This is a genomic window from Paraburkholderia fynbosensis (assembly GCF_902859935.1).
GTDB lineage: Bacteria > Pseudomonadota > Gammaproteobacteria > Burkholderiales > Burkholderiaceae > Paraburkholderia > Paraburkholderia fynbosensis.
Genome location: NZ_CADIKI010000013.1, coordinates 1 through 57,671, shown reverse-complemented (window position 1 = coordinate 57,671; position 57,671 = coordinate 1). Strand labels below are relative to the sequence as shown.

The following is a 57,671-nucleotide window of genomic DNA, read 5'->3' as shown; positions in this document are numbered from 1 at the left end:
CGCTTAGGGCAGGTAGAATCGCATGCTTGAGATGTGTTTTTGCCCCGCGAACGTGAGTGAACCTGTAATGACCGATACACCCCTTCCATCGTCCGACGCCGCTGCCGATTCCCCGACGGAAGGCTCGCCCGCGCTGGACGAAAGCGTCCACGAAGCGCGTCTGTGGCGCGACGACGGCTGGACCGCGCGCGTGATCAAGAATGAAGACGACGAAGGCTGGGCCGTCGAAATGATCAAGGACGGCGAAGCGGAACCCGCGCTCGTCGGACCATGGACGATGGGCCGCAACAAGAAAGATCCGAAGCCGCTCGACACTTCGGCGTTCAACACGCTGGTGAAGACCGCGTCGGAAGTGCTGCGCCGTCATGAGCAGCAACTGCGCGCGCAGCTGCATAAAGAAGTGCGGGTCGCGAGCGCCGACGGGAACGACGAACTCGACATCACGCTGGACATCGTCCCCGATGAACTCGAACCGTACGCGCTGTTGACCGCGCTCGATGTGTTCGGCGAACAGCTCGCGCAGGTGCAGGTCGCGCCCAACTTCAAGCTCAGCAAGGCGAGCGCGGCGGCGTGGGTCGAAAACGAGTTTCGTCGTCCGGGCTAGGGGCAGGCGGTTCGGCGAGGCTGTCGCGCTCGAGCCTCAGCTCCGCTTGCAGAAAATGGCCGTGATCAGCGGCGCCACGTGATGCACGATCGCCGTACTGCCGGTCCCGGCGAGCGCATTGCGCACTTTGGCTTCACTGCCGAACACCACGACGCCGTAGGCCGAGCGTGCGAGCGGCTCGCCATCGCCGACGCGAAACAGCGGGTCGTCTTTTTCGTAGCCGACCACCGCGAACACATGAAAACCGAATGCGCTCAGATCGGCGCCGGGCGCCGGTGAGAACGCGTTGATCGAATTCTGTTCGACGCGCGTCGGTTTCGGATCGATGAGTTCGCGCTGCGCGAGGTCGGCGATGAACTGATGGCCGCTTTGATTGCAGGTGAGCGCAGCGTCGAGCGACGCCGCGAAACCGCGCATCGGCAGGGCGGCCGCCAGAAGCAGGAGTACGGAAGAAATAAAACGTTTCATAAGCGTTGAGTCGCGCCGGTTCGATGTCGTGGTTTTGCAACGTGGGGCGGCGCGGGGTTTGGACCCGAAAGACGTTGCGTATCGAAGGGATTCCGCGTGACAGGCGCAACTGGATTTGCACTGTATCGCGATTCGGCAAATCTTGCTTTGCGGCCGACACACGCCGGTAACGAACGTGCCTCAAAGAAACGTCCGGGAAGAAAGCAATATTTTACGATCCCGTATATATTTCCGGGTTATGACCTCGCAACCCCAAACTCCAATTAACGTCCCGCCACCCCGCACGTGGGACGCCCGGCTCGCCCGCCGGCTCGTGACGCCGCTGGTGAAGACCTGGGTTACGCCGAATCACCTTACCACGCTGCGTCTGCTGATCGGCGTGGCAGGCGCGCTGTGCCTCGCTCACGGCCAATTCGCCTGGGCCAATGTGGGCGCGCTGCTGATCGTGCTATCGAATTTTGTCGATCACACGGACGGCGAGCTCGCGCGCATCAGCGGCAAGTCGAGCCGGATCGGTCATTTTTACGATCTTGCGTGCGACGCGCTCGTCACTGTCATGCTGTTCGTCGGCATGGGCGTCGGTGTGGGCGCCTCACAGTTCGGCGGGCTGAAGGTCGCGCCGGGCGTACTCGGCGCGCTGGCCGGCGTGGCGGTCGCGCTGATCTTTTTCCTGCGCATGCGCATCGAGGAAATGGCGGGCAAGGCGGGCACGAAGCAGGCATCGGTCGGCGGCTTCGAAACGGAAGACGTGCTGTACCTGCTGCCGATCGTCACGCTGACGAACGTCGTGATGCCCTTCGTGGTGGTCGCGTCAATCGGCGCGCCGCTCTTCGCCGCGTGGGTCGTGGTCGACTACTGGCGCGTTGCGCGCCGCACCGCGGGGGCTTCAAAAACCAGTCAAATGTGGGCTAGTGAATGAGTACGCACGCCGAAGACGACGTGATCGCAGCGGTCTCTGCCGACGCTGCTCCCGCTGCGGCGCCGGCCGCGCCGAATGCCGACCGCGCGGTCGCCAACCGCACGCGCACGTTCGACACGCCGCGTCTGCGCAAAGATTTCGCCGCTCAGGACGCGTTCCTCTATCTGGAAGACTTTCTCGCGCCAGAACTCACGGCCCAGCTCATCCACAGCGCGCGCGCGCTGCTCGACGAGGTGAACCGCAATTACCTGCCGGGCCACAAGCAGGGGGGCAGCGTGAGCCGGCACACGATCGACCGCCTCGCGCCGTTCATCGCGGAGCTGTATCGCTCGAAGGAACTGATCGGCTGGCTCGAACAACTGAGCGGCGACAAGCTGCAGGTCTCGCCGCTCGACGACCCGCATGCCTACGCGCTGTACTACTACACTCGAGCGGGCGACCACATCGGCTGGCACTACGATACTTCGTACTATGACGGCCGTCGCTACACGCTGCTGCTCGGCGTGATCGACGACTCGTCCTGCCGGCTCGACTACGAATTGCACACGCGCAATCCGGACGTGCCGGATCAGCCGGGCTCGGTGCAGATTCCGCCGGGCGGCCTCGTGTTTTTCGACGGCGACAAGCTGCGCCACCGCGTCACGCCGGCCGGCGCGAACGAGATGCGCGTGTCGCTCACATTCGAATACGTCACGGACCCGAACATGCGGCCGTGGCGCCGCTTGATCTCGAACATGAAGGACGCGATTGCGTACTTCGGTTTCCGCCAGGTATTCCGTCAACTCGCCGCGCGCGGCAAGGACCGCGCATGAGTCGCGCGGCCCTGCTTCTGCTGTCGATCGGGACGGCGCTGTTCGTCGGCCTGCTCGCCTGGCAGGGCTTCGGCTCGGTGGCCTCGACGCTGCTCGCGGCGGGGTGGGGGCTCGCGCTCGTCGCGGCGTTTCACGTCGTGCCGCTGGCGCTCGACGCCGCCGCGATCTCCGTGTTGTTCCAGCGCCGCCGCGATGGCGTGCATCACGATCTGTCGTTGCGCGACGCGCTGTTCGCGCGCTGGATCGGCGAATCGGTGAATAGTCTGTTGCCGGCCGGACAGATCGGCGGCCCGGTCGTGATGGTGCGGCAACTCGCCCAACGCGGCATGCGCATGCGCGAGGCCGCCGCCGCGATCACCGTCAGTACGACCGCGCAGGCGCTCGCGCAAATCGTCTTCGCACTGGGCGGGCTGCTGCTGTTCGGCGCGTATGCCGCCAACGGCGCGCTGCATGACCTGCAAACCGCGACGCTGATCGCCACCGGCGTGCTCGGCGCGATGATCGTCGGTTTCTACTATGCGCAGCGGCGCGGCCTGTTCGGCCGACTGCTCGGCGTGGTCTCGAAGGTCTTCGGCAAGCGCGACTGGTCCTCGCTGATGACACGCGCGGAAGCCGTCGACGCCGCCGTGCAGGCGTTGTACCGCGAGCGCCGCAAGGTGGCGGCGAGTTTTGCGTTGAGTCTCATCGGCTGGATCGTCGGCACGGTCGAAGTGTGGCTCGCGCTGCGCTTTCTCGGCCATCCGCTCGACTGGATCGACGCGCTGTTGCTCGAGAGCATCGGGCAGGCGATTCGCGGCGCGGCGTTCATGATTCCGGGCTCGCTCGGCGTGCAGGAAGGCGGCTATCTGCTGCTCGCGCCTCTGGTCGGGTTGCCGCCGGATGCGGCGTTGGCGTTGTCGCTCGCCAAGCGCGCGCGCGAAATCCTGCTAGGCTTGCCGGGGCTGCTGGTTTTGCACTTCAGCGAAAGAAGCTGGCAACGGCGGCGCGCCACGGCGCGCGTGCCGGTTGCCGATTAATCTCCGTATTTTTTCAAAGGACCGCGCATGCGTGCCATCATCCTCGCGGCGGGCCTCGGCCTGCGTCTTCAGCAACCGCCGCAAGCTCAGTTTCCGAAATGTCTGTTGCAGTTCGACGGCATGAGCCTGCTCGAACGGCATCTGCAAATGCTCGAAACCGCTGGCGTGACGGACGTCGTGCTGGCGCTCGGCTTTCAGCCGGAATCGGTGCAGGCGGAGCTTGAGCGCATCAACTGGCCGCGCAAGGTGGAAACCGTGCTGAACCCGCGCTTCGATCTGGGCAGCGTGCTGACGGTGCATACGGTGGCCGACGCGCTCACGCGCGGTGGCGACGTGCTGCTGATGGACGCCGACGTGCTCTACGACGAGCGCATTCTGAGCGCGCTGGTGGCGGGCGAGACGGTCAACCGCCTGCTGATCGACCGTGATTTCGAAGCCGGTGACGAGCCGGTCAAGCTGTGTCTGAAGGACGGTGTGCCGGTCGAATTGCGCAAGCAGCTCGCGGTCAATCTCGAGTACGACACGATCGGCGAATCGGCCGGCTTCTTCCGTTTCCGCCAGGAAACCGCGCAACGTTTCGCCGAGATCGTTGCGGGCTATATCGACAGCGGCCGGGCCAACATGCCGCACGAGGAAGCCGTGCGCGACCTGTTGCTGGAGCGCAGCCAGGTGTTCGATACCGCCGACGTGACCGGCGCGCCGTGGATCGAAATCGACTTCCCGAACGACGTTGCCCGCGCGAGCACTGAGATCCTGCCGCAGCTGCAACCGCTCGTCAGCGCGTCACGCTAAGCGGCTTGCGCACGTATCCCGCTGCATCCTGCTGCATTGGAAGGTGAACCGGCTGCACGCCGCTTCACCCACGCTGCGTTGTGCGCGGCCGTCGCAGGACGCGCGACGAAGCTACGCACGCACGCCTGCGCAACTGCACGAAAGCCTTCGCGCACCGCCCCGTGTCGCCGCTGCAATGCCATAATCGACGCTTTACCTCGACGGCCTAGCAGCCCGTCGTCATGCCCATGCCTCTCGCTTTAGGCGCCTTCATCGTACCGCTGATCGTCGCGTGCGCGATGTTCATGGAAAACGTGGACGGCACGGTCATCGTGACCTCGCTGCCGGTTCTGGCGCGCGACCTCGGCCAGGATCCCATCACCCTCAAGCTCGCGGTCACTGCCTATGTGATCGGCCTCGGCGTGTTCATCCCGATCTGTGGATGGGTGGCCGACCGCTTCGGTTCGCGCACGGTGTTTCGCACGGCAATCGGCGTCTTCATGGCCGGCTCGCTGATGTGCGCGGCCTCCACGTCGCTCGGCACCTTCGTGGTCGCGCGCTTCGTGCAGGGTATCGGCGGCGCGATGATGGTGCCGGTGGGCCGCATCATCATTTTCCGTTCGGTGCCGAAGTCCGAGTTCATTCGCGCGGTCAACTATCTGACGGTGCCGGCCTTGCTCGGGCCGGTGGTCGGACCGCCGCTGGGCGGCTTCATCACGACGTATCTGCACTGGCGTCTGATCTTCGTCATCAATATTCCAATCGGTCTGCTGGGCATCTGGCTCGCGAACAAGCACATCGCCAACGTGCGCGAAGCGCATCCGGGCCGGCTCGACTGGACCGGTTTCCTACTGTCCGCGAGCGGCGCGTCGCTGTTCATGCTCGGGCTCTCGCTGGTGGGCGGCGAACTGGTGCCGACGGGCGCGTCGATCGGCATGTGCGTGGCCGGTGTGGTGCTGCTGTTGCTGTACGCGCTGTACGCGAGGCGCGTCGAACTGCCGGTGCTCGATCTGCGGCTGCTGCGCATTCCGAGTTTTCATGCGAGCGTGGTGGGCGGTTCGCTGTTTCGCATCGGGCTCGGGGCGGTGCCGTTTCTATTGCCGCTCGCGTTGCAGGAAGGTCTGGGCATGACCGCGTTCAGAGCGGGGTCGATCACGTGCGCATCCGCGTTCGGATCGATCTTCATGAAGGCGGCGGCCTCGCGCATTCTCGGACGATTCGGCTTTCGCGCCGTGCTGATGTTCAACGCGGCTTGCGCGGGCGCGGCCATCGCCGTGTACGGATTGTTCTTTCCCGGCACGCCGCACTGGCTGATCTGGTGTGTCGTGCTGTTCGGCGGTTTCTTTCCGTCGTTGCAGTTCACGTCGCTGAACACCTTGGCGTATGCGGATATTCCGAGCAGCGACGTCGGCCGGGCGACGAGTGTGGCGAGCGTGATCCAGCAGATTTCGTTGGGACTCGGCGTGACGATCGCGGGTATCGTGCTGCAGATTTCTCACAACGTGCAGGGTCATTCGAGCATCGTGTTCTCGGACTTCTGGCCGGCGTTTCTCGTGGTCGGCCTGTTCTCGGTCATGTCGATTCCGGTCACCGCGCGTTTGCCGCGAGACGCCGGCGATGAAATCGCGCGGGGTAGCCGCGGGCGGGCGTGAAGGATGAACGGGTGAGGTGGTCATTGGCGATGGCGTTGTGTTTGCGGTCGCATTGACGCCTCAGCGTTTCGTTGCTGCTGCTGATCGATGCGTGTGCCACTTTTCTCTCCCGCAATCACGCCGCCGTCACCGCCTTCCGACGCGCTCGCGCGATCCCCGTTTTTGTGTAGCGCTACATGCGCCCTACGAATTGTCGCGACTTCGCAAAGCGTCACTTCGCATGTTATAAGCCCAAGGCAGCTTGACTCGTTGTCAGATGAAACAATCGTCCTGGGGATATTCATTGAGCTTGTTCCGCAACGCCACAGCTTCAGCCAGCGGATTCGCGCTGGTCGCACTCGTTTGCATATCGACCGCTTTCCTCGAGGTCACGCCGGCCATTGCGAAGGCGCCCGAGAAAGCGCAGCCCGCTATCCTCACCGCCTCCGCGATCGCAGTGGCCGACAAGTACAGCGCCGACGCCGCCGAGCAGATCTTCAAGCAAGGCGGCAATGCTGTCGACGCAGCCGTCGCGATTGCCTTCACGCTTGCCGTGACGTATCCGGAAGCGGGCAACATCGGCGGCGGCGGTTTCATGACGCTCTATGTCGACGGCAAACCGTACTTCCTCGACTATCGCGAGCGCGCTCCGCTCGCCGCGACCAGGAACATGTATCTCGACGACAAGGGCGAGGTCATCAAGGGCATGAGCCTGTTCGGGTATCGCGCGGTGGGCGTGCCGGGCACCGTTGACGGCATGTGGCAGGCGCAGCGCCGCTTCGGCAAGCTCAAGTGGAAGCAGGTGCTGGCGCCAGCGATTCATTACGCGCGCGACGGCTTCGAAGTCAGCGAGCAATTGCAGGAACGTCGCGACGCGGCGGCGAAAGAGTTCGCGGGCAAGACCAACTTCGACACGTACTTCGCCAATCTGAAGCAGGGCGTCAACTTCAAGCAGCCGGATCTCGCCGCGGTGCTGCAGCGCATTTCGGATCAGGGTGCGAAGGATTTCTACTCGGGCAAGACGGCCGATCTGATCGCCGCGTCGATGCGCGGTCATGGCCTCATCACGAAGGCCGATCTGCAGCAATACAAAGCCGTGTGGCGTGAACCGATCCAGGCCGACTGGAACGGCTATCGCGTGTACACTGCGCCGCCGCCGAGTTCGGGTGGCATCGGCCTCGTGCAACTGCTGAAGATGAAAGCCGATCTCGCGCCCGACTTCAAGGACGTGCCGCTCAATTCGCCGCAATACGTGCACCTGATCGCCGAGATCGAGAAGCGCGTGTTCGCCGACCGTGCTCAATATCTCGGCGACCCCGACTTCTACAAGGTGCCGGTCGCGCAATTGACGAGCGACGCGTATATCGCGAAGCGCGCCGCCGAAGTCAATCCGAGCTCGCCGTCGGACACGAAGAGCGTGCATGTGGGTCTCGGCACCAGCATGCCGGAGAAAGCCGAGACCACGCACTTCTCGGTGATCGACAAGTGGGGCAACGCGGTGTCGAACACGTACACGATCAACGGCTATTTCGGCTCGGGCGTGGTGGCAGACCGCACGGGCATTGTGCTGAACGACGAGATGGACGACTTCTCCGCGAAGCCGGGCGTCGCGAACATGTTCGGCGTGGTCGGCAGCGACGCGAATTCGATCGAACCGAAAAAGCGCCCGCTCTCTTCGATGAGCCCGACGATTCTGGCGAAGGACGGCAAGGTCGCGCTCGTGATCGGCACGCCGGGCGGCTCGCGCATCTTCACGTCGATCTTCCAGGTGATCAACAACGTGTACGACTACAACATGCCATTGCCGGCAGCCGTCGGCGCGATGCGCTTTCATCATCAGCTGTTGCCGCCGAACACGATTTTCTGGGAGCCGTACAAGCCGATCGACGGTGAACTCGCGCAGCAAATCGAAGCGAAGGGCTACACGCTGAAGGGGCAGAATTTCAGCGGCGACATCCAGGCGATCAAGGTCAATGGGGATACGCCGGAAGCGGCTGCCGATCCGCGTGGCCGTGGGGTCACGCGAGTGATTCAGTAAGCGGTGCTGGATTGGGGACCGCCGCGTGTTGGCGGCGGTCTTGGCGAGTGCCGGGTAGAGCTTCATGCAGGCCGGCTATTGGCTCTCCATGTTCTGGCGCCGACCCGTACGTCCTACCCCAGCGCAACAAAAGCGGCCTGCCGCCGGCCGCTCTTCCTCAGCTCGCCTGCTCGACCGGCGTCACCGTCAGTTCGAGCCGCTGCGCGCCGCGCAGCGCGGTCACGCCGACCGGCTTGTCGATCCGCGACGCGTCGAGCGTGCGTTGCAGGCCATCGACATCCTGCACGCTTAGCCCGTCGATCGCGACGATCGTATCGTCGGTGCGCAGACCGCCGAGCGCGGCCGGGCTGCCTTTGACGATCTCCATCACGTGCACGCCGCTCTCCGAACTCAAGCCGAAATACCGCTGCACACGCCGCGATAACGGCGTCGTGGTGCCCGCCACGCCGATATACGCGCGTCGCACGCGGCCGTGCGCGAAGATCTGCATGATGACCCACTTGGCCGTATCGATCGCGGTCGCGAAGCAGATTGCCTGCGCGCCCGGAATGATCGCGGTGTTCACGCCGATCACCTGGCCCGCCGAATTGATCAGCGGGCCACCCGAGTTGCCGGGATTGAGCGCGGCGTCGGTCTGGATCACGTCGTAGATCATGCGGCCGGAGTTCGAGCGCAGCGAGCGGCCGAGCGCCGACACCACGCCCGTGGTCACCGTTTGCGCGAGGCCGAGTGGATTGCCGACGGCGATCGCAATCTGCCCGACGCGCAGCTTCGACGATTCGCCGAGTTCGACGTGCGGCAGCGGCTCCGGCGAGCCGATCCGCAATACGGCCAGATCGCTGCCGGGGTCATCGCCGACCAGATCGGCGTCGAACTTCGCGCCGTCGGCGAGCGTCACCTGAATATGCGTGGCGCCGTGGACGACGTGGCTGTTGGTGAGCAGATAGCCGTCGGGCGTGAACAGAAAACCCGAGCCGGTGCCGCCGCGCGCGCCTCGGCTGCGCCCGGACGGCTCGCCGGGCAGCCGGCGTTCGACGGAGATAAAGGCGACCGCCTGCTGGACGCGTTCCAGCGCACCGATCACGGTGCGGGAGTAGGCGTCGAGCAGGGCGTCGTCGGATAAGGGGTTGAGCGAGTGGGGCCCGGGGGCGTCGGATGCGGCGCGCGACAGGTCATCGATGAAGCGTGGGCGGCTTCCCATGGCGATGCTCCGGATAAACGGAATGGCAGATGCGGGGCGCGGTCCGGGTTTTCAAGGACGCACGCGGGGTGGGGCGCTCGGGTCCGCTGTGAGACACTTTCCTCATGCGTGGGTTGGGTGAGCGCCGCGTCATGAGCCGCCGCCCGCGTTCCGACTACGCCGAGAAGGAGACACGTATGCACGCATCCATCCCCTCATCCTCTTTCGACGCGCAGACAGAGCCGCGCATCGAGTCGCTCAGCGCCATCACGCTGGCTACCCGCGATATGCCGCGCGCCGTCGCGTTCTATGACGCGCTCGGTTTCCCGATGAAATACGGCGGACCGCAGGAGGCTTTTACATCTTTCGCATTCGGCGGCGCGTACCTGAACCTGATCGTCGATACGCGCGCGCCGGTCAATTGGTGGGGGCGCGTGATCTTCTACGTCTCCGACGTCGACGCGCTGTACCGCAAGGCACTGGCCGCCAGCCTGAGGCCGTCGCTCGAACCATCCGACGCGCCGTGGGGCGAGCGCTATTTCCATATCACCGATCCGGACGGTCACGAACTGAGCTTCGCGCGGCCCTTGCGTTAGCGCCGGGTGCGCGCGCGAAACTCGCTATCATCGTCACTATCCGCGACGCGTGCCGATCGCACGCGTGCAGCGAACGCGCCCGCCGCCGCGCAGCCGTCCGGATGGCCGCAGCGGTAACATGCCTGACACCTGGCGCTTCGATAATCGAACGCGTCTGCGTTGCGTTGGCCGCCGCGCGCCTAACCATTTCTGTTGCCAGGAGAGCCGCAATGAAAGAGCAGGACCCGAGACCTGAAGCCGAATGGCTGGCAGAGCGGCAACGCCGTTTCGAGGAAGATCTCATCGATGCGTACGACGAGGAACTCGAGATGGAGGTCGACGACCGCATCATCGACGGTGCGGATGGCTTCACGCCCGAGCATCGCGAAGCACGCAAGATGTACTTCCGCGAGTTGTTCCGTCTGCAGGGCGAACTCGTCAAACTGCAGGACTGGATCGTGCAATCCGGTCATCGGCTCGTCGTCATTTTCGAAGGACGCGACGCGGCCGGCAAGGGTGGCGCGATCAAGCGCATCACGCAGCGCCTCAATCCGCGCGTGTGCCGCGTGGCGGCGCTGCCCGCGCCGAACAATCGCGAGCGCACGCAGTGGTATTTCCAGCGCTACGTGTCGCATCTGCCGGCGGGCGGCGAAATGGTGCTGTTCGACCGTAGCTGGTACAACCGCGCGGGCGTCGAGCGTGTGATGAATTTTTGCAGCGACGAAGAGTACGAAGAGTTCTTCCGCTCGGTGCCGGAATTCGAAAAGATGCTGGTGCGCAGCGGCGTGCAGATTCTCAAATACTGGTTTTCGATTACCGACGAAGAGCAGGAGATCCGCTTTCAGAACCGCATTCACGATCCGTTGAAGCAGTGGAAACTGAGCCCGATGGATCTGGAGAGCCGGCGCCGCTGGGAAGCCTATACGCAGGCGAAAGAGGTGATGCTGCAGCGCTCGCATATTCCCGAGGCGCCGTGGTGGGTCGTGCAGGCCGTCGACAAGAAGCGCGCGCGGCTGAACTGCATTCAACATCTGCTGAGCCAGGTGCCGTATCACGAGATCGAGCATCCGACCATCGAACTGCCGGCGCGCGTTTATCACGACGAGTACAGCCGTCAGCCGGTGCCCGAGTCGATGATTGTGCCCGAGGTGTACTGAGCGGACACGCTCCGGCTCAATGCAAAAAGCGCGGCGAGGCCGCGCTTTTTTTATGCCGCGCGGCCAGCCGCGAGACTGGCCGCCTGGCTCGGCGAATCTAGAACACCGCGCGAAACACCCAGTACAAGCCTGCAGCCAGCGCGATCGACACCGGCAGCGTGAGGACCCACGCTAGGATCAGGCTGCGCACGGTGGCCCATTGCAGGCCTGAACCATTGGCCGCCATGGTGCCCGCCACGCCCGAGGACAGCACGTGCGTCGTGGAGACCGGCAAGCCGTACATATCGGCGGCGCCGATCGTCACCATCGCGACCAGCTCGGCCGAGGCGCCCTGTCCATAGGTCAGATGCTGCTTGCCGATCTTCTCGCCGACCGTGACGACGATGCGCTTCCAGCCAACCATCGTGCCCAGCCCCAATGCGATGGCGACTGCCACCTTGACCCATGTCGGGATGAACTTGGTGGCGTGATCAGTTTGCGACTTGAAGTTGCTGATGATTTTGGCGTGCTCCGGCGCGAAGGCCGGCTGTTGCGATTTCAGCATCAGACGGATTGCTTCGGACGCAACGTACATGTTGTTGCGCACGTTATCGACGCTGCCTTGCGGCACGGCGGCCAGCGAACCCGACGCGCCGACCTGTGAGCCGATCTGTTCGGTCAATTGCTGCAACGCCGGCAATGTGGCGGGCGTCAACTGGTGGGTGCGCACGAACGCCTCGACATCGGCGCGCGGATCCGTGGAAGGCGCGGCGCCCTGCGTGTAGTGGGCGAGCGCCCCCGCGGTTTGCTGCGCGACCGCGACGAAGGTTTGCGTTTGCGCCGGCGTGACCGCTTTGTTCAGCGCATACGCGGTCGGCACCGTGCCGATCAGGATCAGCATGATGAGGCCCATGCCCTTCTGGCCGTCGTTCGAGCCGTGCGCGAACGACACGCCCGTGCAGGTCAGAATCAGCAGGCAGCGAATCCAGAACGGCGGCGGTTCCTTGCCCTTCGGTTCGGCATACAGCGCGGGCACGCGCACCACGGCTTTCAGGATGAGCAGCAGCAAACCGGCCGCGAGAAAGCCCACCAGCGGCGAAAACAGCAAGGACTTGCCGACGCCGAGCGCCTGAGTCCAGTCGACGCCGCTCGTCCCGTTGGTGCCGTGCATCAACTGGTTCATCAGACCCACGCCGATGATCGAGCCGATCAGCGTATGCGAACTCGACGACGGCAGGCCGAAGTACCAGGTGCCGAGATTCCAGATGATCGCGGCGATCAGCAGCGCGAACACCATCGCGAAGCCGGCGCTGCTGCCCACCTGCAGGATCAGTTCGACCGGCAGCAACTGCAGGATGCCGAAGGCGACCGCGCCGCTCGACGTCAGCACGCCGAGGAAATTCCACGCGCCGGACCACACGACCGCGAGATTCGGCGTCAGCGAGTGTGTGTAGATCACGGTGGCGACCGCGTTGGCGGTGTCATGGAAGCCGTTGACGAACTCGAAGCCGAGCGCGATCAGCAGCGCGACGCCGAGCAGTAGATACGGAAGAACCGAGCTTTCGCGCACCGGCTGCAAGTCGTCCAGCAAGTGCATGGCGCAGTAGACGGCGCCGACCGCGATGACGGCGAGGAAGATGAACAGGCTGATATTTCGCCCTTTACCGCCTGTGGCGGCTGGCTGCGGATACGAAAGTTCCGGCATGACGTAAGCCCTGAAGTTTGTCGCGGAACTTCCGATGCTGCGGGGGCTGTGTGTCGTAATGATGACAGGGACGTGGCGGCCCGGCGCAGGCGTCAGCGCGGGCAATGGCGCGGGTTCAGGCCGCGTGCGATATGGGCTGAGCGCCTGCCGGATGGCGGATAGCGATGATTGGATATCGGAAAAGCGCTAGCGGGTTTCAGCTTTGCGAAGCCGTGGCGAGGAGCGGTTGCAAGTGAAGGCGCAACGCGACTACGAAGCCGCGATGATCTCCCCGCTCGCACTGCCCCCTAGCGTGCGTTTGTACGCTTGCGCGACCATCGCGGCGGGCACGCCTTGCGACGGATCGCGGCCCATCGATTCAAGCGTTTCGGCGACCCAGCCAGGGCTCACCGCATTGACGCGGGCCTTGCCGCGCAATTCGAGCGCCGCGGCACGCACGAACGCTTCCACGCCCGCATTGACGACGCTCACGGCCGCGCTGCCTTCCATCGGCTGTTGCGCGAGCACGCCGCTTGTCAGCGTGAAGCAACCGCCTTGCGACACGTGAGCAGCGCCGCAACGCACCAGATTGATCTGCCCCATCAGTTTGTTGGCAAGACTAAACGAGAAGTCGCCGTCGGAGAGCGACGCGAGCGGCGCGAATTTGGCCGAGCCCGCGGCGCAGATCACGGCGTCGAGCGTGCCGGCCTCACGGTACATCGACTCGATCGTTGCCGTGTCCGACAGATCCACGTGCAGATCGGAACCCTTGCGGCTGGCGGTGACGATCTCGTGTTCGGGCGAGAGCAGCTTCACGACTTCGCCGCCGAGCAGACCCGTTGCACCGACGATAAGTACTCGCATACATCCTCCTGACGCGAAAACGTGTCCGCTCACTGTGAGGCAGGAATCGCGGCCCCGCATGTTCAGGATAGTGGCTCACGTCCCGGCACGCCATCGATTGCGCCAAAGTGCGGCTGCCGCGGCGCGGGGCAACGCGGTACGCGGCTTGCCCGCCGCACGCTCTGCAGAGAAAACGCCGGGTGCCCACTAGGAACTATTTTTGCTACGCTGCCAGTGACGTCCCCAATAAAGCCGGTTCAAGGAGTATCGATGAAGCGAGACAGCGGGAAGATGGACAAACAATCCGCCACCGGCGATCGGCCCGCCAATCCGGCCGGCACAGCGCCCTCGGCGCAAGCGGCGTTCACCTCGTATGCGGCGCCGCTCGTCGGTCATGCGGTCGAATTCGCGAGCGCGGTGCGCGTGGACGCGTCGCCCGAAGCCCTACACAAACTGCGCGTTTCGCTGCGGCGCCTGCGCTCCTTGTGGTGGGCTTTCGCGCCTTTGCTCGAGAAGGACGAGAGCATCCGTCAGCGGGCGCTGTTCAAATATCTCGCCACGGCGGCTGGCAAGACGCGCGACTGGGACATCCTGATCGAATTGCTGTCGCAGGAGGACAGCGGCGCACACGACATCACGCCCAAGCTCCAGGAAGCGCGTGGCAGCGCATTGGCGGTCAGCCGCGAAACGCTATCGAACGCTGACGTCAAACATCTGCTGCGCGAAGCGCTGGCCGGTGCGTCCAAAGAATTGAACACCGCGCACGAGCGCATGCCGTTGCGCAAGTTCGCCGCACGGCGCGTGGACGCCGCAAAGCGCTCGTTGAAGAAACGCATGAAACGCGCGAACCGTGCCAGGCGTTCGGATTACACCGCGTTCCACGACGTGAGGAAGGCGGGCAAAAAACTGCGCTATCTGCTCGATTTTTTCGAACCGGTTCTGAAGGGCAGTTGTAAAAGCACCGCCAGGCGTGTCAAGCGGATTCAAAAACGCTTCGGTGCGCTGAACGATGTCGTCGCCAGCGAGGGCTTGCTGCGTGAGCATGCCGCATCGCTCGCCGGGTCCGGCGATGCTGGAGTGACGCTCGATTGGCTCGGAAAAGAGCGCAAACGTCGCATGCGCACGGCGGCGGCTCTGCTGCGCAAGCGGTGACGGACTGACGAACGGGCTCAAGAGCCGGACGACGTCGCTGCGCGTCTGGCGGCTTACATAACGACATGGCGGAGCGTCCGCACGCGCCGGGCCGTGCGGATCACCTGTCAAGGAGGCGCTGCGCACGTGGCACGTCAAACGCTTTCGCTGCGCCGTCGGCTGCGCAAGACACTGCGCGCGGCCGGAGCCGGCGTGACGCGGTATGTGGGCAACCATCCGCTGGTCGCCGGGATGACCGGAACGCTGGTCGCGCTGGCGATGGCGGGCTTGACCCTGCTCACGCTCGGCATGGGCCGCGCCGATGCGCTCGATCATGCGCGCCAAACGTCGCAGAACCTCGTTTCGATCATTTCCAGCGACCTCGAACGCAATGTCGAAATCTACGATTTGTCGCTGCAGTCGATAGTGGACGGCGCCCGCGACGAGGCCGCGCTAGCGCTTCCCCCCGAGGTCCGCCGCGAGGTGCTGTTCGACCGCGCGACCACCGCGGCGTATCTCGGCGGCGCCTATGTGATCGGCCCCAACGGCGAGGTGCTCGCGTCGCAGAACGACGACGTCCATGCCGCCGTTCGCTTCGCCGATCGCGACTATTTCCTGGCGCATCAGCGCAGCCGGAGCGTCGGCCTGTATTTCTCGCACCCGTTCCATTCGCGTCTGCGCGACGGGAAACTGTCGATCGGTCTCACGCGGCGCATCGACGGCGCCGACGGCGCATTTGCCGGCGTCGCGCTGCTGGCTATTCGCATCGAGTATTTCCAGCATCTGCTGGACCGCATCGACACCGGCAAACTGGGCTCGGTGTTCGTCGTGATGGACGACGGCACTTTGCTCGCGCGCAAGCCGTTTTCCGCGCGTGATATCGGCTCGAGCATAGCGAAGTCGCCGACGTTCGAACTGATGTCCGCGCGCGATGCCGGTACGTACGAGGCGGTGTCGGCGATGGACGGCGTGCGGCGCATGTACACCTACGCTCGCGTGCCGGGCACGCCGCTGATCGCGGCGGTGGCGCCCGCCGTCGATGAAGTGCTCGAACCGTGGTGGCATCGCAGCCGTATCGCCGGCGTGCTGACGCTGACATTCGGCGCGGTGGTCGTGATGGTCTCGTGGCTGCTGGCGTTCGCGTTGCGCGACAAGCTGCGCGCGCAGGCCGCGCTGATGCGCCTCGCCGCGACCGATCCACTGACCGGGCTCGGCAATCGCCGCGTGCTCGATAACCGGCTCGACGAAGAATGGCGGCGTGCGCGGCGCAGCGGGCAGCCGTTGTCGGTGCTGTTCATCGACATCGATCACTTCAAGCACTTCAACGACGCGTACGGTCACGCAAGCGGCGACGAAGCGTTGACCACGGTGGCCGAATGCATCTCGGCGGTGGTGCGGCGCTCGGTCGACGTGGTGGTGCGCTACGGCGGCGAGGAGTTCGCGGTGGTGTTGCCGGAGACGTCGGCCGAAGGGGCGCTGAGCGTTGCCGAGAAAATCCGCCGCAAGGTGCAGGGCCGGCATGTCGTGCAAAGCCATGGCGAAGGGGTCACGGTGACCGTGAGTGTCGGCTGCGCGACCGGCGTGCCCGCGGCGGGCGAGCGCGCGCTCGATCTGCTGGCGGCCGCCGACCGGCAGCTTTACGCAGCCAAAGCGGGCGGGCGCAACCGGGTCAGTTCGGGGCAGGGAATGGCGCCTTCGATGGCGCACGACCCGTCGGCTTGAGAGAGGCAGGGCTTGGGGCACGTGGCTGGAGGCGCCGCTTACCGTTGCATGCCCTTCACGTCCCCGCACTACTGCGCGGCGCAAACCCGCGCAGCGTGATCGCACCGCGCGCGTCGCCGCGTGGCGGCGGCGCGCGTTTGCCGATACCGGGTTCGTCAGCTGGCGCAAGCGCTTCGACGGGAAAGCCGCGCCGCTGCCACGCATCGAGCCCGCCACGCAGCGCGCGAATCCGCGTGTAGCCGTTGCTGCGCATGCGCTGCGTGACCTCGACGGCGGTCGCGCTATCCGGGCAGATGCAGTAAATCACTATGTCATGCGCGCGCAGCGCGCCGTCGATCTGCTCGGGCGAGTGGGGGTCGAGCGCCAGCGCGCCGGGAATGCGGCGCGGCTCGAACGCGGGCGTGTCCGGGCGCGCGTCGAGCACGAGCGACGGCGCGATGCGGCGCCATCCTCCGGCGGCGCGTTGTGCCGATGTGGCGTCCGCGAGCTGGCGCCGTTCGCGGCGTCGCTGGTAGAGACGGTAGAGCAGAAAAATCAGCGCCGCGCCCACGAGAATATCCGCGACCGTCCCGCCGCGCGACTTGACGAAGTCATGCAGCATGTGCAGCTCCCGTTGCGCGGCAGCGCCGCCGAGCAGCCAGAACGTCGCCCAGGCGAGCGCGCTGGCCAGATCCCAGACCGCGTAAATGCGGATGTCGACGGCGGTCGTGCCCATCAGCGGCGGCGTGATGAAGCCGAGCCCCGGAACGAACTTCGAGATCGACACGAGGGGGACGCCGAAGCGCTCGAACAGCGAGCGTGCGGTCTCGACTCTGAGATCGACCGCGGGAGACAGGCGGCCGAGCATCGCGAGCAGCTTGCGGCCATAAAGGCGGCCGGCGGTGAACCAGGCGCCATCGCCGAGTACCGCGCCGAACACCGCCGCGCCGAGAATCGGCCAGAAGGACAGGGTGCCGGCAGCGATCGCCGACCCCGCGAACAGCAGCACGGGAACCGCCGGGATCGGCACGCCGAGACGTGTCAGCAGGACATTGAGGAATACAACTGCGCCGCCCCAGGTTGACACCGCCGAAGACGGAAAGGCTACCACTTGAGGCGCTCCTTATTAATGCGGTTGACCGGCGTGCTGCGCGGACTGCGTAGCGTAGATGCAAAGTCTGTTCCCGATGCGTCCTCCGCTCAGGATACCCGATGGATTGCGTGGCGGAAGGCCGTTGGCAGCGGCCTGCCGGTTCCGCCCCGGCACGCTCTGTGTGGGGCGGCACGCGGGGAGCGCGAGCTTGCCGCCATCGTTCGAGCGCGATCGGCCACGGGCGCATGCCGGGCCCGTCAGCTCAGGGGGGCTCTGCAATTTCGTTCAAGACTGTGGGCGCCAGTCCACCTAATCTGGGCGCGTTGCAACCTTCTCAACCGACAGGACAACACCATGAACTCGCGCTACGCGGGATGCCTGTTTTGCGCGCTGGCGATGCTCGGCGTCGGCAGCACGGTGGTGGTCAGCAAGGCGATCGCCGCTGGATTGCCGCCGTTCAGCGCAACCGCGCTGCGCTTCGCGATTGCGTTTCCGTTGTTCGTGCTGATCATGCGCTGGCGCGGCGTGCGCTGGCCGCGCCTCGACCGGCGCGATACCTTGCTCGTGATCGCGCAGGCCGGCGCGGGCAGCGTCGGCTATACGGTGCTGCTCATCAGCGGGATGAGGCTCGCGTCGGCCGCCGATGCCGGTGTGATCGCCGGCACCTTGCCCGCTGTGTCGGCGGGCGTCGCGATGCTTGCACTCGGCGAGCGTCCCGCGCCTGCGCTGCTCGGCGCGATCGTTCTCGCGACCGCGGGTGTGCTGGTGTGTACCGTGCCTGGCGGCGAGCTCGCCGCGCCGCACGCGGGCGGCTCGCTGACGGGAAACGCGCTGGTGTTCGCGGCGGTGGTCTGCGAGGCGCTGTTTATCCTGCTCAACCGCAAGCTGCGCACGCCGGTCGCGCCGCTGCCACTGTCGGCGCTGATGTGCGGGATCGGCCTCGCGGTGGCGCTGGTGCCGGCCTGCTTCGAGACGCCGTGGCGTGCGCCCGTCGATGCGCACGCGCTGCGCGGCGTGCTCTATTACGCGCTCGTGCCGACCGTGCTGGGCTTCTTGCTCTGGTATGCGGGCGCCGCGCGCATCAGCGGCGCGGAAGCCGGACTGACGACCGCGCTCGTGCCGGTAAGCGCAGTGGCGTTCGCCGCGCTCGTGCTGCGCGAGCCGGTGGGTGTGGCGCAACTGGCAGGCGTCGCGTGCGTGCTGGGCGCGGTGCTGCTTGCCACGTTCGGCCGCAGGCGCAGGCCGCGCGGCACGACGTGAGCGGCCACGCGTTCGGCCGTTGCGGCTACGCCGCCGCGCTCAGGTATTGGCGATCGCCACAGCGCCCGGATTGCCGACGATCGACAGAAATTCGCGCCGCGTCGACGGGTCCGTGCGAAACGTGCCGAGCATGCGCGACGTGACCATCGTGACGCCGGCCTTGTGCACACCGCGCGTCGACATGCACTGATGCGCGGCTTCGAGGATCACGCCGACGCCCGCCGGTTGAAGTACTTCGTTCAACGTATCGGCGATCTGCACCGTCATCTTTTCCTGGATCTGCAGCCGCTTCGCGAACGCATCGACGAGGCGCGCCAGCTTCGAGATGCCGACCACCCGATGCTGCGGCAGATACGCGACGTGCGCGCGCCCGATGATCGGCACCATGTGGTGTTCGCAATAGCTTTCGAAGCGGATGTCTTTCAGCACGATCATTTCGTCGTAGCCGTCCACTTCGGAAAAAGTGCGGGCAAGGATCTCGCGCGGGTCGACCTGGTAGCCCGCGTAGAACTCCTCATAGGAGCGCACTACACGCGCCGGGGTGTCGAGCAGGCCTTCGCGTTGCGGATCGTCGCCGGCCCAGCGCAACAGCACGCGCACGGCGGCTTCCGCCTCGTCGCGGCTCGGGCGTTCCACTGCGGATTGGGTCTTGTTTTCGTTGCTGCTGGTCATGCGTTGCTCCTCCGGGATCGCGCGTCGACGCTCACGGGCGCGCGGGGTCAATGAGTGCGGCCATTGTTCCATGTTTCGCGTTCAGTCGTGCCGATGTCCCTTTCGCTGTCGGGGCGCGTCGCCAGCGACCGCCGTTGCCGCGAAGCAGGCCCTAAGCACGGTTGCTGCGGGAGCGCTTCACTTCGGCCACTCGTCCATCGCGTCGTTGAACAGTTCGGCGACCACGCCGCGCAGCCAGCTCAAGCGCGGATCGTTATGAAACTTGCGATGCCAGTGCTGGCGCAGATCGAAGCGCGGCAACGGCAGCGGCGGCTCGACCAGCGTGATCGACGCATGCTCGGACACATACGCGAAGCCGATCGCGTGCGGCACCGTCGCGAGCAGATCGCTGCGCGCGAGGATGAACGGCAGGCTCATGAAGTGCGGCGTTTCGAGCACCGCACGGCGCTTGATGCGCTTCTTCTCCAGGTACTGTTCGAGGACTTCCTGGCTGCGGCCCTCGGCGCGTACGACCGCATGGCCCGACGCCACGTATTGGGCGAGCGTGAGCGGCGCTTTCGAAAGCGGATGGCCCGAGCGCATCAGGCAGATGAACCGGTGGGTGAAGAGCCGTTGCTGAAAGAAGTTATTGCCGGCCAGATCCGGGAAATAGCCGACCGCGAGATCGACGTCGCCCGATTCGAGCCCGCGTTCCACCTGCGAGGGCGACAGCGTCACCGAGCGCAGATTCGCGGACGGCGCGCGTTCGGCGAACAGTTGCAGAAGCCGCGGCAGGAAGACGATTTCGCCGACGTCGGACAGCGCGATCGAAAAGGTGTGGGTGCTGGTGGCGGGATCGAACTCCTGCACGTCGAGCATGCCTTTCTCGATGCGCAGCAGCGCGTCGCGCGCGGCGGGCAGGATCGCGAGCGCGCGCGGCGTGGGCTCCATGCCTTTGGACGTGCGCACGAACAGCGGGTCGTCGAAGTATTCGCGCAGGCGGCCCAGCGCGGTGCTCACGCGCGGCTGGCTGACGCCGAGTTGCTCGGCGGCGCGGCTCACGTTGCGGGCGTCTTCCATCGCGACCAGATAGGGGATCAGGTTCAAATCCAGATGTGTCTCGGACATGCTTTTATGGGCGTGTGGTGCTGGGAGTGGCGCTTGCGGGCGGCTATCTGCCTTTGGCATAAAGGGTAGTTGAAAAATCGCCTTGGAGGATAGTGCGATTTTGCTTTTGGCTCTGCGCCCGGCGGCGCGACGAGGGGCGACCGTGAGCTTGCGCCTTGCCCGTGCGATGCCTCGCCGAGTGCAATGAACCCGCCCATATCGCGGACAAGAACCTATGATTAAGGGGATTTCCCTGCCTTGACAAGCCGCCCGAAGGACAACCATAATCGCCTGAGCGTTCGCTAAACGAATCCATGTTCATATAACGAACAAATCGACAGTGAATCAACCCAAGGCGCCAGCCCGCAGTCCTATCGGCGAGCCGCCGCCCGCATTGGCCCGGAGACCGTCCCGCAAGCCCTGCCATTCCAAGGCGGCCAGCTCGGCGGCACGCAGCGCCCCAAAAGGAAATTCGACATGATCAACAAGATTTTCGAGTCACTTCAATCGGCCGTCGCCGACGTCCACGACGGCGCGACCGTCATGATCGGCGGCTTCGGCACGGCCGGCATGCCGTCGGAGCTGATCGATGCGCTCATCGAGCAGGGCGCGCGCGATCTCACCATCGTCAACAACAATGCGGGCAACGGTGACATCGGCCTCGCGGCGCTGCTCAAGGCGAAGCGCGTGCGCAAGATCATTTGCTCGTTCCCGCGCCAGACCGACTCGTACGTGTTCGACGCGCTGTATCGCGCCGGAGAGATCGAACTCGAACTGGTGCCGCAAGGCAACCTCGCGGAACGCATCCGTGCGGCGGGCGCGGGCATCGGCGGTTTCTTCACGCCCACCGCTTACGGCACCAAGCTCGCCGAAGGCAAGGAAACCCGTCTGATCGACGGCAAGCATTACGTGCTGGAGTCGCCGTTGCATGCGGACTTCGCGCTGATCAAGGCGTATAAGGGCGACCGCTGGGGCAACCTGGTCTATCGCAAGACCGCGCGCAACTTCGGCCCGATCATGGCGAGCGCGGCCAAAACCGCGATCGTGCAGGTGTCGCAAGTGGTGCCGCTCGGCGCGCTCGACCCGGAAAACATCGTGACGCCGGGCATTTTCGTGCAACGCGTGATTGAAGTGCCGCAAGCGGCACACGCGCCGATGCCCAATCCTCACGACGCTGCCGCCTGAACCGGAGACCCGACATGAAAAAACTGACCCGCGATGAAATGGCCAAGCGCGTTGCGCTGGACATCCCCGAAGGCGCTTACGTGAACCTCGGCATCGGCGTGCCGACGCTGGTGGCCAACCACCTCGGCGCCGACAAGGAAATCTTCCTGCACAGCGAAAACGGCCTGCTCGGCATGGGCCCCGCGCCCGCCAAGGGCGAGGAAGACGACGAACTGATCAACGCCGGCAAGCAGCACGTCACGCTGCTCACGGGCGGCGCTTACTTCCATCACGCGGATTCGTTCGCGATGATGCGCGGCGGCCATCTGGACTTCTGCGTGCTCGGCGCCTTCCAGGTGTCGGCCAAGGGCGACTTGGCGAACTGGCACACCGGCGCGCCCGATGCGATTCCCGCGGTCGGCGGCGCGATGGATCTGGCGATCGGCGCGAAGCAGGTCTACGTGATGATGGAGCACCTCACCAAGCAGGGCGAAAGCAAGATCGCCGCCGAGTGCACGTATCCGGTGACGGGTGTGGCTTGCGTCGACCGCATCTACACTGACCTCGCGATGATCGACGTCACCGAGCAGGGGCTCGTGGTGCGCGAGATCTTCTCGGACATCGATTTCGATGCGCTGCACAAGCTGACCGGCGTGCCGCTGATCGACGGCACGCAAGCGGCTCGCGCGGCCTGACGCGAACGCGTGGGCGTTGTGCGCCTTGAGCTGTCTGCGCGCCACCACGGTGAGCGAGTGGCAACGCACCGGCTCGACGCGGCGCACGGCGTCTCAGGGTGACGCCAGGTGAGGATGAGTCATGAGCCTCATCCCCGCCGGCCTGCCAACCTGAACGACATGTCGGCCGCGTTTGGCGCACAATACGCCGCAACGCTGCGTGCGCCAGGTTGTCTACAGTGCATGCGGCGCTGAGCGGTATGTGTCGCGTTGAGCCTCGACTCGACGCTTGCGTCCAACGCAGCGTGTCGCGGCGCGTTCGGCAAGCCGCGCCAAATCTTCATTCCCGATTCCCTCGACTCTCGACGTCATCATGCTCGACTCCAGCGCCCGTCTAACCGGCCTTCTTTGCGGCACACAGCCGATGAACGACATATGGGCACCGCGTGCGACGCTGCAACGAATGCTCGACGTGGAAGCGGCGCTCGCGCGCGCATCGGCCGCGCACCGGGTGATTCCCCAATCCGCCGTGGCCGCGATCGAAGCGGCCTGCCAGGCCGACCAGCTCGACGCCGACGCGCTTGCGCGCGACGCCGCGCTCGGCGGCAACCTCGCCATTCCGCTCGTCAAACAGCTCACCGCGCGCGTCAAGGCGGCCGACGCCGAGGCATCGAAATACGTGCACTGGGGCGCGACGAGCCAGGACATCATCGACACGGCGACGGTGCTGCAATTGCGCGACACCTTCGATCTGCTCGACAATGGTCTGCAAGTCACCTGCGACGCCGTGGCGACACTCGCGGCGGCGCATCGCGCGACGCCGATGATCGGCCGCACCTGGTTGCAACAGGCGCTGCCCATCACGCTCGGCCTGAAATTCGCGCAATGGCTCGACGCGCTGCTGCGTCATCGCGAGCGGCTCGACGCGCTGCGTGCTCGCGTGCTGGTGCTGCAATTCGGCGGCGCGGCGGGCACGCTCGCGAGTCTGCGCGATGCCGCGCCGCAAGTCACGCAGTCGCTCGCGAAAGAGCTCGGCCTGGCAGTCCCCACTTTGCCGTGGCACACGCAGCGCGACCGCATTGCCGAAACCGCGTCGTTGTTCGGCATGCTGATCGGCACGCTCGGCAAGATAGCGCGAGACATCTCGCTGCAGATGCAAACCGAAATCGACGAACTCGCCGAGCCCGCCGCGGCCGGCAAAGGCGGTTCGTCGACGATGCCGCACAAACGCAATCCGGTCGGTTGCGCGGCCGTGCTGACCGCTGCCACGCGCGCGCCGGGGCTGGTCGCCACGGTGTTCGCCGGCATGGTCCAGGAACACGAGCGCGCGCTCGGCGGCTGGCAAGCCGAGTGGGACGCGCTGCCGGACCTCGCGCGCCTCGCGGGCGGGGCGCTCGCCAATATCCAGCAGATCGCGGCCGGGTTGAACGTGAACGTGCCGCGCCTCGCCGCGAATCTCGACGTCACGCACGGCCTGATTCTCGGCGAGGCCGTGATGCTTGCGCTCGGCGACAACATCGGCCGGCTCGACGCGCATCATCTGGTCGAACGCGCATCGAAGGCCGCGATCCGCGACGGGCAGACGCTCTTCGAGGTGCTCGCCGCCGACGCCGCCGTCACCGCACATCTTCCGCTCGAGCGCCTGAAGCAGCTGCTCGACCCCGCTCAATACGTCGGCCAGGCGCACGCTTATGTGGACGCCGCGCTGGCACTTCACACCTCGCGCGCTGAGCGCGCCCATTCCAAGGAGTAACCGGCATGCCCTACGCCGCAGTCAACGGCACCGAGCTTCACTATCGAATCGACGGCGACCGTCACGGCAACGCGCCGTGGATCGTGTTGTCGAATTCGCTCGGCAGCGATCTGTCCATGTGGACGCCGCAAGTCGCGGCGCTGTCCAAACATTTCCGCGTGCTGCGCTACGACACGCGCGGTCACGGCCATTCGGAAGCGCCGAAGGGTCCGTACACGATCGACCAGTTGACCGGCGACGTGCTCGGCCTGATGGATACGCTGAAAATCGCCCGCGCGAATTTCTGCGGACTGTCGATGGGCGGCCTGACCGGCGTGGCATTGGCCGCGCGTCACGGCGACCGCTTCGAACGTGTCGTGCTCTGCAACACGGCCGCGCGCATCGGTTCGCCGGAAGTCTGGGTGCCGCGCGCCGCGAAGGCTCGCAGCGAAGGCATGCTCGCGCTGGCTGACGCGGTGCTGCCGCGCTGGTTCACGGCCGACTATTTCGACCGCGAACCGGTCGTGCTGGCGATGATCCGCGACGTGTTCGTGCATACGGACAAAGAGGGCTATGCATCGAATTGCGATGCGATCGACGCAACCGATCTGCGCCCTGAAACGGCCGGCATCAAGGTGCCGACGCTGGTGATCAGCGGCACGCACGATCTGGCCGCGACGCCCGCGCAAGGCCGCGAACTCGCGCAGTCGATCCCGGGGGCGCGTTATGTCGAACTGAACGCCTCGCATATTTCAAACATCGAGAAGGCCGACGCTTTCACGAAGACCGTGCTCGACTTCCTGACGGAGACCAAATGAACGACGAAGACCGCTACGAAGCCGGACTCGGCGTACGTCGCGCGGTGTTGGGCAGCGCGCACGTCGATCGCTCGCTTGCGAACCGCACCGAGCTGACCGAGGAGTTCCAGAATTTCATCACCCGCTATGCGTGGGGCGAAATCTGGACGCGTGACGGCTTGCCGCGTCATACGCGCAGCCTGCTGACCATCGCAATGATGGTCGCGCTCAATCGCAGCGAAGAACTCGCGCTGCACCTGCGCGCCGCGAAGAATAATGGCGTCACGCGCGAGCAGATCAAGGAAGTGCTGCTGCAAACCGCGATCTATTGCGGCGTGCCGGCAGCCAATTCGGCGTTCCACCTCGCGGACAAATTGTTCCGCGAGGATGACGCAGCGGCCGCGGGCGACGTGAAGTCGTAAAGCGGATTGTCATGTCGTGGTGAGAAACGCGCGCCGTTCATCGGCGCGCTTAATGGTGGTCACTTCCCACCTCTTATATGCGGAGCAATGTGACCTCGGATGCGTCAGGCAATTTGCTGACGCAGACAAATCCTGCGGGCACTTCCAGCTAAACCTACGACGAGTTCTGCCGACCTGTGCGTCTTGTCGTAAGTGGCATCAACGGGACGATACCGCCCGCAACACCGTATCCTTGATAACTTCGCGCCAATGCGCGAGCGCCGCTGTTTCCATCAACGGCTCGCCGAGAAACGCGCCCAGGGTGTACTGATTGGCGTTATAAAAATAGCCGAGCGACGCGATCATCAGGTACACGTCGCGCGCTTTGATATCCGCGCGAAAAACGTTTTGCGCATGGCCCGCGTCCAATAACTTTTGCACGACGGAAATCGCGTAGCCCGAAATTTCCTTGAGCTTCAGCGATTTTTTCGCATGCTTGCCCTGGTGCAGGTTTTCGCTCGACAGCAGCGTAACGAACTCAGGATGATCGAGGTAGTACTGCCAGACGAATTCGACCATCTGTTCGAGGCCGTGCACCGGATCGTCCAGATCGAGATCGAGTTTGCTTTCCGCTTCGTTGAATTGCGTGTAGATCGTTTCCAGTACTTCGACGAACAGTTGCTCTTTGCTGCCGAAGTAGTAATAGATCATGCGATCGTGCGAGCGCGCAGCCTTCGAAATACTTTCGACGCGGCCGCTGGCATAGCCCTGTTTCGCGAACACCTTGATGGCCGCTTTCAGGATCTTGGCGCGCGTGTCTTGCGCCTGTTTCGCACGGATGCCGGTGGCGCCCGGCTTGCGGGCGGCGGTGGGACTCATGGTGGTCTCGAATCTCGTTGTTGGCGTCAGTCGAACTGCTTACGCGCGAGCCGTGCAGACCAGCTCCCCGGACACGGCGCATTTCCATCATAAGCCCGCTTTGGCCGCCGAAGCACGTGCTGCGCGTTCGCGTGCATCGGCGTAGATTGAAGCGTGATTCGCATGATGATGCCGCATTGCAGCATTCGCCCCCCCCCGGAAACTCGTTGCACACTCAATTTTGATCGAGTAGATTTCAATCAAGTTTGGTGTAGAAGATACTACATGAACGGTGAGTGACCGCAACATGAAAATAGGCGAGTCACACGAAAATCCCCTGAAACAAGGGTGATTCGTCGCCGGGCAGGACCGCTTGTAATGTCGTCGTATGGGAACCCGCCATGACAGAACATACGAAGGTCGATTTCGGTGCGGACGGTGTCGATGGCGAAACCGCGTCGACGCCCGGTCCGACCGTGCTCGAGAAGGCGGCGCCGCGCAGCGAGCGCATGGCGTCGAACAAGATCGAATGCAATGCGTGCCCGGTGCTGTGCCAGATCTCCGAAGGACGCACCGGCGCGTGCGATCGTTATGCGAATGCGGACGGGCGGCTGATTCGCGTCGATCCCGTCGTGTTTCTCGCTCGCTCGCCATCCACTGACGAAGCGGGTCAAAAGCAGGAAGCTGCGGTCGAGTTTGGCGGATCGCCCGCCGCGCATGATGCTGCCACCGAACAGGCGCTGTTCGTGACGGGCGTCGGCGCTTCGTCCACCTATCCTGACTACAAGCCCGCGCCTTTCATCGTCGCCTCGAAACTCGACGACGTCGATATGATCACCGTCGTCACCGAAGGCATTTTCAGCTACTGCAGCTTCAAGGTGAAGATCGACACAGACCGCTTTCTTGGACCGGAGCAATCGAACGTGCGTTGCCACGGCGAGATTGTCGGCCATGTGAGCACGGCGGAATACGGCTCGCAGATGCTAAGTCTCGGCGGCGTGCACCATCTCACCGGAGGCAGCAAGAAAGAAGGCCGCGTGACCTGCGACATGATGCTCGCGCTCGGCAACAAGCAAGCGGTGGAGCTGAGTATCGACGGCGGCGCGAGTCTCCTGATTCGCGCGGGCGCGGCGCCGGTGGTCGACGGTGTGGAGGAGCAGCGCATGCGCGTAGGTTGCGGCTCCGCGACCATCGGCATCTTCGCGAAGCAATGGTTCGGTCATGCCGATGAAGTGGTGGTCGTGGACGATCACATTACCGGCGTGCTCACCGAACACCAGGCGGGCCGATGTCTCGGCATGACACGTTCGGGTCTGAAGATTCGCGGACGCAAATCGACGCCCGGCCGCTACTTTCAGGTGGCGAATCCCGGCACGGGCTGGGGTGGCACCGACATTCAGGACCCGCTCGCGATCGTCGAAGGCTTCGATCCCGCCGTTGCAAAACCGGGTCTGCGTTTGCTGATGGTGTCGACCACCGGCGAACACGCACAATGGTACGAACTCGACGAGGATCTCGTGCCGCGCATCGCACCGATGCCGGACGCGGTGCGCCGCACGGTCGAGCGCATTGGCGAGAACTGCGAGCCGTCGCTCGCCACCGTGCTGTTTCTCGGCGGCGCGGGCGGCAGTCTGCGCGCGGGTGCGACCGAGAACCCGGTGCTGCTCACGCGCGCAATTAAACAGAAGCAGGTGAACGTGACCTGTGGCGGCGCCCCGGCGTACGTATGGCCTGGCGGCGGCATCACTGTGATGGTGGATGTCTCGCGCATGCCCGACCATTCGTTCGGCACGGTGCCGACGCCCGCGATCGTCGCGCCGATCGAATTCACGATGACGTATGACGCGTATCGCGACCTCGGCGGCCATCTCGACGCGGTGCGCTCATTGGAGAGTGTTCTCGCGAACGGGCCGTACCATACAGACGGAGCACCGCTCTCGCGCCGCACGCTGGCGCGCCATCCCGACAATCCGTGGCCGCCCGCGATGCCGCCGATGCTCGGCTAACGGCGCGAATCACACGAACCCGCTCACACGAGAACGCGATCCATCCGATGACCCCCACCCGCACCCGGCTCGATGCACGCCGCTGGCATTGGCAGCATGGCCCGATCGATCTGATCCTCGGCGCGGACGGCGAGCCCGCGGCGGTGCAGGCCGCGTATCAGGCGTGCTGGGCGCGTTTCGTCGACGTGTTGCCCGAGCTGGTCGGCGAATTGAAGTTGCTTCGGCAGCCCATACACATCGATGACGCGCTGAACGACACCGTATTGCATGGCCCGGTTGCGCGCCGTATGTGGTCCGCGTGCCATCCTCATCGCGCGCGGTACATCACGCCGATGGCGGCCGTGGCGGGCAGCGTCGCCGATGAACTGATCGCGGCGTTTGCACGCGAAGGCATCGCGCGCGCGTTCATCAACAACGGCGGCGACATCGCGCTTTATCTGGCTCAAGGCCAGCAGTACCGCGTCGGCGTATTCGCCGATCTCGCGAACTGCTCGGGCGCACCTCTCTCGCGCGATCACGCGCTCGACGCGGAACTGACGCTCGACGCCGGCCTGCCGGTGCGCGGCGTCGCGACCAGCGGCTGGCGCGGCCGCAGCTTCAGTCTCGGCATCGCCGACAGCGTGACCGTGCTCGCTCGCGACGCCGCCACCGCCGACGCCGCCGCGACGATGATCGCCAATGCCGTGAATCTGGACGATGAACTGGCGCACGGCCCGGCACACGTGGGAATCGTGCGCCGTCCTGCTTCGTCGCTGAAAGACAATAGCGACCTCGGCGACAAACTCGTCACCGTCGACGTCCCCGCATTGCCGCCGGCGCTGATCGACCTCGCGCTCGCGCGCGGCGTGGAGGCCGCGCAGCGTCTGCGAGTGCAAGGCTTGATCGAAGGCGCCGCGCTGTTCCTGCAAGGGCGGGCGCGCGTTGCCGGGATTCTCGAGACCGGCGCGTGGCTCACGTCGCGCGCGCCTACAACAACGGAGGCTCCGTGTTCGAAATACGCCGCGTGCTGACGCACGTCGAAGATACCTTCCACGAGTTCGGCCCCGCGCCTGCGCAGCCGCTCAGACGCGGCGCGATTGCCGCGGTGATGATGAACCCGTTCGCGGGCCGCTACGAAGCGAACATCCAGCACGCGATGGAAGCGCTCAAGCCGATCGGCTTCGATATGGCGCAGCGTCTGCTGGCGGCGATGGATGTGCCGCATGCGTCGATCGAAAGTTACGGCAAGGGCGCGATTGTCGGCTCGCGGGGCGAACTCGAGCATGGCGCGCTGTGGCATGTGCCCGGCGGCTATGCGATGCGCGAGTTGCTGGAGAAGAACGGCGTGCCGACCAACGCCATCGTGCCGTCGACGAAAAAGGTCGGCGCACCGTCCAGCGCGCTCGACGTGCCGCTCACGCACGTCAACGCGAGCTACGTGCGCAGCCATTTCGATGCGATCGAAGTGCGCGTGCCCGGCGCGCCCGCCGCGGACGAACTGGTCTACATCCTTGTGATGAGCACCGGGCAGCGCGTGCATGCGCGCGTCGGCGGTCTCGCGAAAGAGGCGATCGTGGGCCAGGACGGTTTGCGCTGAAGCATTGCATCCACACAGCAAAACGCCGCAATATCGAAACTCGGAGAGCGAAATGGCAATCAAGCTTCGCAAGCTGGTCGTGCAGGTGGACGAAACACGTATTGAAATGGGCCAGGCAATCGATCCGCCCGCGCGTCGCGCGGTCGCGATCGCGGTGATCGACAATCCGTATGCGGGCCGCTACGAGGCCAAGCTCGACGCGTTGATCGAAGCCGGTGAAGAGTTGGGCGCGCTGCTCGGCAAGCGCTGCGTCGAAGCGCTCGGTATCGCGCCCGGCGAGGCGCAGAGCTATGGCAAGGCCGCCATCGTTGGCGAGGCGGGGGAGCTGGAGCACGCCGCCGCGATTCTGCATCCGAAGCTCGGCGCGCCGCTGCGGGTGGCGGTAGAGAAGGGCGCGGCGCTGGTGCCGTCGGCGAAAAAGATGGGCACGCTCGGCACCGCCATCGATGTGCCGCTTGGCCACAAGGACGCCGCCTTCGTGCGCAGTCATTTCGATGCGATCGAAGCGCGCGTCTCGGACGCGCCGCGCGCCAACGAAATCGTCGTGGCGGTCGCGGTGACGGCGTCGGGCCGGCCGCTGCCGCGTATCGGCGGATTGCAGGTGAGTGAGATCAAAGGCGAGGACGGTTTGCGCTGAGTTTTGCTTTCGGTTATTTTCGCAGGCCCCGAAGGGGACTTTCTACGGGTGTGATGCCGTTGACGCGTGCGCGCATGGGGCCGCATGCGCTGCAACGTCTGCCGGTCGTGCCGTATGCGCTTGCCGCATACGCGCTGTCCGGCGAGCTGCCGAGGGTCGCGATGTTTTCGAATTTGCTGGTACAGCTGGTCAACGGACTCGCCGATGCGTCGACGCTGTTTCTCGTCGCCGCTGGTTTGTCGCTGATCTTCGGCGTGACGCGCATCGTCAATTTTGCGCATGGCTCGTTCTATATGTTCGGCATCTATGTCGCGTATAGCATCGCGAGCCGCTTCGGACAGACGGCGGCCGGCTTCTGGCTGTCGGTGCTGGCCGCCGCGCTGGTGGTCGCGGTGCTCGGCGCGCTCGTCGAAATGCTCGTCTTGCGGCGCATCTACCAGGCGCCCGAGCTGTTCCACCTGCTCGCCACCTTCGCGCTGGTGCTGATTTTTCGCGACGCCGCACTATGGCTGTGGGGCCCGGAAGACCTGTTCGGGCCACGCGCGCCACATCTGGCCGGCGCGGTCGATTTCCTCGGTCATCCGCTGCCCACTTATGACATCGCCTTGATCGTGATCGGACCCGTGGTGTTGCTGCTGCTCTGGTATGCGTTGACGCGCACGCGCTGGGGCACGCTGGTGCGTGCCGCGACTCAGGATCGCGAGATGCTCGGCGCGCTCGGCATCAATCAGGCGTGGTTGTTTACCGGCGTGTTTTTCGTCGGCGCGTTTCTCGCTGGTCTTGGTGGCGCGCTGCAAGGGCCGCGCATGTCGGCGAATCTGTCGCTGGACCTGGAGACGATCGGCAATGCGTTCGTCGTGGTGGTGGTGGGCGGGATGGGGTCGATTCCGGGCGCGTTCGTCGCCGCGTTGATCATCGCGGAGATCAAGGCGCTGTGCATCGGCATTGGTCACGTGACGATCTTCGGCGTCGGCTTGTCGCTGAGCCGCTTTACGCTAGTGGCCGAATTCGTCGTGATGGCGGTGGTGCTGGTGGTGCGGCCCTGGGGTCTGCTGGGCCGTGCGAGCGCCGTGGTGCGCGGCATGGCGGCACCGGACACGCCATTGCGTTCGGCGGGCAAGCGGCTCAAATGGCTGGCCGCCCTCGTGTTGCTGATTCTCGTGCTGGCGCCGCTCGCGGCTAACGCGTTTCCCTACATGCCCGTGCTGCTGGTCGAGATACTCATTGCCGTGCTGTTCGCGACGAGCCTGCATTTCATCATGGGACCGGGCGGCATGCATTCGTTCGGCCACGCCGCTTACTTCGGCCTCGGCGCATACGGCGCCGCGTTGTTCCTCAAAGTGCTGAATCTGCCGATGGAAGCCGCATTGCTGCTCGGCCCGTTATTGGCGGTCGGCGGCGCGCTGGTGTTCGGCTGGTTCTGCGTGCGCCTCTCGGGTGTCTACCTCGCGATGCTGACGCTCGCGTTCGCGCAGATCGTCTGGTCGGTCGTGTTCCAGTGGGACGATGTGACTGGCGGCAGCAATGGTGTGCTGGGCTTGTGGCCGTCGAACTGGTTGTCGTCTCCAGTGGCGTTTTACTATCTGACGCTCGTTTGTGCGGTGATCGGGGTGTGGTTGCTGCGCAAGATGCTGTTCTCGCCACTGGGTTATGCGATGCGCGCGTCGCGCGATTCCGTGTTGCGCGCCGAGGCGATCGGCATCGACGTGAAGCGGGTGCAGTGGGCGGCGTTCGTGATCGCGTCGCTGTTTTGCGGGCTCGCCGGCTCACTGTACGCGTTTTCCAAGGGGACGATCTCGCCGGAAGTGATCAGCGTGAGCCGTTCGGTGGACGGCCTCGTGATGGTGCTGCTCGGCGGCTTGCAGACCCTGAGCGGACCGATCGTCGGCGCGGCCGTGTTCACCTGGCTGCAGGACACCGTCGCGCGGCAAACCGACTACTGGCAGGCGTTGCTCGGCATCGCGATCCTGCTGCTGGTGATCGCGTTTCCGCAGGGAATTGTCGGATTCATCCGCGAGCGTTTCGGCGACGACAGCGCCGACGCCGCAGACACGGGCACCGCGCAGCCGTCGCAACGCGCAGCTGCGGTCAAGGAGGGGCTATGAGCCTGCTGCGCGTCTCCGGTCTCTCGCGATCGTTCGGCGGTCTGAAGGCGGTCGACAACGTCTCGTTCGATCTCGAAGCCGGTCAGCTGCTCGCGCTGCTCGGCCCGAACGGCGCGGGCAAGTCGACCTGTTTCAACATGGTCAACGGGCAGTTGCCACCGTCGTCAGGATCGATCCGTCTCGATGGTCAGGAGCTGGTCGGCATGCGTCCGCGCGATATCTGGCGGCTCGGTGTCGGCCGCACGTTCCAGATTGCCGCCACCTTCAATTCGATGACCGTGCTGGAAAACGTGCAGACGGCACTGGTTTCGCGCGAACGCAAAACCTTCGGCCTATGGAAGTCCGCGGGCTCGCGTTACACCGACGAAGCCTTCGCGCTGCTCGAGCAGGTTGGCATGGGCGCGGACGCGCATCGCGCGTGCGGCGTGCTCGCGTATGGCGACGTAAAGCGTGTCGAACTGGCCATTGCATTGGCCAACCGTCCGAAGCTGCTGCTGATGGACGAACCCACCGCCGGCATGGCGCCGAAGGAGCGTAACGAGTTGATGGCGCTCACCAAACGGCTCGTCACCGAACACAGGATCGGCGTTCTGTTCACCGAGCACAGCATGGACGTTGTATTCGCGTACGCCGATCGCATGATCGTTCTGGCGCGCGGCAAGCTGATCGCCGAGGGCGATGCCGACACGATCCGCAACGACCCGCGCGTGCAGGAAGTCTATTTCGGCACGGGCAAGACTTTCCGTCCGCACGCACCGCTGCATGACAGGGCGGGCGGCGAGGCGAGACCAGCAGGACAGGGAGCACAGCAATGAGCGAGCCGATGCTGAAAGTCTCCGGTCTCAATGCGTTCTATGGCCGCGCACATATCCTGTTCGATGTCGGTCTCGAAGTCGGCCGTGGTGAAGTCGTCGCGCTCATGGGCCGCAACGGCGCTGGCAAATCGACGACGATGAAAGCGGTGATGGGCCTGCTGCCGCGCCGTCACGGCGAGGTGACGTTTCGCGGGCAGAACATCGCCGCGTTGCCGCCGTACAAGATCGCACGGATGGGCATGGGCTTCGTACCCGAAGATCGCCGCGTATTCGCCGATCTCACCGTGATGGAGAATCTCGACGCCGGCCGTCAGCCGCCGCGCGAAGGCGCGCCGCAATGGACGCCGGACAAGCTGTTTCGCCTCTTTCCCAATCTCGGCGAAATGCCGCGGCGCCCAGGCGGGCAGATGAGCGGCGGCGAACAGCAGATGCTGACCGTGTCGCGCACCTTGATGGGAAATCCGTATCTGGTGCTGCTCGACGAACCGTCGGAGGGCGTGGCGCCCGTGATCGTCGAGCAGATGGCGAACATGATTCTCGAACTCAAACGCGAAGGGCTGTCGATTCTGTTGTCCGAACAGAACCTGCACTTCGCCGAGCTGGTCAGCGACCGCGCGTATGTGCTCGAAAAAGGGCAGATCCGTTTCAGCGGCACGATCGGCGAACTCGCACGGAACGAAACAGTCAGGCGCGCTTATCTGAGCGTGTGATTCAGCGGCGCGCGGCGCGTGCGTCAGGCACGTCCGCGTGGCCGGGCAATCGTTGCGAAAGGAGAGGCAAATGGCAGCAGAGACGTTGGCAGGCTTGTCGGGCAAGGTCGCGGTAACGAACATCGGGCTGCTGTTATCCGGCGATATCGACCAGCCGATTCTCGACGCGAACACCCTCGTGATCGACGATGGCGTGATCGTCGCGCTCGGCAAGGAGAAGGACTGCGACCTCGAAGGCGCGCGCACCACGGTCGATTGCAAAGGCACGACGGTCGCGCCCGGCCTGATCGACTCGCATGTGCATCCGGTATTCGGCGACTGGACGCCACGCCAGAATCAGATGGGCTGGATCGAATCGAATTTGAACGGTGGCGTGACAACCATGATCTCCGCCGGCGAAGTGCATTTGCCTGGGCGTCCGAAAGATGTGCTCGGCGTGAAGGCACTGGCAATCACTGCGCAACGGTCGTTCGAAGGGATGCGCGGCGCGGGTGTCGGCGGCGGCGTGAAGGTAATGGCGGGCGCGCCCGTGATCGAGAAGGGCATGGTCGAAGAGGACTTCAAGGAGCTGTCGGAAGCAGGCGTGAAGCTGCTCGGCGAAGTCGGACTCGGCAGCGTGAAGGGCGGCGAGGAAGCCGCGCAGATGGTCGCGTGGGCCCGCAAGTACGGCATTCAAAGCACGATTCACACGGGCGGGCCGTCGATTCCAGGCTCGGGGCTGATCGATCGCGACGTGGTGCTCGCCGCCGACGCCGACGTGATCGGCCACATCAACGGCGGGCATACGTCGCTGTCGTACCGGCATGTGTGCGATTTGTGCGAGCAGTCGAGCCGCGCGCTGGAGATCGTCCACAACGGCAACGAACGGATCGCCTTGCTGACCGCGCGTCATGCGATCGAACTGAAGTGTCCGCACCGGATCATTCTCGGCACGGACAGCCCCGCCGGGTCCGGCGTGCAGCCGCTCGGCATCCTGCGAATGATCGCGCTGATTGCGAGCCTCGCCGACGTGCCCGCCGAGATCGCATTCTGCTTCGCGACCGGCAACACCGCGCGGCAACGCAATCTGCGCCAGGGGTTGATCGAAGTGGGCCGTCCCGCCGACCTCGTGTTCATGGACCGCGCGCAACACACGGCGGCCGATACGCTGCTCGAAAGTGTGCAGCTCGGCGACATTCCGGGCGTGGGCATGGTGATGATCGACGGTTTGATCCGCTGCCGCCGCAGCCGCAATACGCCGCCGGCCACCGAAGTGCCGGTGGTGTTCTAAGCGCGCACGCATCGTGATCAACCGCCCGGCGCCGCTTGTGCTGAAGGTGAATGGCGCGACACATCTGGTCAGCGCCGCCGCCGACACGCCGCTGCTCTACCTGCTGCGCAACGACCTCGCGCTGAACGGGCCGAAGTTCGGCTGCGGCCTGGGCGAATGCGGCGCGTGCACCGTATTGCTCGACGGCATGCCGACGCGCGCCTGTGTGACCACCGCGCAGGTCGCGGTGGGCCGCGAGATCACGACGCTCGAAGGACTGGGCACGCGCGCCGCGCTGCATCCGGTGCAGCAGGCGTTCATCGAGGAACAGGCCGCGCAGTGCGGCTATTGCCTGAACGGCATGATCATGACGGCCAAGGCCTTGCTCGATCGCGATCCACGGCCGAGCGTCGCGACGATCCAGCGCGAGTTGTCGCGCAACCTGTGCCGCTGCGGCACGCACGTCGAGATCGTGCGCGCGGTGCAGCGCGCCGCCGAATTGCTCGCCGCGCATGAAGGAGCGCGTGCATGACAGGGCCGGATTTCAGCATCGATCGACGCGCCGCGCCACCGTCGCGCAAACAGCTCTATGACGCGCAGAGCGTGCTGATCGTCACGCGGCCGCCGCAAGCGCCGGTAAAGGCTGCGATCGGTCAGCCGGGCTCGCGCTCGTCGTTCGTGCCGACCGAAGCGGACCTGTTTCTCGCCGTGCGCGACGACGGCAGCGTGGTCGCGTTCAACGGTCACGTCGATCTCGGCACCGGCATCGGCACCGCGCTCGCGCAGATCGTCGCGGAAGAACTGGATGTGCCGTTGACGCGCGTGTCGATGGTGCTCGGCCACACCGGCGAAGCGCCGAACCAGGGGCCGACGATCGCGAGCGCGACGATCCAGATTTCAGCGGTGCCGCTGCGGCATGCGGCGGCGCAGGCGCGTCAATATCTGCTCGCGGAGGCGGCGACGTGTTTCAAGGTGGGCGTCGAGCAACTGGAGGTGCAGGACGGCCGCGTGTTTCAGCGCGGCGGTGATGCGGCGAAACACATTCAATACGGTGACCTGATCAAAGGGCGGCGCGTCGAACTGATGCTCGCCACCGATGCGCCGTTGAAGTCCCCAGACGACTACCGGATCGTCGGCAGGAGCGCGCCGCGCATCGATATTCCCGCGAAGGCGACCGGCGAACTGAGTTTCGTGCATGACGTGCGCGTGCCTGGCATGCTGCATGGCCGCGTGGTGCGCCCGCCGTATGCGGGCATCGCGCAGGGCGACTTCATGGGCAACAGCCTGCTGCAGGTCGATGAGGATTCCATCGGCGACTTGCCCGGCATCGTCAAGGTGGTGGTGATTCGCGACTTTGTCGGCATCGTCGCGGAGCGCGAGGAAGTCGCGCAGCAAGCGGTGAAGCGGCTCGACGTGCGGTGGAAAGCGGTCGAAGGTTTGCCGCCGCTGGAGACGAGTGACGAAGTGGAAGCCGCGTTGCGCGCGAATCCGGCCACGCGGCGCGACCTGGTGATCGACGGCGACGTGGACGCGGCGCTCGCGCAAGACCCCGCTCGCACGCTCGAACGCACTTACGTGTGGCCGTTCCAGATGCATGCGTCGATCGGACCGTCGTGCGCCGTGGCCGACTATCGCGACGGCGCGTTGAAGGTCTGGTCGGGCACACAGAATCCGCATTCGCTGCGCGCCGACCTTGCGCTGCTGATGTCGATGGAGGAGGCGCACATCGAGATCGTGCGGATGGACGCGGCGGGCTGCTATGGCCGCAATTGCGCCGACGATGTCGCCGCCGACGCCGCGCTGCTCTCGCGCGCGACCGGTGCGCCGGTGCGCGTGCAGCTCTCCCGCGAAGACGAACATGCATGGGAGCCGAAAGGCGCCGCGCAACTGATGGACGTGCGCGGCGCGTTGAACGCGGAAGGCGAGTTGGCCGCCTACGACTTTGCGACGCGCTATCCATCGAACGACGCGCCTACGCTGGCGCTGCTGCTCACCGGCACGATTCCCGCGCAGCCGCAGGTGTTCGAGATGGGCGACCGAACAGCCGTGCCGCCGTACGACTACCGGAGCATGCGCATCGTCTGTGACGACACGCCGCCGATCGTGCGGGCCTCGTGGCTGCGCGGCGTATCCGCATTGCCGAACACGTTCGCGCACGAGTCTTTCATCGACGAACTCGCGGCGCAAGCGGGCGTTGATGCGGTCGAATTCCGCCTGAAGCATCTGACCGATCCGCGCGCGATCGAACTGCTCAAAGCCGTCGCCGACAAGGCCGGCTGGGAGCCTCGCCACGCCGCGCAAGAAGAAGCTCAACCGCAAGCTCAGCAAGACAGCGACATCGCTCGTGGCCGCGGCGTCGCGTACGCACGTTACGTGCATAGCAAATTCCCCGGTTTCGGCGCGGCATGGTCCGCATGGATCGCCGACGTCGAAGTCAATCGGAAGAGCGGCGAACTTGCGGTGACGCGTGTCGTGGTCGGCCAGGACAGCGGCACGATGGTGAACCCCGACGGCGTGCTTCATCAGATTCACGGCAACGTGATCCAGGCGACCAGCCGCGCGCTGAAAGAGCGCGTGACGTTCGGCGGGAATGCGGTGACGAGCCAGGAGTGGGGCGCGTATCCGATCCTGACCTTCCGTGAAGTGCCGGTGATCGACGTGGTGATGATGCCGCGCCACGGCGAGCCGCCGATGGGCGTGGGCGAATCCGCGTCGCTGCCTGGCGCGGCGGCCATCGCCAATGCGCTGTTCGACGCGACCGGTGTGCGCTTTCGGCGGCCGCCATTCACGCCGGAGACGATCCGCGCCGCGCTGGCCGACGCGCAGGCCGAAGACGCGGCGGCGCGTAAAAGGAAGCGCTGGCGCCTGGGGTTTCTCGGCGCGTTTGCCGCGGGCGCGGCCGGCTGGCTCGGCGCAATGTCTTTTGCGCCGCCCGCGCTCGCGCCGATTACGCCGCCGCTTGCCAGCGCGTTCGCGCCCGAGCTCGTCGCGCACGGCAAATTGTTGGCCTCGCTCGGCAATTGCGCGGTTTGCCATACTGCGCACAACGGGGTGCCGAACGCCGGCGGCAGGCCGCTCGATACGCCGTTCGGCACCATCTACAGCACCAACATCACGCCGGATGGGCTGACGGGAATCGGCAACTGGTCGCTGGAAGCATTCGTTCGTGCGATGCGGCAAGGCATCAGCCGCGACGGTCATCGGCTTTATCCGGCGTTCCCCTACACATCGTTCAAGAACACTTCCGACGACGATCTCAAAGCGCTCTACGCCTATCTGATGTCGCAAACGCCGGTCCGTTCCCGCGCGCCGGAAACGAAGCTCGCGTTTCCGTTCAGCGTGCGTCCGCTGATGGCCGCGTGGAACGGTCTCTTTCTCGGCCGCAACACGTTCGCGCCCAGCGCGACGCAGAGCGCGCAATGGAATCGCGGTGCGTATCTGGTGAATAGCCTCGGCCATTGCAGCGCCTGCCATACGCCGCGCAACGCGTTCGGCGCCGAGAAAACCGGTGCGGCGTTCATGGGCGGCGGGGTCGCGGAAGGATGGGAAGCGCCCGCGCTTTCGACGTTGTCAAATGCGCCGGTGCCCTGGAGCGAGGACGAACTGTTCAGCTATCTGCGCTTCGGTCACGCGCCGTTGCATGGCGTCGCGGCGGGGCCGATGGCGCCCGTCGTCAGTGATCTGGCGGCGTTACCCGATAGCGATATCCGCGCGATGGCGGCGTATCTGGCGTCGCTCAATCCGCTGGAGCCCAACGCCGATCCGGCCGCGATGGCGCGACAGGTCGAGCAGGCCAGCACGATCGCGGGTGCGCCGGCGGGGCTCGGCGCGCGGCTCTTCGACGGCGCATGCGCGGCTTGTCATCACACCGGCAGCGGGCCGCAACTGTTCGGCGCGCATCCGTCGCTAGCGCTCAACACGAATCTGCACAGCGCGAGCCCGGACAATCTGATTCGCGTGATCCTCGACGGTATCGGCTCGCCTGCACGGCCCGAACTCGGTACGATGCCGGCTTACCGCGACAGTTTCAACGACGCCCAAGTCGCCGAACTCGTGTCGTATCTGCGTCGGCAGTTCGCGGGCGGCAAGCCGGCATGGCAGGACGTCGCGGCGAGCGTGGCCCGCATCCGCGCGACGTCACAGGCAAATTGACACACGGGTTGTCCCGGCGCCGGGACGCCTGACAAACAGCATTCACGCAATTCCACTGATAACGGAGAAACGCATGACCACGCGCGCAGGATGGATCTCTCGGCTTACGGTCTCGACGGTGTGCTCGCTTGCCGCGTTGGGCGCAAGCGCACAGCAGACCATCAAGATCGGCGAGATCAACAGCTACAAGGCGCAGCCCGCCTTTCTCGGGCCTTACAAGAACGGCTGGAACCTCGCGCTCGAGCAGGTGAACGCGGCGGGCGGTGTGCTCGGCAAGCAGCTCGAAGTCGTGTCGCGCGACGACAACGGCAATCCCGGCGACACGATCCGCGTCGCGCAGGAGTTGATCGCGCGAGAACAGGTGCAGCTGCTGTTCGGCGGCTTCCTGTCGAACACCGGTCTCGCGTTGACCGACTTCGCGAAGCAGAAGAAGATTTTCTTCCTCGCCGCCGAGCCGTTGACCGACAAGATCGTCTGGGCCGATGGCAACAAATACACGTACCGTCTGCGTCCGTCCACGTACATGCAGGTCGCGATGCTGGTGCCGGAAGCGGCCAAACTGAAGAAGAAGCGCTGGGCGCTGGTCTATCCGAACTACGAGTATGGGCAATCGGCGGTGGCGACTTTCAAGAAGCTGCTGAGCGCCGCGCAGCCCGACGTGCAGTTCGTCGCCGAACAGGCGACGCCGCTCGGCAACGTCGACGCGGGCGCCGTCACCCAGGCGATCGCCGATGCGAAGCCGGATGCAATCTTCAACGTGCTGTTCGGCGCGGACCTCGGCAAGTTCGTGCGCGAGGGCAATACGCGCGGGCTCTTCAAGGACCGCAGCGTGGTGTCGCTGCTGACCGGCGAGCCGGACTATCTCGATCCGCTGGGCGCGGAAGCGCCGACCGGCTGGATCGTCACGGGCTACCCGTGGTATTCGATCGATACCGCGGCAAACAAGAAGTTCGTCGACGCGTATAAGGCCAAATATCACGACTATCCGCGGCTCGGATCGGTGGTGGGTTACTCGGCGCTGATGTCGATCGCCGAGGGCATCAAGAAGGCCGGCTCGGTCGACTCCGACAAGCTCGCCGCCGCGTTCAAGGGCCTCAATGTGCAGACGCCGTTCGGGCCGATCAGCTATCGCGCGCAGGACAATCAGTCGACCATGGGCGCGTATGTCGGTGTGACGGGGATGAAGGACGGCAAGGGCGTGATGACGTCGTACCGTTATATCGACGGTGCGAGCGTGCAGCCGTCGGATGCCGAGGTCAAGAAGTTGCGGCCCGCTGATTGAGCGGCTTGCGTGAGCGGCGCGGCTGGTTTGCGTGCCGTGTTTCGCGGCGTCGTTTGTCGGTCGTGTTTTTTTCATGCGAGGCACTGGCGGCGTTCGACGCCGCCAGTATGCGTGCAACAGGACGTTTGTTTTTGCATCGACTGCAGGGAGATGGTGTGCAACAGAGCCGAGGTCAAGTCGGCTCTGTTGCATTCGGGCCCGACGTCGTGGGTCCGAATTCGACTTTCGGTGAATTTGCCGGTTAGCGGCGGAACCGCGTCTTGGGCGCTTACCCAAGTCACGCGATCGATTTCGGTAGTCGCGGATTCCGCTGCAACGAGGGTGACCGTTCGTCGATCCGCGAACTGGAGGCTGCTTCGGCAATATTGCCGGCTGCAAACTGTCTGCGGTAAGCCGCGGGCGTCAGGTGCTTCAACGCCTTGAACTGCCGGTTGAAGTTGGCCACGTTCGGAAACCCGGAGTGGGCTGCAACAACGGAAACCGGAGTCAATGTGTGCGCGAGCATCCGGCAAGCGTGTCCAATCCTGACCCGCGCGATGTATCGCCCGACGCTCTCTCCAATGTGCTGCTCAAAGTAGCGAGCCAGAGAACGCTCCGACACATTGGCAGCCTCGCACAGTTCGGATAGACGCAGCGGTTCAGCGAAACGTAAGTCGATCATCGACAGCACGCGATTGATACGTTCCGGTTCGTGGCCTGAAGGCCCCTCTGCCCGGTCGCTAAACGCGGTCGGCGATGCAAGCGGATCACCGGGCACTACTGCGAGCATGCACAAGACATTCAGCGCAGCAGCAAGACGTTCTCGCGCGGCGCTGGACAGCAGATTCGGAACCTGTGCGCGCATCGCGGCCCCGACCTGCGGACTGAATGCCAGGCCGCAGGCTGCCCTACGCAACAGGTCACGCAATGGCGCATATTCCGGGCAGACATCCGCGAGCCGACGCGCCCAGTCGCCGCTGAACCAGATCACGATTGCAACCTGAGGAGAAGCCGGGTCAATTGAACGGTTCGACGCCCACGTATGCGGAAGATTCGGCGGCACGAGAACCAGATCCTCGTCCACATAGTTCGCGATTGAATCCCCGATATAGCGCTTGCCGTGACTGTTCAGCGTCAGCGTCAATTCGTACTCGGGATGATGGTGCCATTCAAACGGAATGCGCGGCAGACGCCGGTGGTAAACCCTGACCGAGCAGTCGTCGCCAAATTCGACGTGTTCGTATGCTGGTTTCATGGCGAAAATCGCAAAGTAATTGTCTGGATCGTATCACTTTTGGGCGCATGGTCAGCCTATGCTGCGCATATGGCAGTACCATAAGGAGACGACCATGGCACTCAAGATCGACGATTTACCGGCAGCCATCCGGCTGGCCAAACAGGAGCTTCGCGAACGACTCCCGAACTATCGTGAAGTGTTCGCCGAAGTGGATGAAGCGATCCGCGCCGAAGCCAGCAGAATCGCCGCGCAACGCAGTCGCGGCGAAAACGTGATCCCTGAAATCCAGTTCTCCGACATCGCGGAGCAGCGCGTAAGCGCAGAGCAGATCGAACTTGTTAAAACGCGCGGTGCATGCGTGATCCGCAACGTGTTCGACCGCGCTCTGGTGGAAGGCTGGGACCGGGACATCGCGGACTATGTCGAGCGCAACGACCTGGATACGCGGCTGAAGACCCGCGCCGAAGACAAATACTTTGGCCAGCTCGTATCGAGCAAGCCGCAGATTTACGGCGTGTACTGGTCAAAGCCGCAAGTCCTCGCGCGCCAGGCGCCGTCGCTGACTGCGGCTCGCGTATTCCTTAACCATTTGTGGCGCAACGAAAGTGAAGGCCGGGTTCACTTCGATCCTGAGCATGTTCCGGTTTATGCCGACCGTCTGCGTCGACGGCCGCCTGGTTCCGAGTCGTTGGGCTTGTCGGCGCATTGCGACGGCGGCTCCGTCGAGCGGTGGATCGAGGGGAACTTCCGCAAGGTGTACCGCCATGTGTTCGACGGCAACTGGCGTCGATACGATCCGTTCGACGCCGCGTTCCGGCCGGACGTAGAAGAGATCGCGTCGCCCGCAGTGTGTTCGATGTTCCGCACATTTCAGGGGTGGACTGCGTTGACGCCGCAAGGGCCTGGCGACGGCACACTGCAACTCGTGCCTATCGCGAACTCGATGGCTTATATCCTGTTGCGCGCCCTTCAGGACGACGTTGCAGACGACGACCTGTGCGGGGCGATGCCTGGCCGCGCGCTTTCGATCAAGCCGGAATTTCATGCGCCGCTTTTCGACGCGCTGTCATCGATTCCCCACATGCAAGCGGGCGATACGGTGTTCTGGCACAGCGACGTGATCCACGCAGTGGAAGACGCGCATCGCGGTGCAGGCTACAGCAACGTGATGTATATCCCTTCGGCGCCCGCATGTGCCAAAAACGACGAGTACCTCAAGCGCCAGTTGCCGAGCTTTTTGGAAGGCAAGAGCCCGCCTGACTTCCCGACTGATCATTTCGAAGTCGACTTTGTCGGGCGGGCTACCGTCAACGACCTGACGCCTCTCGGTAAAGCCCAACTCGGTTTCGATCTGTAAGCGCTCGTGGTGCACGCCATCGTGGCGTGCGCCTGTCTGGCGATTCATAAAGAAAACTAACGGAGACAGCAATGAAAAGATTATTCATGTCAGCCGCAATTGTCGCAGCCGCGCTCGCTACAGGTGCCGAGGTCGCAAGCGCTGCCGAGTCACTTTCTGTGTTGCACTGGTGGACCTCGGGCGGCGAATCTAGAGCGATTAGAGTGCTCAAGGACGACATGAATAAACAGGGCTACGAGTGGAAAGACTTCGCCGTAGCGGGAGGAGCGGGTGCGGCTGCCATGACGGCGTTGAAGACCCAGGTCATGTCCGGTTACGCGCCGTCGGCTGCACAGATCAAAGGGCCACTGATACAGGACTGGGCCGATCAGGGGGTGCTGGTCGATATCGATAAATCCGCTACCGACTGGAAAGCCCAATTGCCAGCGCAAATCAACAAGACCATGATGTCAAAAGGCCACTACGTGGCCGCGCCATTCTCGGTGCATCGGATCAACTGGCTGTGGATCAACAAAGCCAACCTCGATAAAGTGGGAGGCAAGCCGCCCGCGACGTGGCCAGAGTTCTTCGCGCTCGCCGACAAATTCCGTGCTGCCGGCATTACGCCCGTCGCGCGTGGTGGCCAGCCTTGGCAAGACATGACCATCTGGGAGGCGGTTGTGCTTTCTCAGGGCGCGGATTTTTATCGCAAGGCCTTAATTGATCTCGACCAGAAAACACTCACTTCGCCCCAGATGTTGCAGGTATTCCAGATTGCGCGAAAAATTCAGGGTTACTTCGATAAAAGCTCTGCGGGGCGCGACTGGAATCTTGCGACCGCGATGGTTATCAACGGATCCGGCGGGATGCAATTCATGGGGGACTGGGCGAAAGGCGAGTTCGCGAATGCGAACAAGAAAGCCGACATCGACTATATCTGCGCCGCTGCACCTGGTACGTCAAACGCCTTCACCTACACGGTAGACTCGTTCGTGTTCTTCCAGCAGAACGGCAAAAAAGAAGCGACGCCTGGACAACTTGCGCTTGCCCGCACGATCATGTCTCCCAATTTTCAGGAACAGTTCAGTCTCTACAAAGGCTCCATTCCTGTCCGGCAGGACGTCCCCATGGACAAATTCGACGCCTGCGCGAAGAAGTCATACGCGGATGAGCAATCCACAATTAAATCCAACACGTTCTTTCCGTCGTTCGCTTTTGGCGATGTCCAGTCGTCGGCCACCGAAGGTGCAATTACCGACGTCGTGACGAACTTCATGAACTCCAATGAAGACCCGCAAGAGGGAGTACGTAAAGTTTCCGCTGCGGCAAAGATCAAATAGGCTGATAGCGCGGACGTCCGCTTCCCCGTCGGGAGTGGACCCTTGGGATGATTTCCCCAATTCTCTTCCTGAGATCATTCAGTCGTTCGAATGACCGCCATTGGCGTGGACGCCAAATGAATGGCGTTGGCCGTTTCATGGACTCGAGCAACCGGCCTTGGCAGGGGGCCATAAGACGGTAATGCAAGTAGTCCATGATCGCTAGCGCACTTGGACTTCCGCACGACGGCGCCAACCAGCTATCGGTCGATCGCGGACCGATGATGTATATCGCATCAGCCGTTTATTTCCGTACTCAATTAGCATCGTTTCAACGCCGGCTAGCCGCCGCGTTCGACAATAGAACTGGTTGATTGCCTCAAGGCGCCGGTCACGCATGTGATCTCCCCTGAGTAGGAGCAACTGGTATGGCGATGGGCCACCGGCAATGGTCAGCTACAGAATGGTTTCGATTTTAATGCCGCTGGACGGACAAGCTGTTTGCGAATCGGTGCAGCGAAACCTTGGCGTTGAAGAGGGTCCGTTCTTGCTTGTGCTTTTGCTCCGACCAACTCATGGGTGGACGCGCTCGCAATGCTTAATCATATTTTTCTGTCTTTTATGTCGAATGCAAACATATTGGCGGAGTGCATTGACTCGCGTTCATTTCTGATTAGCAAATGACAGGATCGCAAGCGAAGCCTGCTCTTTCCCGAAGTTTATTATTCTTGACAATTTAATCATCCTACCTACCCTTAGCAAAGCTTGGCGACATCTCAATCGCCTGCGCGCACCACCATTAAGATAACGGCTGTTCGGGGATTTGCATCAAAAAGTCCACGGTCGATGGGTCGGTCACGCGGAGTCGAGTTCGCAACGTGTGGTCTGGCGAGCCCCCACCGGCGTATAACCGAGGGGCTGTCATGGCTGCCAGATCAAATTGCTGGGTATCCTCGAACACCCGTGCTGGCCGCGTGCGTCGGCAACTGCCGACTCCGCTGGCGACGCGGCACAAGCGGCTCAACCGTTTCAGCATCCTCCATGCGATATGGCTCATCGGCCTGTCACCAGTCTCGACATCGGCGCAGACGACGACTGTTCTACCCAACCTCTCCGGAAATGAGGCAATCAACAACGGCGCGAATACGCTGATTGTTGGTACCGACAACACAAGCACCAGTTTTTCCGGCGCGATCATCAATTCAGGTCCACCAGGAGGAGCGGGATTCTTCTTCAAGACTGGTGCGGGGATACTGACCCTCGACGGCGCCAGTATTCAGGGTGGCTCGGCCTTCGTGGTCGGCGGCGGACTGGCGGTGACGAGCAGCAACGCCGCGATCGATTATCTTTCGCTGGGCCTGGGCAATGCCCCAACTGTTCCCGGATCGACGTCGTCTGGCACGTTGAACGTGAGCGGCGGCACGCTCGCGATCAACTCCGCGCTTCAGCTCGGCGACTTTCGCGGTACTGGCACGGTCACGCAGACCGGGGGCAACGTCGTGTTCGGCACGCCGGGCACGCCGACGTCGCTGAACATCGGCAATCAGGGCGGCGCCGGCACCTACAACCTGTCGGGTGGCACCGTCACGTTCGGCAACAGTGCCACCGATTTCGTGACGCTCGGCCGTAACTCGGGCACTAACGCGCCCAGCACCGGCACGCTGAACCTCAGCGGCGGCACCTTCAACGTGGCGAACGGCGCGCTGTTCCTCGGCTCGAATGTCACCTCGACGGCCGGCGCGGGCACCGGCACGATCAACCAGACCGGCGGGACGCTCGCGATCGGCAGCGCGTCGAGCCTGTATCTCGCGGCGGCGGGTAACGGCACCTATAACCTGTCGGGCGGCATGCTGCAGATCGGCGGAAGCTCGCTGTTTGGCGACTACAACAATATGGGCGGCACCTATGCATTCAATCTCGGCGGCGGAACGATACAGGTGGTGGGCTCGGCATTGAGCGCAGGCGTCAACGCAACGCTGGTCGGCGGCACGACGTCGACCATCGACACCAACGGCATCGGTGCGACTTGGTCCGGTGTGCTGTCGGGCAGCGGATCGCTGGCCAAGGCCGGCAACGGTGCGCTGACGCTGACCAATACGAACACCTATACGGGCATGACGAGCATCTCTGCTGGCACGCTGGCACTGACGGGCAGCGGCAGCATCAATTCGACCAGCGGGATGGTCAACAATGGTACGTTCGACATCTCGGGCGTCACTGCAACTCCGATTCCAGGAGTCCCGACGGGCGTCGTTCTGCTGCCGAACCTGTCGGGTAGTGGCACGGTAATCGACGGCACGAACATCCTGGTCGTTGGCACCGACGGCACGAGCACCAGATTCTCTGGCACCATCGTCGATACCGGCACAGCAAGCGACACGCAGCAGGGCATCTTCGTCAAGACCGGCGCAGGGACGTTCACGATCGACGGCGCGCGGATTCAGGGCGGCTCTGCTTTTGTGGTGGGCGGCGGACTGGCAGTCGCCAGCGGCAACACCGCGATCGACTATCTTTCGCTGGGACTCGGCAACGCGCTGGCTACGCAGGTTCCCGGATCGACCTTGTCTGGCACGTTGAACGTGAGCGGCGGCACGCTCGCGATCAACTCCGCGCTTCAGGTCGGCGACTTTGGCGGTACCGGTACGGTTACACAAACCGGTGGCAATGTCGTATTCGGTACGCCGGGCACGCCGGTATCGCTGAACATCGGCAACCAGGGCGGCACCGGCACCTACAACCTGTCAGGCGGCACCGTCACGTTCGGCAACAGTGCCACCGACTTCGTGGCGCTCGGCCGAAACTCAGGAAGCAGCGCACCGGGCAGCGGCACGCTCAACCTGAGCGGTGGCACCTTCAACGTGGCGAACGGTGCGCTGTTCCTCGGCTCGAACCTCACGTCGACAGCGGGCGAAGGCACCGGCACGATCAACCAGACCGGCGGGACGCTCGCGATCGGCAGCGCGTCGAGCCTGTATCTCGCGGCGGCGGGCAACGGCACCTATAACCTGTCGGGTGGCAAGCTGCAGATCGGCGGAAGCTCGCTGTTTGGCGACTACAACAATCTCGGCGGGACCTATGCATTCAATCTCGGCGGCGGAACGATACAGGTGGTGGGCTCTGCGTTGAGCGCAGGCGTCAACGCAACGCTGGTCGGCGGCACGACGTCGACCATCGACACCAACGGCATCGGTGCGACGTGGTCCGGCGTGCTCTCGGGAAGCGGAGCACTGGCCAAGGTCGGCAACGGCGTGCTGACGCTAACCGGAGCAAACACGTATAGCGGCGGCACGGCACTGAACGGCGGCACGCTCAGTCTCGGTACTGCAACTGCAATCGGAACCGGCACGCTGGCGATGGCGGCCAACACCACACTCGACTTTGGCAACAGCTACGCGTTGAATAATGCAGTGACGTTGTCGGGCGACCCGACGTTCAACGTCAACCCGGGGCTAACCGGCACGCTCGCGGGCACCATCAGCAACGGCACCGCGCCCGGGGACCTCGTGAAGACCGGCGCAGGCAATCTGGTGCTGAGCGCGGCGAACACCTACACCGGAGCCACCACGATTTCGGCCGGCACGCTGGCGCTCGTGGGAGCGGGCGCGATCGCCCAGTCGAGCGGTGTGACGGCCAACGGTACATTCGACATCGCTGGCGCGGACGCCGGCGTATCGATTCGCAGCCTTTCAGGAAGCGGCAACGTGGCGCTTGGCACACGCACACTGACACTGACAGCCGCTAATGGCGACTTCGGCGGCGCGATCGCGGGCAGCGGAGGACTGACTCTTGACGCCGGGCTCCAACGGTTGAGCGGCACGAGCATGTACACCGGCAGCACGAACGTTCAGGGCGGCGAACTGCGGGTGGACGGGGCGCTCGTCAATTCCGCCGTCACGGTCGGAAGCGGCGCGACGTTGTCGGGCACCGGCCGCGTGGCGGGCGCGACGATCAACGGCGGCGGGACCGTTTCGCCCGGCAGTTCGATCGGCACCCTCACCGTCAATGGCGCTTACTCGCAACTGGCAGGTTCGATGTATGCGGTACAACTCGCAGACATAGTCAGCGCTTCCGATCGCATCGTGGTCAACGGCCACGCGACGCTCGCCAACGGCGCGATTCTCGACGTGAGCGGGCCGAGCTCGGGCGTCGTGTTGCCGACGGCGCGATATACCGTGCTGACTGCTACTGATGGCGTCAGCGGAACCTACACACTTACTGGCAATACGGGCATATCGGCGTTCTACCGGCTCTTGACCAGTTACGACGCCAACGACGTGTATCTGAGTGCGCAACAGTTCCGCCGTTTCGCGGACGCCGCGCTGACGCCGAATCAGATCGCGACCGCCGGCGCGCTCGACTCGCTGCCGGCCGGCAGCGCGCTGCGGGCGGCGATCGGCGACTTGCAGACGGATGCCACCGCGCGTGGCGCGTTTGACCAGTTGTCCGGGGAGATTCATGCATCGGCGAAAACCGTGCTGCTGGAGCAGAGTAGCGTGACGCGCGACGCGGCAATCGACCGGCTGCGCGATGCCTACTGCGGTGTCGGCGCGAGCGACGCGGCGATCCGTACCGCGCCGGTCACCCCGCGCGCGGGCGAGACTACGTGCAACCCGCGAGACACAGTCGTGTGGACGCGCGGCTTCGGCTCATGGGGCTCGACCTCGGGCAACGACAACGCGGCACGAGTGAGCCAGTCGATAGGTGGCGTGTTTGTTGGCGCGGATACGCCCGTTTTCGGGAACTGGCGGGCGGGCGTGTTTGGCGGCTACGACCATTCGACGTTCGACGTGGACCAGCGCAATTCATCGGGTTCGAGCGACGACTATCATCTTGGCGTGTACGGCGGATCGCAATGGGGCTCGCTCGGATTACGCCTCGGTGCGAGCTATACATGGCATAGCATCGGCACGAGCCGCTCGGTCGCTTTCGCTGGCTACGCCGATCACCTCGACGCAGGCTACGACGCGGGCACGGCCCAAGTGTTCGGCGAGGTCGGCTATCGCTTCGATGTCGATAACGTGAAGGTGGAGCCTTTCGCGAACCTCGCCTATGTCAACCTGCATGTCGATGGATTCAGCGAGCAGGGCAATGCGGCTGCGCTAACCGGAAACGGCGACACGATCAACATGGCGTATTCGACGCTCGGCGCACGCGCGTCGACCGCATTCGCGCTGGGGAACGTCACGCTGGTCACAAGCGGCTCGCTGGGCTGGCGTCATGCGTACGGCAACTCGACGCCCACCTCCGTCCTCGCATTAAGAGGCAGCATGCCGTTCACCGTCGCAGGGGTGCCCGTCACGAGAGACAGTGCTGTGGTGACGGCAGGCTTCGGGACGGCATTGACCCGTAATCTGTCCGCGCGTGTGTCGTATTCCGGCGAGTTCGGTGGCGGCTACCAGAACCAGGGCGTGTTCGGTGATCTGACGTGGCGGTTTTGATGCAGCGATTGTCAACGTGAGCGGCATTGTCATCGCCAAGGTCAATGAGACATGAACTTATTGCCATTCAATGATATGAAATTGCAGCAAAGCAGAAGCGTTGACCAGTACATATCTCGCCAGCGAGTCTCGCCAACCCGGCGCCTTGGATTCCGGCATCGCAGGAAAGCAATGAGCAAGTTGTAGTTCGTCATTTGCTGTCTGGACGAGTTGAGGGTTGACGGGCCGTTGTACTTTTAAAGTTGTCGTGGGGCCGCCTCCTCGCGAAGGCGGCCGCTGAAATGTCGACGCGAAGATTCAGGCGACGGACCGCAGTTGGGCGGATTTTGCCTTTACCCGGTCAGACAGATTTCAACTCTTTCTGGACGTTCTTGCGACAAATGGCGTGGGTATGTGCTGAACCTTCTCGTTTCCGCACTTCGGACAAGGCGGATGAGCGGTTTGATGTTCAGCAAGATGCTCGGCATGTTCGAAGATTTCACCGCACTTCTCGCACCTGTACTGGTAAGTCGGCATGACATTCCTCCAACGGGAATCCCGCCCGCCATGTTGACCAGATACTGCCAGCGACGCTGGCAGTGTGGTAATACCCATTCTATGCAAGAAAGTGCACAAACGCCCCCGGACGTGTCTCGCACAGCGCTCGTTGTATGCGCCGCAGCCAACGCCGGGCCCCGTCCACGGCGGGGTAGGTAGTAGCACGTACCGGCCGCCTCGCATCGGTCGGGTACTGCTCGTTGCGACGGGCCGCACCCGACCCGAACCGGCCGCTCGTGCCGGCGCCCTTCCTGTGGCTGCTTATGGAGCGGAACAGCCGTCCAAGTGACAGATTGGTCAGGTGGGCAAACGTCAGCAACTGCCCGACCTCTGCCGGCTGTGGTAGACCCGGGGGCGTCCATTGCAGCTCGTCGATCCGGGGCGTCACCTATTTCGGCTTGGAAAGGTTTGCGGCCATCCAGCTGCCCCGCCCCGCGTGACTTGCCGGCTCCTCAGAGCCGGCAGGATCGCGATTGGCCCTTGCCACTATTCGTCAACGTCTTCGTACATCGGTTCCAGTTTTCGTGTGGGCCTCGGCGGCGAGACGAAAAGGCGTAGGCGCATTACACAAAGGCTGTTAGGAGAGACCTGGGACCTCGACGCATAGCGTATTCTTTTCAGTGACAGTGCATTGTCGCCGAAAGGATGATGACCTTCATAGCAATGATGAGAATTCCTCATCGAGACGAAACATGGCTATTGCGTCGACGCACGCGACAGCACTAACTTAGCGCGCACTGAGTCGCGAGTGTCCCGGGCAGAACGGAAACGATTAGTCGTTTCATCGCCACCCGATTGCATTCACGCATGGCCATGCAGTAAATGCAAGACGCGCGCTTTTCGATGTGCCCAGCATCTGGCCATTCAATGATGAGACGTTTTCTCTTTGCGCAGTCCCGCTTCACCGGAACTTCCGCTCCGATCCGCCGAGTGTGTGTATTTGCTACTGCTCTCAATGCTGGTGTCGGTCTCGGGCCGAGCAGGAGCGTTCTCCATGTAAACAGTCGGACTCGCTGCGTCGTCGAACATGTTCACTTCTTCCTGGGAGTAGGCGGCAGCGTCTCCCATGAAACCTGCCGACAGAAGAACCAGAGCTGGCAGTACGATTGCGTTGCTCATCGCTCGCCTCTGTATTTCAAATGGCGCTCATCGCTGTCATCCAGACGCGACGCCACGCCATCAATTTGTGGATGCAGCGAGTCGGTACACCCGACCTGCTGCGCATTACAACCAATTGCGGCGCATGTGACGCGCGAGAGGTCGGCCGCGCACAAATCCAGTACGGCTCCTGCCTCGCCCAGTTCGATGCTCGCGGTCCGGACCCGGCCGTCCGCAAGCGAAGAGACGGGCGCACGCAGCACAAGCGCCACGATGATTCCGGGAACCAAGCCTCGCTTCATGTGTGTCTCCCGATTGGGCGGACGGATGAGTCGCGGTAAGTGCCGGGACCATGTGTTCGCATGCACACAGTTGTAGATGCCGCATGCCGATATAGAAATAGCAAGGAATGACCATGCGGCGATGCGTGAGGTGGGCCATAGCCGGCGACGTAGGACGTTTTTCTGCCGTGGACTAAACTTCATGTGCTTATCGTTCAACCAGAGCGCCGCGCAGTTTCAAAGCCGTTGTCACGGTTGAACTGCGAACACGGCGCACCGTGCATGCCTTTTGCCACCACCCGGAGGTGTCATGACCCTCTTCATCATTGAACGGAACTTTGCGGAACAACTCGAATTTACGAGCGAGGGTGCGGCGGAACTGACCGAAATAAACGATGAAGTCGGCGTCAAATGGCTGATTTCCTTCCTGACCGCCGACAAGCGAAAGACGTATTGCCTCTACGAAGCAGACAACATGGAAGCGATCCGCGAGGCGGCGCGTCGGGGGCACGTACCTGCTGACGAAATAATTGAAGTGACGGAACACAGGCCGGAGTGGCTGCTTGCCGCTCGCTGACGAGGCAGCGCCGAACGCCGCCTTACTGACCAGAATTGACTATTTCCGCGGACGGCGCCTTCGCCTATAAATGCTTCATGCCTCGGTCTTTCGTGGAGAGACGACATGAACTGGCGCTCGCTCGTATGGCTCGTCATTGCTGCAGCCCTGTTCACCGCATGCGGATCTTCAAAACCTCACGTCGACGCATTGCAAATCCGCCAGATCAATGTGAACGGCGTCTCCCTGACTTATGAGCAGCAAGGCGCTGGTGATACGGTCATTCTCGTCCACGGCGCCATCGCCGACCGTCGGGCTTGGGACGCTACCCGTGATGCGGTCGCAGCGCGTTACCGGGTCATCGCGCCATCGAATCGCTATTTCGGTGTCGATCCGTGGCCGGACGACGGCGCAAAGTTCTCCGCGCAGACCCACGCCGACGATCTGGCGGCGATTATCCGCGGGTTGGATGCGAAACCCGTGAGGTTAGTGGGTTGGTCATATGGCGCGGACATTGCTCTGCTTGTGGCCGTGCAGCACCCCGACCTCGTCAACGGCGTTTTTGCGTATGAGCCATCCATTACGACGTTCGTCACTGACCCCGGCGATCGCAAAGCGATCCTGGCCGATCAACAAATGGCATTTGGGCCGGCTTTTGCGGCTTCGAAGCGAGGCGATCAACAGGCAGCACTGCGCCCGTTTGTCGATGGGGTGAACGGTTCTCCGGGCACCTTCGATCGGCTCCCCGCTCCAGTGCGGACTGTGCTGTCGGAGAACGCGCGGACAATTCCTTTGCAACTCAATGCACCGCCGCCGCCGGCGATCACCTGCGCCCAGCTCGGCAAGATTGCACCGCCCGTTGCCATCGCGCGCGGCACCGACACACGGCCGTTCTTTCGCATCGCCGCAGATACCGCGCACCGGTGTATTCCCGGATCGAAGCTCATCCTGATCCAGGGCGGCCGTCATATGTCGCCTGTGGAGTTGCCAGAGGAATTCAACACCGCGCTGCTAGCTTTTCTCTCGCAAGGGCGCTGAGGACCGGCTCAGGTGTGAAGCAGACCGGCATGACTGGCAAACGCGGCGGCTTCCGTCCGATTCGCCGTATAGGTCTTTTCGAGGATGCTCCTGATGTGATTCGCGACGGTGTTGGAGCTGATCTCGAGAACGTGGGCAATGTCGCGATTATTTCTGCCAATTGCTACGAGACGCAGGACTTCCACTTCGCGTTTGGTCAATCCGCATGGATAGCGAGGCTCGTCGGACAGCCTGTCCAGCACGGCGCTGAGCGCTTCGATTCGCGCAACGAGCTGCGGCATTCCAAAGGTCCTCGCATCGGCGACGGCAGTCTCAAGCAGTTCGCGCGCGAGTGGCCGGTCCTCCGGAGCACCTCGCACGTGAAGCATCCATGCGTACCAGTAACGTCCGTGCGCGAGCCACACCCTCGCGCCCGTGCGCGCGTCAATCTCGTTGGCAACAATGAAGTGCTTCTGCGCGACGTCCCAGCGTTTTTCTACCGTCGACAACATTCCGAGCAGCCGGTCTGCCGCGCCGAGACACGGACCTCCTATATCCAGCAGGAGCGTGGTGCCCTGATACGGCTGCAGCATTCGGTAGATACGTGCCGCGCGAGGCGCGTCTTCCTGATAAACACAAACCTCCGCGGCGAAACACGCGCGCGTCAGCGCGTCGGCATTCGCCGGCATGGCTGGCATCGCGTCGACGCCCAGCGCCTCCAGCTCACTTTGCGCGGCTTCCCGCATACCGAGCTCCGCGTAAATCAGCGCGAGGCCGGGCCGCCACAGCGATGCCGAAGGACTCTTGCGGACGATCAACTGCAAGGCGGGCAACACCTCTCTGAGGCGGCCCTGCTCTCGCCGGATACAGAACATCTGCATGCCGTATGCAGTAGAGGCTACGTCGTGCACGACGCGCCCCCCGATGGCGAGCGCTTCCTCGGCCTGCTGCTCCGCACGATCGAACGCGCCCTCATTGATCGACAGCAGCGTTTCGAAACATAGCCCGACCGCCTGGTGATAAAGCGAGTTGATCTCGTGCGAAACGCGGCGATCGGCATCGAGCGTCGCGCGCAGCGTGGGCATGTCGCCGACCCGAACGAGATCACAGAGCCGATATGCCATCAAGTCGGCAAGCGTCCAGTTCAGTTCGCTCGACGATTGGGCGATTGCCCACGCTTCGTTGCCGGCCGCGAGACGCTCATGCAGCAGAGCCGGCCAATAGCCCGCCGATGTAATCGACGTCAGCGCAAGATAAAGCGCACGTGGCTCGCGGAGTCGCCGTGCGAGCTGCACGCAGGCGCGCCAGGTGCTGTGCGCTTCCTCCGCGAGATTCGAATACACGTAGGCGCGACAAAGACACGCAAGCAATTCGACGCGGGCAGTGTCGTCTCGCTCGTGGGCGTTGATCGCTTCCACGAGCAGCGCGACAGACTTCTCGCCTGAGCGAGCGCTGCGGAAGTTCGCATGTTCGAAGCCGATCGCGGCACGCGCGAACTGCCCGGCTAGCGCGTGACGTTTCGCGACGGCGGCCGCTTCGAGAAACGCGGCGCGACTCGACTCCGCTGCACCTAGATCGGCCTGCGCGCGGCCTAGCGTCAACAGCAACTCGCAGCGAAGCGTCGCGTCCTCGCTGAAATACTGGTCTTGCAGGGACAAAGCGAGCCGATACAGCCGGGACGCCTCCTCATAAGCAAACGATTCCGCGGCCTGGGCGGCGGCGCGACGCGCATAGGTCAAAGCCTTTACTGCGCCGCCGTGGCGACCCGCCTGCGCGAAATGATGCGCAAGCTGCGCAATGCGGGGTGCAGGATTGCCGCGCTCCGGCGCCTCCAGCCATTCGCCGATCGCACCATGCAAGCGCTCGCGGCGCACCGCGAGCAATTCGTCGTAGAGCATGTCGCGGATCAGCACGTGACTGAATCGAAGCGTGTGCTTATCCGCGGTGGCTTCGAGCAGGCTCGCGCGAAGCGCAGCTTCCAGGCTCGATAGCACGGCCTCTTCATCACCTCCCGCGAGCCAGATCAACAACTCTATTTCGAAGGTTCGGCCGATGCACGCGGCGATCGTGAGCAGCCCCCTGGCGCGCTCGGGAAGATGCCGGACGCGGCCCGCTATCACATCACGCACACCTTCAGGAATCGTCGTGAGAAGCACCGGATCGCCGTGCTCGCGGGCGCCAGCGCGTTCACGGTGTTCCATCAGGAGCCGCACGGTCTCCTGCAGGAAGAGAGGGTTGCCCTCGGTGCGTTCGTGTAGCGCTCGGACCAGTTGCGGAGTCGCTGTGGTTCCACTCGCTGAAGAGACGAACTGACCCGCTTCGGCGCAATCGAGGCCTTTCAAATGCAGGCGGCGAAAACCGGGAGTGCGCAACAGGTCCGCAAATGCGTCGTTCAGAGGATGATCGTCGGGAACGTCGGTGTCGCGGTAGGTGCCAAGCACCGCGAGCGGTGCGTCCACGAGTTGGGCAGAAAGAAAAGCGAGCAGGCGGATCGATGTCGGGTCCGCGCAGTGAAGATCGTCGAATACAAGCAGAATCGGGCGCTGCCGGGCTGCACGCAACCAGAAGTGCGTGATGGCGTCGAATAGCTCGAACCGCGCCTGAGCCGTGTCTATCTGTCGAGGCAGCGGCTCGTCCGCCGCGGCAGGGCTGCAAACCTCAGGAATGGCAGCTCCGATAGCCGATCTGTCCGCCGGGGTGAGATGACCCGCGCCGCACGCTTCGGTGCCTTGGGTGTGCGAGCGGAAAAGCTGTCGCCAGGGCCAATATGCAGGCGCACCGGGTTCTTCAAGACATCGTCCCCAATGCACGACGAAATTGGAGGGCGCGGCCGCGGCGACGATCTCCTGCGCTAGCCTCGTTTTTCCGATACCGGCTGCTCCGGCAAGTAACATGACCCGACCATGACCTTGCGCGGCTTTGCAAAGCGACGCCTCGGCCAGCCGCAGCTCCTCATTTCGTCCGACAAAAAAGCCAGTTCCTTCCGCCGTTGCCTGGTCCATGCGTGCGCCTCGAAAAAGCCACGTGCATGCTCCACCGTCATGCTGCTTGCGCTGGGACATATACTGCTATTCGTTATAGATAAGGACCTCAACTGCATCAAGACCAGCCCCTCCACGTCCCCGGGACGGCGAGACTGAGCTCAATGTCTCGCGCGAGCGCCGTTGCAGCACCGTCGTGCACATACAGAGGTATGAACTATCTTTATCCGAGAGGTGAGCACGAGATACCGTCGGCGCGCAGCCTGCCTCTCGAATACCCTGGTCCAGGTTCGCTCCAGACAGGCTTTGTTTCAAGGAGGCGTTTTCGATGAGTGACCAATATTCTTCGGCACTCGATACCGCCTACCGCAGAGCGATTCGATTCCACGAGGCAAGCAAAGGCCTGCCGGCACGAGCGCCTGCGACGTTCGATCAACTGCTTGCAGCTTTCGGCGGTCCGATGAGGGATGCCGGTATCGCGCCGGGAGTCGCCTCAGCCGGATCTTGAGGCGTGTGCCACGCCTCACAGCGATCTAGCGCTTCTGTCTGAGTAAGTCAAATTGGCGCTGTTGTCTCAGCGAATCCAGTTCGCGCTGCTGCCTCAGCAAATCCAGGTCGCGCTGTTGTTTCAGTAATTGGAGTTGTTCGTTCTGGAGTTCGATCTGTTGCTTCTGCGCTTCCAATTGCGCTCTATAGGCCCCCATGCTTTGATCAGCCAGCGCTCCCTGCGGGTAAGTCTGCGCGTAGGTGATGGAACAGCCAGCCGCCAATGTCGCAGCAACGATAAGTGCTTTCATGATGCCCCTCGCACGAATCTCCTTTGAAATATCTTAGGCCAGAAAGGCCGGGCATCGGCGGGACCAACGTGGCTATCGGCGTCGTGCGTGGATCGGTGATTGCGTATGTTGAGCGAGCGGCGTGATTTTCGCAGTGGCAACGAGAGGCCGGGATCGACCCCTCTCGGCCGTTCAACCTCCGGCTGGCGCGACGTTTTTTCTCAAGGGGATTGTGTTGAAAAAGTCTGTCGACGCGCGGATTGTTCGGTATCCTGGAAGACATCGATCGACGGGAGTGATTCGTCATGATGGGTCAACTGGGCAGCGGACAAGACAAA

Annotated in this window: 47 protein-coding genes; 33 read left to right on the top strand and 14 right to left on the bottom strand. The window is 63.8% G+C overall.

The genetic code is table 11. From position 1 onward, the window contains the following. Nucleotides 1-67 precede the first annotated feature (67 nt). Nucleotides 68-604, top strand: a complete 537-nt coding sequence (locus tag HV770_RS21570; protein WP_175162803.1) for a hypothetical protein — start codon at nt 68-70, stop codon at nt 602-604. 36 nt (nt 605-640) lie between these two features. Here HV770_RS21570 and HV770_RS21565 read toward each other — a convergent pair whose 3' ends face one another. Further along, the gene (locus HV770_RS21565; protein WP_175162801.1) at nt 641-1,072 is read right to left on the bottom strand and encodes a hypothetical protein; all 432 of its coding nucleotides are present in this window, start codon (nt 1,070-1,072) and stop codon (nt 641-643) included. A 238-nt stretch (nt 1,073-1,310) separates the two neighbouring features. Between HV770_RS21565 and HV770_RS21560 the strand changes: the two genes are divergently transcribed. From HV770_RS21560 to ggt, 6 genes are all read left to right on the top strand, one after another. Beyond that, nucleotides 1,311-1,991: a CDP-alcohol phosphatidyltransferase family protein gene (locus HV770_RS21560; protein ID WP_175162799.1), complete on the top strand. Its 681-nt coding sequence runs from the start codon at nt 1,311-1,313 to the stop codon at nt 1,989-1,991. Further along, nucleotides 1,988-2,803, top strand: coding sequence for a HalD/BesD family halogenase (locus HV770_RS21555; RefSeq protein ID WP_175162797.1), 816 nt, complete (start codon nt 1,988-1,990; stop codon nt 2,801-2,803). The genes HV770_RS21560 and HV770_RS21555 overlap by 4 nt, the downstream gene beginning before the upstream one ends. Beyond that, nucleotides 2,800-3,819, top strand: coding sequence for a lysylphosphatidylglycerol synthase domain-containing protein (locus tag HV770_RS21550; protein WP_175162795.1), 1,020 nt, complete (start codon nt 2,800-2,802; stop codon nt 3,817-3,819). Before HV770_RS21555 ends, HV770_RS21550 begins: the two co-directional genes overlap by 4 nt. Nucleotides 3,820-3,846: 27 nt before the next feature. Continuing rightward, nucleotides 3,847-4,611 carry a phosphocholine cytidylyltransferase family protein gene (locus HV770_RS21545; RefSeq protein WP_175162793.1) on the top strand — a complete coding sequence of 255 codons (765 nt, stop codon included), beginning with the start codon at nt 3,847-3,849 and terminating at the stop codon, nt 4,609-4,611. 227 nt (nt 4,612-4,838) lie between these two features. Next, nucleotides 4,839-6,242 carry an MFS transporter gene (locus HV770_RS21540; protein WP_175163037.1) on the top strand — a complete coding sequence of 468 codons (1,404 nt, stop codon included), beginning with the start codon at nt 4,839-4,841 and terminating at the stop codon, nt 6,240-6,242. A 256-nt stretch (nt 6,243-6,498) separates the two neighbouring features. Next, nucleotides 6,499-8,259, top strand: a complete 1,761-nt coding sequence (gene ggt, locus HV770_RS21535; RefSeq protein ID WP_425497461.1) for a gamma-glutamyltransferase — start codon at nt 6,499-6,501, stop codon at nt 8,257-8,259. A gap of 157 nt (nt 8,260-8,416) precedes the next feature. Here ggt and HV770_RS21530 read toward each other — a convergent pair whose 3' ends face one another. Then, nucleotides 8,417-9,460 carry a S1C family serine protease gene (locus tag HV770_RS21530; protein WP_175162790.1) on the bottom strand — a complete coding sequence of 348 codons (1,044 nt, stop codon included), beginning with the start codon at nt 9,458-9,460 and terminating at the stop codon, nt 8,417-8,419. A 176-nt stretch (nt 9,461-9,636) separates the two neighbouring features. Here HV770_RS21530 and HV770_RS21525 point away from each other — a divergent pair, with 176 nt between their 5' ends. Both HV770_RS21525 and ppk2 read left to right on the top strand, forming a co-directional pair. Further along, complete coding sequence (locus HV770_RS21525; RefSeq protein WP_175162788.1) at nt 9,637-10,035, top strand: VOC family protein; 399 nt, start codon at nt 9,637-9,639, stop codon at nt 10,033-10,035. Between the two features lie 209 nt (nt 10,036-10,244). Continuing rightward, complete coding sequence (gene ppk2 / locus HV770_RS21520) at nt 10,245-11,171, top strand: polyphosphate kinase 2 (protein ID WP_121323542.1); 927 nt, start codon at nt 10,245-10,247, stop codon at nt 11,169-11,171. A gap of 97 nt (nt 11,172-11,268) precedes the next feature. On the opposite strand, the gene HV770_RS21515 is transcribed toward ppk2, so the two are convergent. Together HV770_RS21515 and HV770_RS21510 are read right to left on the bottom strand one after the other, a co-directional pair. Beyond that, on the bottom strand, nt 11,269-12,855 hold the full coding sequence (locus tag HV770_RS21515) for an inorganic phosphate transporter (RefSeq protein ID WP_175162786.1): 1,587 nt from the start codon (nt 12,853-12,855) through the stop codon (nt 11,269-11,271). A 249-nt stretch (nt 12,856-13,104) separates the two neighbouring features. Further along, a complete protein-coding gene (locus HV770_RS21510; RefSeq protein WP_175162783.1) occupies nt 13,105-13,698 on the bottom strand; it encodes a short chain dehydrogenase in 594 nt (197 codons plus the stop codon). A 249-nt stretch (nt 13,699-13,947) separates the two neighbouring features. Between HV770_RS21510 and HV770_RS21505 the strand changes: the two genes are divergently transcribed. Both HV770_RS21505 and HV770_RS21500 read left to right on the top strand, forming a co-directional pair. Next, entirely contained in the window at nt 13,948-14,829 is an 882-nt protein-coding gene (locus tag HV770_RS21505; protein WP_175162781.1) for a CHAD domain-containing protein, read from the top strand. A 126-nt stretch (nt 14,830-14,955) separates the two neighbouring features. Continuing rightward, on the top strand, nt 14,956-16,530 hold the full coding sequence (locus HV770_RS21500) for a sensor domain-containing diguanylate cyclase (RefSeq protein ID WP_175162779.1): 1,575 nt from the start codon (nt 14,956-14,958) through the stop codon (nt 16,528-16,530). A 55-nt stretch (nt 16,531-16,585) separates the two neighbouring features. Here HV770_RS21500 and HV770_RS21495 read toward each other — a convergent pair whose 3' ends face one another. Beyond that, nucleotides 16,586-17,620 (bottom strand): VTT domain-containing protein, encoded by a 1,035-nt coding sequence (locus tag HV770_RS21495; RefSeq protein ID WP_175162777.1) that lies wholly within the window; start codon nt 17,618-17,620, stop codon nt 16,586-16,588. Between the two features lie 336 nt (nt 17,621-17,956). Here HV770_RS21495 and HV770_RS21490 point away from each other — a divergent pair, with 336 nt between their 5' ends. Continuing rightward, nucleotides 17,957-18,862 carry a DMT family transporter gene (locus HV770_RS21490; protein WP_175162775.1) on the top strand — a complete coding sequence of 302 codons (906 nt, stop codon included), beginning with the start codon at nt 17,957-17,959 and terminating at the stop codon, nt 18,860-18,862. 39 nt (nt 18,863-18,901) lie between these two features. Here the strand turns inward: HV770_RS21490 and folE are convergent, their stop codons facing one another. Together folE and HV770_RS21480 are read right to left on the bottom strand one after the other, a co-directional pair. Next, nucleotides 18,902-19,534, bottom strand: a complete 633-nt coding sequence (gene folE, locus HV770_RS21485) for a GTP cyclohydrolase I FolE (protein ID WP_175162773.1) — start codon at nt 19,532-19,534, stop codon at nt 18,902-18,904. A 177-nt stretch (nt 19,535-19,711) separates the two neighbouring features. Continuing rightward, on the bottom strand, nt 19,712-20,641 hold the full coding sequence (locus tag HV770_RS21480) for a LysR family transcriptional regulator (protein ID WP_121323534.1): 930 nt from the start codon (nt 20,639-20,641) through the stop codon (nt 19,712-19,714). A 456-nt stretch (nt 20,642-21,097) separates the two neighbouring features. On the opposite strand from HV770_RS21480, the gene HV770_RS21475 reads away from it, so the two are divergent. The 5 genes from HV770_RS21475 to pcaC all read left to right on the top strand — a co-directional run bounded on the left by HV770_RS21475 (nt 21,098) and on the right by pcaC (nt 25,409). After that, entirely contained in the window at nt 21,098-21,805 is a 708-nt protein-coding gene (locus HV770_RS21475; protein WP_168662589.1) for a 3-oxoacid CoA-transferase subunit A, read from the top strand. Between the two features lie 14 nt (nt 21,806-21,819). Beyond that, nucleotides 21,820-22,479: a 3-oxoacid CoA-transferase subunit B gene (locus HV770_RS21470; protein ID WP_121323532.1), complete on the top strand. Its 660-nt coding sequence runs from the start codon at nt 21,820-21,822 to the stop codon at nt 22,477-22,479. A 352-nt stretch (nt 22,480-22,831) separates the two neighbouring features. After that, nucleotides 22,832-24,211, top strand: a complete 1,380-nt coding sequence (locus HV770_RS21465; RefSeq protein ID WP_175162771.1) for a 3-carboxy-cis,cis-muconate cycloisomerase — start codon at nt 22,832-22,834, stop codon at nt 24,209-24,211. A gap of 5 nt (nt 24,212-24,216) precedes the next feature. Further along, a complete protein-coding gene (gene pcaD, locus HV770_RS21460; RefSeq protein ID WP_175162769.1) occupies nt 24,217-25,008 on the top strand; it encodes a 3-oxoadipate enol-lactonase in 792 nt (263 codons plus the stop codon). Beyond that, nucleotides 25,005-25,409, top strand: a complete 405-nt coding sequence (gene pcaC / locus HV770_RS21455; protein WP_121323529.1) for a 4-carboxymuconolactone decarboxylase — start codon at nt 25,005-25,007, stop codon at nt 25,407-25,409. The genes pcaD and pcaC overlap by 4 nt, the downstream gene beginning before the upstream one ends. A 198-nt stretch (nt 25,410-25,607) precedes the next feature. Here the strand turns inward: pcaC and HV770_RS21450 are convergent, their stop codons facing one another. Beyond that, the gene (locus tag HV770_RS21450) at nt 25,608-26,267 is read right to left on the bottom strand and encodes a TetR family transcriptional regulator (protein WP_175162768.1); all 660 of its coding nucleotides are present in this window, start codon (nt 26,265-26,267) and stop codon (nt 25,608-25,610) included. 380 nt (nt 26,268-26,647) lie between these two features. Here HV770_RS21450 and HV770_RS21445 point away from each other — a divergent pair, with 380 nt between their 5' ends. The 11 genes from HV770_RS21445 to HV770_RS21395 all read left to right on the top strand — a co-directional run bounded on the left by HV770_RS21445 (nt 26,648) and on the right by HV770_RS21395 (nt 40,778). Continuing rightward, entirely contained in the window at nt 26,648-28,252 is a 1,605-nt protein-coding gene (locus HV770_RS21445) for a 6-hydroxynicotinate reductase (protein ID WP_175162766.1), read from the top strand. 47 nt (nt 28,253-28,299) lie between these two features. Next, complete coding sequence (locus tag HV770_RS21440; protein WP_175162765.1) at nt 28,300-29,262, top strand: UPF0280 family protein; 963 nt, start codon at nt 28,300-28,302, stop codon at nt 29,260-29,262. Next, the gene (locus HV770_RS21435) at nt 29,238-29,828 is read left to right on the top strand and encodes an amino acid synthesis family protein (RefSeq protein WP_175162763.1); all 591 of its coding nucleotides are present in this window, start codon (nt 29,238-29,240) and stop codon (nt 29,826-29,828) included. Before HV770_RS21440 ends, HV770_RS21435 begins: the two co-directional genes overlap by 25 nt. Nucleotides 29,829-29,880: 52 nt before the next feature. Beyond that, the gene (locus HV770_RS21430) at nt 29,881-30,465 is read left to right on the top strand and encodes an amino acid synthesis family protein (RefSeq protein WP_175162761.1); all 585 of its coding nucleotides are present in this window, start codon (nt 29,881-29,883) and stop codon (nt 30,463-30,465) included. 161 nt (nt 30,466-30,626) lie between these two features. Further along, nucleotides 30,627-32,570, top strand: a complete 1,944-nt coding sequence (locus tag HV770_RS21425; RefSeq protein ID WP_175163035.1) for an ABC transporter permease — start codon at nt 30,627-30,629, stop codon at nt 32,568-32,570. Further along, on the top strand, nt 32,567-33,385 hold the full coding sequence (locus HV770_RS21420) for an ABC transporter ATP-binding protein (protein ID WP_121323523.1): 819 nt from the start codon (nt 32,567-32,569) through the stop codon (nt 33,383-33,385). The genes HV770_RS21425 and HV770_RS21420 overlap by 4 nt, the downstream gene beginning before the upstream one ends. Next, a complete protein-coding gene (locus HV770_RS21415) occupies nt 33,382-34,095 on the top strand; it encodes an ABC transporter ATP-binding protein (protein WP_175162759.1) in 714 nt (237 codons plus the stop codon). Before HV770_RS21420 ends, HV770_RS21415 begins: the two co-directional genes overlap by 4 nt. Before the next feature lie 70 nt (nt 34,096-34,165). Next, nucleotides 34,166-35,365, top strand: coding sequence for an amidohydrolase family protein (locus HV770_RS21410; protein ID WP_175162757.1), 1,200 nt, complete (start codon nt 34,166-34,168; stop codon nt 35,363-35,365). Nucleotides 35,366-35,381: 16 nt separating this feature from the next. Beyond that, nucleotides 35,382-35,876 (top strand): (2Fe-2S)-binding protein, encoded by a 495-nt coding sequence (locus HV770_RS21405; protein WP_121323964.1) that lies wholly within the window; start codon nt 35,382-35,384, stop codon nt 35,874-35,876. Beyond that, the gene (locus HV770_RS21400; protein WP_175162755.1) at nt 35,873-39,496 is read left to right on the top strand and encodes a molybdopterin cofactor-binding domain-containing protein; all 3,624 of its coding nucleotides are present in this window, start codon (nt 35,873-35,875) and stop codon (nt 39,494-39,496) included. The genes HV770_RS21405 and HV770_RS21400 overlap by 4 nt, the downstream gene beginning before the upstream one ends. A 73-nt stretch (nt 39,497-39,569) precedes the next feature. Beyond that, a complete protein-coding gene (locus tag HV770_RS21395; RefSeq protein ID WP_175162754.1) occupies nt 39,570-40,778 on the top strand; it encodes an ABC transporter substrate-binding protein in 1,209 nt (402 codons plus the stop codon). 277 nt (nt 40,779-41,055) lie between these two features. Here HV770_RS21395 and HV770_RS21390 read toward each other — a convergent pair whose 3' ends face one another. Next, the gene (locus tag HV770_RS21390; protein WP_175162752.1) at nt 41,056-42,012 is read right to left on the bottom strand and encodes a helix-turn-helix domain-containing protein; all 957 of its coding nucleotides are present in this window, start codon (nt 42,010-42,012) and stop codon (nt 41,056-41,058) included. 94 nt (nt 42,013-42,106) lie between these two features. On the opposite strand from HV770_RS21390, the gene HV770_RS21385 reads away from it, so the two are divergent. The 3 genes from HV770_RS21385 (at nt 42,107) to HV770_RS38800 (ending at nt 50,087) form a co-directional block, all read left to right on the top strand. Further along, on the top strand, nt 42,107-43,351 hold the full coding sequence (locus HV770_RS21385) for a DUF1479 domain-containing protein (protein WP_175162750.1): 1,245 nt from the start codon (nt 42,107-42,109) through the stop codon (nt 43,349-43,351). A gap of 71 nt (nt 43,352-43,422) precedes the next feature. Beyond that, nucleotides 43,423-44,670, top strand: a complete 1,248-nt coding sequence (locus tag HV770_RS21380) for an ABC transporter substrate-binding protein (RefSeq protein WP_175162748.1) — start codon at nt 43,423-43,425, stop codon at nt 44,668-44,670. A 902-nt stretch (nt 44,671-45,572) separates the two neighbouring features. After that, nucleotides 45,573-50,087, top strand: a complete 4,515-nt coding sequence (locus HV770_RS38800) for an autotransporter domain-containing protein (protein WP_246291060.1) — start codon at nt 45,573-45,575, stop codon at nt 50,085-50,087. Nucleotides 50,088-50,438: 351 nt separating this feature from the next. On the opposite strand, the gene HV770_RS21355 is transcribed toward HV770_RS38800, so the two are convergent. The 3 genes from HV770_RS21355 to HV770_RS21345 all read right to left on the bottom strand — a co-directional run bounded on the left by HV770_RS21355 (nt 50,439) and on the right by HV770_RS21345 (nt 52,024). After that, on the bottom strand, nt 50,439-50,603 hold the full coding sequence (locus HV770_RS21355; RefSeq protein WP_175162746.1) for an FmdB family zinc ribbon protein: 165 nt from the start codon (nt 50,601-50,603) through the stop codon (nt 50,439-50,441). Nucleotides 50,604-51,488: 885 nt separating this feature from the next. Then, a complete protein-coding gene (locus HV770_RS21350; RefSeq protein WP_175162743.1) occupies nt 51,489-51,743 on the bottom strand; it encodes a hypothetical protein in 255 nt (84 codons plus the stop codon). Beyond that, nucleotides 51,740-52,024: a hypothetical protein gene (locus HV770_RS21345; protein ID WP_175162741.1), complete on the bottom strand. Its 285-nt coding sequence runs from the start codon at nt 52,022-52,024 to the stop codon at nt 51,740-51,742. The genes HV770_RS21350 and HV770_RS21345 overlap by 4 nt, the downstream gene beginning before the upstream one ends. 289 nt (nt 52,025-52,313) lie before the next feature. On the opposite strand from HV770_RS21345, the gene HV770_RS21340 reads away from it, so the two are divergent. Together HV770_RS21340 and HV770_RS21335 are read left to right on the top strand one after the other, a co-directional pair. Next, nucleotides 52,314-52,580, top strand: coding sequence for a DUF4242 domain-containing protein (locus HV770_RS21340; RefSeq protein ID WP_175162739.1), 267 nt, complete (start codon nt 52,314-52,316; stop codon nt 52,578-52,580). A gap of 105 nt (nt 52,581-52,685) precedes the next feature. Next, a complete protein-coding gene (locus HV770_RS21335) occupies nt 52,686-53,597 on the top strand; it encodes an alpha/beta fold hydrolase (protein ID WP_175162737.1) in 912 nt (303 codons plus the stop codon). An 8-nt stretch (nt 53,598-53,605) separates the two neighbouring features. Here HV770_RS21335 and HV770_RS21330 read toward each other — a convergent pair whose 3' ends face one another. Continuing rightward, entirely contained in the window at nt 53,606-56,578 is a 2,973-nt protein-coding gene (locus HV770_RS21330; RefSeq protein ID WP_175162734.1) for a helix-turn-helix transcriptional regulator, read from the bottom strand. A 512-nt stretch (nt 56,579-57,090) separates the two neighbouring features. Continuing rightward, on the bottom strand, nt 57,091-57,354 hold the full coding sequence (locus HV770_RS21325) for a hypothetical protein (RefSeq protein WP_175162732.1): 264 nt from the start codon (nt 57,352-57,354) through the stop codon (nt 57,091-57,093). Between the last annotated feature and the right edge of the window lie 317 nt (nt 57,355-57,671).

Coding starts and splice junctions, on each gene's coding strand:
- HV770_RS21570 (WP_175162803.1), top strand. CDS start 68: ATGACCGATACACCCCTTCCATCGTCCGACGCCGCTGCCGATTCCCCG.
- HV770_RS21565 (WP_175162801.1), bottom strand. CDS start 1,072: ATGAAACGTTTTATTTCTTCCGTACTCCTGCTTCTGGCGGCCGCCCTG.
- HV770_RS21560 (WP_175162799.1), top strand. CDS start 1,311: ATGACCTCGCAACCCCAAACTCCAATTAACGTCCCGCCACCCCGCACG.
- HV770_RS21555 (WP_175162797.1), top strand. CDS start 1,988: ATGAGTACGCACGCCGAAGACGACGTGATCGCAGCGGTCTCTGCCGAC.
- HV770_RS21550 (WP_175162795.1), top strand. CDS start 2,800: ATGAGTCGCGCGGCCCTGCTTCTGCTGTCGATCGGGACGGCGCTGTTC.
- HV770_RS21545 (WP_175162793.1), top strand. CDS start 3,847: ATGCGTGCCATCATCCTCGCGGCGGGCCTCGGCCTGCGTCTTCAGCAA.
- HV770_RS21540 (WP_175163037.1), top strand. CDS start 4,839: ATGCCTCTCGCTTTAGGCGCCTTCATCGTACCGCTGATCGTCGCGTGC.
- ggt (WP_425497461.1), top strand. CDS start 6,499: ATGAAACAATCGTCCTGGGGATATTCATTGAGCTTGTTCCGCAACGCC.
- HV770_RS21530 (WP_175162790.1), bottom strand. CDS start 9,460: ATGGGAAGCCGCCCACGCTTCATCGATGACCTGTCGCGCGCCGCATCC.
- HV770_RS21525 (WP_175162788.1), top strand. CDS start 9,637: ATGCACGCATCCATCCCCTCATCCTCTTTCGACGCGCAGACAGAGCCG.
- ppk2 (WP_121323542.1), top strand. CDS start 10,245: ATGAAAGAGCAGGACCCGAGACCTGAAGCCGAATGGCTGGCAGAGCGG.
- HV770_RS21515 (WP_175162786.1), bottom strand. CDS start 12,855: ATGCCGGAACTTTCGTATCCGCAGCCAGCCGCCACAGGCGGTAAAGGG.
- HV770_RS21510 (WP_175162783.1), bottom strand. CDS start 13,698: ATGCGAGTACTTATCGTCGGTGCAACGGGTCTGCTCGGCGGCGAAGTC.
- HV770_RS21505 (WP_175162781.1), top strand. CDS start 13,948: ATGAAGCGAGACAGCGGGAAGATGGACAAACAATCCGCCACCGGCGAT.
- HV770_RS21490 (WP_175162775.1), top strand. CDS start 17,957: ATGAACTCGCGCTACGCGGGATGCCTGTTTTGCGCGCTGGCGATGCTC.
- folE (WP_175162773.1), bottom strand. CDS start 19,534: ATGACCAGCAGCAACGAAAACAAGACCCAATCCGCAGTGGAACGCCCG.
- HV770_RS21480 (WP_121323534.1), bottom strand. CDS start 20,641: ATGTCCGAGACACATCTGGATTTGAACCTGATCCCCTATCTGGTCGCG.
- HV770_RS21475 (WP_168662589.1), top strand. CDS start 21,098: ATGATCAACAAGATTTTCGAGTCACTTCAATCGGCCGTCGCCGACGTC.
- HV770_RS21470 (WP_121323532.1), top strand. CDS start 21,820: ATGAAAAAACTGACCCGCGATGAAATGGCCAAGCGCGTTGCGCTGGAC.
- HV770_RS21465 (WP_175162771.1), top strand. CDS start 22,832: ATGCTCGACTCCAGCGCCCGTCTAACCGGCCTTCTTTGCGGCACACAG.
- pcaD (WP_175162769.1), top strand. CDS start 24,217: ATGCCCTACGCCGCAGTCAACGGCACCGAGCTTCACTATCGAATCGAC.
- pcaC (WP_121323529.1), top strand. CDS start 25,005: ATGAACGACGAAGACCGCTACGAAGCCGGACTCGGCGTACGTCGCGCG.
- HV770_RS21450 (WP_175162768.1), bottom strand. CDS start 26,267: ATGAGTCCCACCGCCGCCCGCAAGCCGGGCGCCACCGGCATCCGTGCG.
- HV770_RS21445 (WP_175162766.1), top strand. CDS start 26,648: ATGACAGAACATACGAAGGTCGATTTCGGTGCGGACGGTGTCGATGGC.
- HV770_RS21440 (WP_175162765.1), top strand. CDS start 28,300: ATGACCCCCACCCGCACCCGGCTCGATGCACGCCGCTGGCATTGGCAG.
- HV770_RS21430 (WP_175162761.1), top strand. CDS start 29,881: ATGGCAATCAAGCTTCGCAAGCTGGTCGTGCAGGTGGACGAAACACGT.
- HV770_RS21425 (WP_175163035.1), top strand. CDS start 30,627: ATGTTTTCGAATTTGCTGGTACAGCTGGTCAACGGACTCGCCGATGCG.
- HV770_RS21420 (WP_121323523.1), top strand. CDS start 32,567: ATGAGCCTGCTGCGCGTCTCCGGTCTCTCGCGATCGTTCGGCGGTCTG.
- HV770_RS21415 (WP_175162759.1), top strand. CDS start 33,382: ATGAGCGAGCCGATGCTGAAAGTCTCCGGTCTCAATGCGTTCTATGGC.
- HV770_RS21410 (WP_175162757.1), top strand. CDS start 34,166: ATGGCAGCAGAGACGTTGGCAGGCTTGTCGGGCAAGGTCGCGGTAACG.
- HV770_RS21400 (WP_175162755.1), top strand. CDS start 35,873: ATGACAGGGCCGGATTTCAGCATCGATCGACGCGCCGCGCCACCGTCG.
- HV770_RS21395 (WP_175162754.1), top strand. CDS start 39,570: ATGACCACGCGCGCAGGATGGATCTCTCGGCTTACGGTCTCGACGGTG.
- HV770_RS21390 (WP_175162752.1), bottom strand. CDS start 42,012: ATGAAACCAGCATACGAACACGTCGAATTTGGCGACGACTGCTCGGTC.
- HV770_RS21385 (WP_175162750.1), top strand. CDS start 42,107: ATGGCACTCAAGATCGACGATTTACCGGCAGCCATCCGGCTGGCCAAA.
- HV770_RS21380 (WP_175162748.1), top strand. CDS start 43,423: ATGAAAAGATTATTCATGTCAGCCGCAATTGTCGCAGCCGCGCTCGCT.
- HV770_RS38800 (WP_246291060.1), top strand. CDS start 45,573: ATGGCTGCCAGATCAAATTGCTGGGTATCCTCGAACACCCGTGCTGGC.
- HV770_RS21355 (WP_175162746.1), bottom strand. CDS start 50,603: ATGCCGACTTACCAGTACAGGTGCGAGAAGTGCGGTGAAATCTTCGAA.
- HV770_RS21350 (WP_175162743.1), bottom strand. CDS start 51,743: ATGAGCAACGCAATCGTACTGCCAGCTCTGGTTCTTCTGTCGGCAGGT.
- HV770_RS21345 (WP_175162741.1), bottom strand. CDS start 52,024: ATGAAGCGAGGCTTGGTTCCCGGAATCATCGTGGCGCTTGTGCTGCGT.
- HV770_RS21340 (WP_175162739.1), top strand. CDS start 52,314: ATGACCCTCTTCATCATTGAACGGAACTTTGCGGAACAACTCGAATTT.
- HV770_RS21335 (WP_175162737.1), top strand. CDS start 52,686: ATGAACTGGCGCTCGCTCGTATGGCTCGTCATTGCTGCAGCCCTGTTC.
- HV770_RS21330 (WP_175162734.1), bottom strand. CDS start 56,578: ATGGACCAGGCAACGGCGGAAGGAACTGGCTTTTTTGTCGGACGAAAT.
- HV770_RS21325 (WP_175162732.1), bottom strand. CDS start 57,354: ATGAAAGCACTTATCGTTGCTGCGACATTGGCGGCTGGCTGTTCCATC.